Below are 54884 nucleotides of genomic sequence, written 5' to 3'. Positions count from 1 at the left end.
CTGGCCGTTCACTGGCATTCGCCCGTCAGCCGGCCCGCCCGGAGGGGAGCGGCCCGCCTGCTCATGTCTCGCTCATGTCTCGCTCATGTCTCGACGGTCTGGAAATCCTCCGGGACGACGCAGTCCTCGATGTGCCCCGCCTCCACCCCCGCCCCGAGATGCGTCAGGATGAACGGCACCCGCGGGTACCGCTCGCGCAGCGCCTCGACGTGCTCGACGTCCATGTGCCCGGCCGCGGGGTGGTGCGGCCCGTTGCATTCGAGGATGAGCGTGTCGCTGGCCGCGGCGAGGGCGTCCAGGCCGGCGCCCGGCCGGGTGTCGCCCGAGTACCCGACCGTCGTGCCGCCGTCCCGCTCGAACACGTACCCGTAGCAGTCGAGATGCGCGACGTGATCGACCTCCACCGCCCGGAACCGCAGCGGGCCCGCCACCTGCCATTCGCCGTCCACCTCGACGTAACGCAGGTCGAGCTTGCGATGGGCCTCCTCGTGAATGCCCAGGACCCCGGCCACGTCCATCATCTTCTCCAGGAAATCCCCCACCCGCGGCGGGCCCACCACGTGCACCGGCTCGGGGCCGTGCCGGTGCAGCAGTTCGAGCAGCAGGAAAGGCCAGCCGAAGGTGTGGTCGGCGTGGAAGTGCGAGATGGCGACGACGTCGATGCCGGCCGCGTCGATCCCGCACCGCCGCAGGTGCGGCACCACGGTGGGCGACGGCTCCACCAGGACGTGGTCATCCAGGACGAACCCGTTCCAGTATCGTTCGGCGGCACTGAAATTGCCGGTCCCCAAGAAAGTTACCTTGGTCAATAGCGACCCCCGTGGCTCGTTCGAAGAATCTCACACCCTAGGAACGGCAGACAGGTCCGGTTCGGCTTTTCTCATTTTTTTCCGGCGTGCGACGAGTTCGGTATCGAAGCCGTCCTCCCGCTCCTGGAAAGGCGTACGGCCCAGGTGAGTGACCGGTTCCGGCGTGCCGGCCGGTTCCCGGGGGCGAGGGTGATGAAGGCGAAGCCTCGCGTTCTCGACGACCTCGCGCGCGGGCCGCCCATTTCTCCACGAGCCCGAGGCTCACCGCGCTTGAACCGCTGATCGGTGTGCCGGAAAACCTCTTTCGCGCCGCCGTTCCGCGCGGCCGCCAGTAATGCGAGCCGCGTTCCGCTCGGCTTCTTCTGCTCCCGCGCGCCGGACGGCCTCCGCGCGGGCGGGTGCCGCCCCCTCCCGGCGGCACGGACGCCTGGAGCCTCCTCGGCTGAAACGAAGCGCCCCTGCCCGTACCGGCGGTTTCCGGAGTTCGTTCTCGCTGAATCCGCCGACGCGCTCCGAGATCTTGTCGAAGCTGCGTAACTTCCCATGCGGATGCCTCAACAGATCTTTGACGGCTGTCCCCGTCATGGACCGAAGGCGCATCTCCTCTTCGTGCCGGCGCTTCTCCCTGCGTGCCGCCGCGACCTCCGTGAGCGCGGACCTCCGCCCACAAGCCACGTCCGGGTGCCGTGATCGAGATCATCGAACCCGGCAGGCGGATCCCGCGTAACGGGCCGCTCCTCAGGGAGTGCGACCCCGTCCTGTGACGGCCCGAGGTTGACAAGGGACGGCCGAATCCAACACTCTTTCGCTACTCCATTAGTGAAAGGGTGTTTTGGTTGATCGAGTTCATCCTGGACCGGGGCTCGGGGGTATCGACGTACCTGCGGCTCGTTCACCAGGTCGAGCAGGCGCTCCGGCTCGGCACGCTACGCCCCGGCGACCAGGTGCCGACCGCCCGCGAGGGACTGGTCGAGGCATGGGTACGCGAGGCCCGCGCGGCCGGGCTCGACCAGGAGGACCTGCGGGCGCTGTTCGCCGCGGTGCCGGCCGACACCGCGAAGGAGGGCGTGGCGTGAACGGCGGTCGATCGGAGGCGACCGGGCCGAGGGGGGTCGCGCTGGAGGCGACCGGGCTGGCGGTCCGCCACCGCCGTACGTGGGCGCTGCGCGACTGCTCGCTGTCGGTCCCGGCCGGACGGGTGGCGGCGCTCGTCGGGCCCAACGGCGCGGGCAAGACCACGCTCATGCACGCGCTCGTCGGCCTGCTGCGGCCCGCGCGGGGCAGCGTCCGCGTGGCCGGCACGGCGGCCTTCGTGGCCCAGGACAAGCCGCTGTACGACGGCTTCACCGTCGCCGAGATGCTCACCTTCGGCCGCCGCACCAACACCCGCTGGGACGGCGCCGCCGCGACCGGCCGCCTCGCCGAGCTGGGCATCCCGCTGGAGCGGAAGGTGGGCGGGCTGTCGGGCGGGCAGCGGGCCCAGGTCGCGATCACGCTGGCCCTGGCAGGCCGGCCCGACCTGCTCGTGCTGGACGAGCCGCTGGCCAACCTCGACCCGCTCGCCCGTCACGACGTGATGCGCTCGATCATGGCGGAGATGGCCGGGCGGGAGCTGACCGTGCTGCTGTCCTCGCACGTCGTCTCCGACCTGGTGGAGACCTGCGACTGGCTGGTCGTGCTGAACGGGGGCCGGTTGCAGGTCAGCGGCGACATCGAGGAGCTGCTGGACGGGCACCTCGTGCTCACCGGCCCGGACGAGGCACAGGCGGCGGGCATCCGGGCGGTCAGTGTACGGCGTACCGGCAGGCAGGTCAGCATGCTGGCCCGCGGCCCGCGCCCGCCCGATCCGCGCTGGCAGGCGCGCCGTCCCGGCCTGGAGGAGCTGGTCATGGGCTACCTGCGCAGCCCCGAGTCGGCCGCGCTGCCGAACCTGACGGGAGTGGGCGCGTGATCTGGGTGACCTGGCGCCAGCACCGGGCGCAGATCCTGGTGACGGCGGGCTTCCTGGCGCTGCTGGGGGCACTGCTGCTGGTCTCGGCGGTCGAGGCCGGCCGGTACGTCGCCCAGCACGCCCCGCCCGGCTGCCCCGGGCCCGCGGCGGCCTGCGGGGACCTGGCGGTGGCGCTCGGCCGGCGCTACGACGCGGTCTACTCGGTGTTCGGCTGGATGCCGCTGGTGGCCCCGGCGCTGATCGGGGCGTTCTGGGGCGCGCCGCTGCTCGGCCGCGAGTACGAACGCGGCACCCATCGCCTGGCCTGGACCCAGTCCGTGCCGGTGCGGCGGTGGCTGGCGGTCAAGCTGTCGGTGCTGGGCGCCGCGGTGGTGGCCGGGGGGCTGGCGCTGTCGCTCATGGTGAGCCTGTGGCGGCCGGTGTTCCGGGAGGGGGTGGACTCCACGTTCGGCAACATCGGGGTGTTCAACATGGTCGGCGTGGAGCCGGCGGTGTGGTGGCTGTACGCGTTCATGCTGGGCACCCTGGCCGGCGCGCTGTTCCGGCGGACGTTGCCCGCGATGGCGCTGGTGGTGGCCGGGGTGGCGGTGACGATGCTCGCGTTGTTCCAGCTCAGCGACCACTACGCCGAGCCGGCGCGCGCCGAGTTGTCCGGCACCGTCCTGCTGGACGACCCCGACGCCCGCCTGGTGAGCGCCGCGTGGCTGGAGCCGTCCGGCCAGGAGGTCGCCGAACCGGCCGGCAGCGGCTGCCCGCGCCAGGTGGACGCGGGCCGGAGCGGCAGGAACACCGAGGCGTGGCAGACCTGCCTGTTCGGCAAGGGCTACCGGTACGTGGTGTACCACCACCCCGCGTCCCGGTTCTGGCGCTTCCAGTGGACCGAGGCCGGGATCCTGGTGCTCGCGTCGGCGGCCCTCGGCGCCCTGACCGTCCGCCGCACCCTCCGCCGGCCCGGCTGACCGGCCGGCCCCGCGTCCCTCATTGGACGGTCCAGCTCTCCTTGCGCGGCGGGTAGGCGAAGGTCTGGGTGCCGGCCCAGCCCTCCCCGACGACCCGGTAGTCGTGCGAGGCTTCGCTCGCGGTGTGGTCGCGGCCGATGTCCACCACGTCGGCGGTCGACCAGACACCGTTGACCTCGTGCTCCACGGTGTAGCGGAACTCGTTGAAACCGGAGGGGGACACGTTGGTGTTGACGATGGTGAGCGAGCCGCGTCCCGCCGTCAGGCTCGCCGGGAGCGTGACCACCTGGTCTCTCCACTTGTAGACGCCGTCCTCCAGCAGCGGCCGCCACTCCGCCGCCGGGGTGCCGTTGACGCTGATGGTGGCGCGTTGCAGGCCGACGCCCACGTCCAGCCGGCGGATCAGCCGTACGCCCGTATTGGCCGGATCGACGGACACGGTGAACCGGCTCCACCCACCACGAGGGAACGCGCGGCCGTCGTCACTGACGATGTGCGCCGAGTCCACCAGATGGCTCGGCACCTCCGCCGGCGCCCCGCGCCGCGGCGTCACCGTCTGAGCGACGAGAACGCTCAGGACCACCGCGACCGCCGCCACGGCCACGACCACGGCCACGACCACGGCCACGGCGAGCAGGACGACCCGGCGGCGGCGCCGGCCGGCGGCACGGCCCATCCCGTTCCGGCCCGCTGCGGCCATGACCTCAGTGGCGACGGCGGGGAGCGTGCCGCAGGAGGACCCGACACCGCGATCCTCCTCGGGCCCGGTGGACAGCTGATGGACGCGCACCCGCTCCCATGCCCGCTCCCACGCCGGGAGCTGGTGCTCGGGAACGCGGCATCCCCTCAGGAACGCCACCATGACCGCCTTCTTGGGAAAGCGCCGGCCGGCCAGCATGTCGGCGCAGGTGGTGCGCGGCAACCGCGTCCCGCCCGCCCTGTCGGCCCGCGTCTGCAGCTCCCGGAGCGACACGTCGGCCCGCACGAACTGCTCGTTCAGCAACTTCACCAGGTCCTGGTGACAGGTCACCGACTCCAGGCCGGGCTCCGCCGCCTCCCCGGCGCCTGAAGGCCGCCCGTTTCCGGGAACCTCGCTCATCGTTTCCGACCTGCCCTCCTGTCCGGGCTGTTCCGCCTCTCCGGGAGTGTGACAGAAAGCGTAAGAGCAGTTGCCCAGAGTGGTCGAATTCGGTGCCGCGGCGTCCCGAACCGGCCTAGTCCGGCCGAGTGTGTCCGCGCCCCTGTTGGACACCCCGCCCCGGCGGTTTCGCTGTCGTTCACCGGCGGTGACCGGGCGAGCACGCCCACCCGCACCGCGAGAAGCCGTCGGCCGCTCCGGCCGACCCCGAACCAGGAGAGACCACCATGCACGTACGTCCACGTCTGCGCCGCGTACTCGCCGGCACGCTCACCGCCGCCGTCACGGCCGCCGGCGCCCTGCTGCTGCTCGGCCTGCCGGCGCACGCCGACCCCGACTGGCCCTTCCCCGACGACTGCGACAAGAAGAACTACAGCACGTACATGAGCTGGGGCTGGCGGCAGGGCCGGATCGACTTCACGTACGACCACACGGACAACAACATCCACAACTACTACCGCAGCACCTGGCGCGACACCGGCGAGAAGGTCGGCAACGGCTGGGCCAGCTGCATCAACGATCACCAGGGCCGCTGACCGCCCGGCGCCCGCCGAGCCATCCCGCCGAAACACCCGAGGAACCACACATGCAGCACACATTCCACCGCGGATCCGGCCGCAAGGCAGCCCTGGTCGCCCTCCTCGTCGCCCTCCTCGCCCCCCTCCTCGGACTCCCACCGTCCGGGCCGGCGGCCGTGGAGGCCGACACCGCGAGATCCGACGGCCCTTGCCGCGTGGTCGACTTCGACATCAACGGCGTGCCCAAGGGTGCCCGCTCGATCTGCCCGCCCGGGACGTGGAGACACTGGCACCAGGTGCACATCCGATGCCTGTTCATCGTCGAACCCGAGGAGCACGGGCCCGTGGTCGGCGGCACCAGCGTCTCGGAGGCGACCTGCGGACGAGGCCACCACCGCATCCGCTCCTGGAACACCCAGGGCCCCGACGAGTAACCCTGCCGACCCCGCGCAACAGCAGCCGGCCACGGTGACGACGAAGCAACCCCGTCGGGCCGTCCGGCACCCCGCGGGCTGCCGCTTCCCGTCAAGCGTGACGTGGAAGCGGCAGCCCGCGGCATCTGAACGAGAACCGCTCCCCCGTCACCTTCCGCCGGCGTGACCGCCTATCGCCGTCGAGGGAACTTGCTCAAGGCGTCGTCGATGATCCCGTGCAGCGCTGCGGCACAGGCGGACACCCTGCCGTTCGGCGGGTAGTGGACGCTGGCGACAGGTGGCTGATCGCAGTAGTCCTTGCCGTGCTGGCTGCAACACCGCTCGGTGGCCGCGACGCTCCTCGGATCGTGGAACGCCGGGTCGAACGGCATCACGATCCGGATCTCCATGGGCTCCATGCGCGAAGCGTAGAAGCAGCCGTTCTCCCCGTCGAGATCTCCGTCCTGACCCGCCCCGCGGCCCAGGCGCGAGCCTTGAGAACGCGGTCCGGCGCTCCGCGCGCCCACTGGGTGGACCGGGGTTCGGCGGCTGTGCTTCCTCCGGCCACCGCCCGCGCCCCGGGCGGTCAGTAGCCGATGGTGAAGCGCCGCTGGACGAAGCGCGGCAGCTCCGCCTCGTCGAGGAGGGCGACGGCGGCGTCCTCGAAGGAGATGCGGCTGCGTCCGTCCGCGTCCAGGACCGCCTGGTCGCCCCCGATCCGGAAGCGGCCGGTGCGCTCGCCGGGAGCGATCTCCTCGGCCGGGCTGAAGTAGGTCCAGAGCCGATTGGACGTGCGCAGGACGTTCAGGGCGTCCCGGTGCCCGCGTACGGCGGCGGCGTATTCCCTGGGCAGCCCCAGCTGGTCCAGGCTCTCGTACAACAGGTCGTCGGAGTCGGCCCGTACGAGGCCGGGCTCCGACTCCAGGCTGCCCGCGCCGCCGATCACGATCAACCGGGTCCTGGGATGGCTTTCCAGGGCCTTCACCAGGGCACGGGCGGCGGTGGCATAGACCGTGGGATCGGCGATCGAGCGTGCCACGGTGTCGTTGAAGTCCTTGGCGGCGTTGCCCGGCTGGTATCCGCTGATCAGCACGTCCAGGCCGGGCAGGACCGCGGTGATACTCGCGGCGTCGAGGACGTCCACGCTCTTCCACACGATGTTCGCCCGATCTTCCCTTATCCGGGTGGCGTCACGGCTGAACGCGGTGACGTGGTGCCCTCGCCGGAGGGCCTCGGTGACGACGCGGCTTCCGATGCCGCCTGTGGCCCCGATGATTCCTAGGCGCATGGATCTCTCCTTGAGTCATGGCGTGAGAGGGGGAGTTGCAACGCGAGCGACTATACGCCGTGAAGTTTCTATACGGCAACCAATAAATGTGACGCTGTAGAGTACCTGTCATGGCAGGCACAGGAGGACGCCGCGAACGGCTGCGGGCCGAGACGACAGCGGAGATCAAACAGGTCGCGCTCGAACTGATGGCCTCGGGCGGGCCTGACGCGATCACGCTGCGCGCCATCGCCCGCGAGATAGGCATGACCGCCAACGCCATCTACGGCTACTTCGCCACCCGCGACGACCTGATCACCACCCTGATCAACGAGGTGTACACCGCACTTGCCGACACTGTGGACACGGCATGGCAAAACGCCCCCGTCGATGACCCGGCCGGCCGGATCCAGGCGTGGGCGCAGGCCTTCCGCGGCTGGGCCTTGGCCAATCCCGAGGGATTCCGTCTCGTCTACGGCGACCCCGTGCCCGGCTACCAAGCTCCCGCGGGTGGCCCTGCCCCGGACGCCGCGCACCGGGTCTGCACGGGCATCGCCGCCCTCGCCGACGCCGCCTGGCCATACGCGGAGCGACGCCTGCCCGCGCACAGCGACTTCCAGTGGTCCGACTTCGACGACGGCCTGCTCGCCAAGGTCCGCCCGGCCTTCCCCGACCTGCCACCGGCCGGCGTGGCACTCGCGCTACGCATCTGGGGCCACCTGCACGGCCTGGTGTCCCTGGAGATCTACGGGCACCTGCGCACCCAAATGATCGACGCCGACAAGCTCTTCCAGGAAGAAATCGTCCAGCTCGTCCGGTCACTGGGCATCGAACCCGAGGGGCGGCGGCCGTCACCGGCGTCGGGCTGACCGTTGAGGCGACGTCGCTGTATCAACTGCTGTACGCCATCTCTGTGGACACAGCATTCCGCTCCTTTGGGCCAGAACGATTTCCTCCCATGAGACCCTCGATTCCCTTCCCACCTCTGAACGCGCTGAGCCGTGGCCCGGCGATTTCGGAGCACCTCCTTGGTGTCTGCCGAGCTGGTTGATCGCCTGCCACAAATCGGTGATCGAAAAGAGACCACGAGACGAAATGATCAGAGGTGCCACCCCGATGCGGGAGGATCGAGAGAGGACAGCTCGGATGAGGCGAAGGGCCACAACGATGACCGTCGGGTTGATCGCCTCCGTGGCGCTCACCGGACTCGGCAGCGCCGCGCATGCTGAGACGAGCCTGACCGGTCCGGCCGATGCGCTCCGAAGTCAACTGGTGGAGCACCGTGGTGTGGCCATGGCAGAGGTCACTACGTGGCGGGAAGCCGGGGACAGAGCGAGTTACCGGAAGAAGATCCGCGCCGAGTTCGGCAAGGGCACGGTGACGGCCACCGACATCAGAGACGTCCCTTCCCCTGACGTCCCAGAGCCCGCCCCTCGGTTCCTCACGTTCAAGGGGCGGACGTACTGCCAGGGCTGGATCTGCCCCGCCCCCGAGGGAAAGACCTGGGTCCTGCTCTCCGAGAAAGAGAAGACTCGTCCCTTCCTGCAGTCCGGCGGAATCGACCTCGCCGATCCAGACACCCTGAAGGCGGTATTGGCCACGACCGAGGCCAAGCGTCCCGGAGCCACCTACGACGGCACCCGTACCACCATCTATTCGGGGACGCTCACCTTCGGCGAGCTCTACAAGGTGTCTCCCGCGTTCCGCGACCAACACGGCGGGAAACAGCCGACCGGGAAATATGCCAAGACCGAACTCTCGTGGCGGCTCTGGCTCGGAAGAGACCAACTGGTACGCAGGATCCGGACATCCTGGCCCGGACAGCTTGGCAAGCGCTCGATTTCCAACCTCGTCGACGCCCGCCTGACCGGCTGGGGCGCCAAGACCGACATCGCAGTGCCCTCCGACAATGAGACGGCCGGACGGGACGATTGGAGAGATTCCCCGGCCTGAACTTCGCCGCCAAGCGATGAGTGTTCCACATGGTCAAACGGTAGGTGGTAAGCGATGGAGCATGCCGCTGTACGTCGGCGGCGCTGTACACCACTGCTGTACAGCGCCGCCACCACCGCATATGAGCCCAGCCGGCTCATCCGATGGCAAGAGGACCCGTACCGCAGAGCCGTCGGACCCGAGAAAGGGAGCCCGCGGCAGCCTGACTTCCGCTTTTCAGACGGAGCAATCACCTGCTCGGCTAACCGGGGCCATGGTCAGACGCGCGTGGACGGTGGCCCGGATGTGTCCGGGATGTGAGGACGTTGCTGTCACTGCTGCTGTCACCTCGGCCTTGCCACCGATCGCCCCAGCCGTACAACGGGCACCGAAGTCCGCGATCGTCATGGCCTCATCGATCCCGGAAGCGGGCTATCCGCGGGAGTCTGCGAGCCAGTTCCCGTTCATCGCCGAAGTTCCACTGCTCTCCACGGGGAATGCTGCCCAGCGCCGGGATCAGGGGAAAATCGCCTGAGACGCCCCGAGCAGCCACGGCTTCGCCGAGGGCGGCCGAATCCTTCCCGGTCACCCGTTCATAAGCCTCGTACGTCACGTAAGCCAACGACTCGAACTGGGGATGCTCCTCCCACGTCTCCTCCGGATACCGCGGCCCACGCTTGATGAAGTTGACGTACAGAGCCACCGGGTCCAGCAGACGAAGCACTTGCGGCTGCTCGATCAGCCGATCTGGGCACTCGGCGACGGCCTCGAACGTCTCGCGTCCCAGACTGATGAGCCAGCTCACGAAGTACTCGAAGCCATCCAATGAGCCCGAACCGAACACGCACCAGTACGCCGCGTAGAGATCGATGGTGCAGCCGCGGTTGGCAGTCGTCGTCCACCAGACGTCATAGTCGATGATCTCTTCGGCCGGTCGGCGAGAAAGCTCGTCCACCAACCACGCGACACGCGTGCTCCTCGTGTCGGTCTCGCGTCCGGAACGCTCGATCAGGTCCCAGAACTCATCGACATCCATGCCGCGTGATGCTCGCACCCCTGGGCCGCCGTGTAAAGATCACGGAACAGGGACGGAACAGACGAAGGCCGGCAGTCGGTCAGCGCCTCGGCGGACCCGGCCCATCCCGCGGGAAGCGCCGGGTTTCCGCACGTCAACGTCTACTTGAGGAGCTGGCGGGCCATGACCATGCGCTGGATCTGGTTGGTGCCCTCGTAGATCTGGGTGATCTTGGCGTCGCGCATCATGCGTTCCACCGGGAAGTCCTTCGTGTAGCCGTAGCCGCCCAGCAGTTGCACCGCGTCCGTCGTGATCTCCATCGCGGCGTCGGAGGCGGCGCACTTGGCGGCGCTGCTCAGGAACGTCAGGTCCTTCTGGGGCTCGCCGTTCATCGCGCGCTCCGACTTGGCCGCCGCGTGGTACGTGAGCTGCCGCGCCGCCTCCAGCTTCATCGCCATGTCCGCGAGCATGAACTGCACGCCCTGGAAGTCGGCCACCGCCCGGCCGAACTGCTTGCGTTCCTTCACGTAGCCGACCGCGTAGTCCAGGGCACCCTGCGCGATGCCCAGGGCCTGGGCGGCGATGGTGATGCGGGTGTGGTCCAGGGTGGCCAGGGCGGTCTTGAAGCCGGTGCCGGGGGCGCCGATCATGCGGTCGGCCGGGATGCGGACGTTGTCCAGGATCACTTGGCGGGTCGGGGAGCCCTTGATGCCGAGCTTCTTCTCCTTCGGGCCGAAGGAGACGCCTTCGTCGGACTTCTCCACGACGAAGGCGGAGATGCCGCGGGCGCCCGCGTCCGGGTCGGTCACGGCCATCACCGTGTAGTACTCGGAGACGCCGGCGTTGGTGATCCACATCTTGGTGCCGTTGAGGACGTAGGAGTCGCCGTCGGCGACCGCCCGCGTCTTCATGGACGCCGCGTCCGAGCCGGCCTCGGGCTCCGACAGCGCGTACGAGAACATGGCCTCCCCTCGCGCCACCGGCGTCAGGTAGCGCGCCTTGAGCTCCTCCGAGGCCGACAGGAGCAGCGGGACGGTGCCGAGCTTGTTGACGGCGGGGATCAGCGAGGACGACGCGCAGGCCCGCGCCACCTCCTCGATGACGATCACCGTCGCCAGGGCGTCGGCCCCGGCGCCCCCGTACTGCTCGGGCACGTGGACGGCGTGCAGGTCGGCCGCCACCAGCGCCTTGTAGACGTCCCAGGAGAACTCCTCGGTCTCGTCGGCCTCCGCGGCATGCGGGGCGATCTTCTCGTCGGCCAGGGCGCGGACCGTCTCGCGAAGCATGTCGTGCTCTTCGGCCGGCGCGTAGAGAGGGAAGCTCATGCACTAAATACTAGGATGTCCGAGCATCTTGTTACCAGCGGGTACGGTTTGCGTCCAGGAGCAGGTGGCACGTAGGAGATAGCGAGGGCCGATAGCATTCCTGCGCGATCGAAAGGAGCCCTCTCGTGCCATATCGCCTCTCGGTGATCGGGACCGGATACCTGGGGATCACGCATGCGGCCTGCATGGCGGACCTCGGCTACGACGTCCTCGGCCTCGACATCGACGCCGACAAGGTCCGGCGGCTGAACGAGGGCGAGCTCCCCATCCACGAGCCCGGGCTCGAACCCGTGCTCCGCCGCGGCCTCGAATCCGGCCGCCTGCGCTTCACCACCTCCTACGAGGACGTCGCCGCCTTCGCCGACGTGCACTTCATCTGCGTCGGCACGCCGCAGAAGCGCGGCGAGTACGCCGCCGACGTCTCCTTCATCGACGCCGCCGTCGAGTCCCTCGCCCCGCTCCTCGATCGCGAATGCCTGGTCGTCGGCAAGTCCACCGTCCCCGTCGGCACCGCCGAGCGCCTGGCCGACAAGCTCGTCCGGCTGGCCCCGGCCGGGGTGCAGGCCGAGCTGGCCTGGAACCCGGAGTTCCTGCGCGAGGGGTACGCGGTCAAGGACACGCTGCACCCCGACCGGATCGTGTTCGGCGTGCGCAGCGAGCGGGCCGAGAAGGTGCTGCGCGAGGTGTACGAGCCGCTGGGCGAGGTGCCGATCGTGGCGACCGACTTCGCCACCGCCGAGCTGGTCAAGACCGCCGCCAACGCCTTCCTGGCCACCAAGATCTCCTTCATCAACGCCATGGCGGAGGTGTGCGAGGCGGCCCACGCCGACGTGCAGAAGCTGTCGCAGGCGCTGTCGTACGACGACCGCATCGGCGGCCGCTACCTCAACGCCGGGCTCGGCTTCGGCGGCGGCTGCCTGCCCAAGGACATCCGGGCGTTCATGGCCCGCGCCGGGGAGCTGGGGGCCGACCAGGCGCTGACGTTCCTGCGCGAGGTGGACGCCATCAACATGCGCCGCCGGGCCCGCATGGTGGACCTGGCCAGGGAGCTGGCGGGCGGCTCCTTCCACGGGTGCGTGGTGGGCGTGCTGGGGGCGGCGTTCAAACCGGACTCCGACGACATCCGCGACTCCCCCGCGCTGGACGTGGCCGTGACGATCGGCCACCAGGGCGGGCGGGTCACCGTGTACGACCCCATCGCGCTCGGCAACGCGCGCAAGGCGCATCCCGAGCTGAACTACGGCGAGTCGGCCGTCGAGGCGGTCCGCGGGGCGCACGTGGTGCTGCTGCTGACCGAGTGGCAGGAGTTCGTGGAGCTCGACCCGGAGCAGCTGGGCGCGGTCGTCGCGGCGCGGCGCATCGTGGACGGGCGCAACGCGCTGGACTCCGAGACCTGGCGGTCGGCCGGCTGGCACTACCGCGCCCTCGGCCGCCCGTAACCAGCCCCGGTAGCCGCGCCGGTCCCGGTAGCCGCACCGGCCCTGTGGCCGCCCGCGCGTAACCGGTCGCGGCGCCGGGCGAGGGTGCGGCTACAGCTCCTTCGCCTCCGCCCGCAGCCGCTCGCCCTTCTCGTACGCCTGCTCCTTCAACCGCACCTGGAACTCCTCCATGCGCTCGCGCAGGCCGAGGTCGGAGGCGGCGAGGATGCGCACGGCCAGCAGCCCGGCGTTGCGCGCCCCGCCCACCGCGACGGTCGCCACCGGCACCCCGGCCGGCATCTGGACGATGGACAGCAGGGAGTCCATGCCGTCGAGGTATTTCAGCGGCACCGGCACCCCGATGACCGGCAGCGGTGTGACGGAGGCCAGCATGCCGGGCAGGTGCGCGGCCCCGCCGGCGCCCGCGATGATCACCTTCAGGCCGCGGGAGGCGGCCTGCCGGCCGTACTCGATCATCTCGGCGGGCATGCGGTGGGCGGAGACCACGTCCGCCTCGAACGGCACCCCGAACTCGGCGACGGCCTCGGCCGCGGCCTTCATCACCGGCCAGTCGGAATCCGACCCCATGACGATACCAATCATGTGTACTCCCCTGTCATGAGGTGGACGGCGGCGTGGCGGGCGCGGGCGCGGACCTCGTCGAGGTTGGAGCCCAGGGCCGTGACGTGGCCGATCTTACGGCCGGGACGCACCTGCTTGCCGTAGAAGTGCAGCTTGATGCCGGGATCGTGGGCCAGCACGTGCTCGTAGCGCTTGAACAGGTCGGGGTCGTCGCCGCCGAGCAGGTTGGCCATGACGACGGCCTGGGCGGTCATCGTGGGCGAGCCGAGCGGCAGGTCGAGCACGGCCCGCAGGTGCTGCTCGAACTGCGAGGTGCGGGCGCCCTCGATCGTCCAGTGGCCGCTGTTGTGGGGGCGCATGGCCAGCTCGTTGACCACGAACCCGGAGGCGGTCTGGAACAGCTCCACCGCCATCACCCCGGTGACGCCCAGCTCGTGGGCGATGGCCAGCCCGATGCGCTGGGCCTGCGCGGCGTCCTCAGGGTCGAGGCCGGGCGCGGGGGCGAGCACCTCGACGCAGATGCCGTCCTTCTGGACGGTCTCCACGACCGGGTAGCTGACGCCCTGGCCGTGCGGCGAGCGGGCCACCACGACCGCCAGCTCCCGCTGGAACGGCACGAACGCCTCGGCCATCAGCGGCGCCCCTGAGGCGAACGCCTCCTCCGCCCCGGCCGGGTCGGCGCACACCCACACGCCGCGGCCGTCGTAGCCGCCGCGCACCGCCTTGAGCACCACCGGCCAGCCGTGCCGCTCGGCGAAGGCCGACACCTCGGCGGGGGACGACACCCGCGCCCAGGCCGGGCAGGGCACGCCGATGGCGCTCAGCCGCTCGCGCATGACCGCCTTGTCCTGGGCGTGCACGAGCGCCGCCGCCCCCGGGTGCACGGCGTGGCCGTCGGCGATGAGGGCCGCGATGTGCTCGGTCGGGACGTGCTCGTGGTCGAAGGTGATCACGTCGCAGCCCTGGGCGAACTCCCGCAGCACGTCGAGGTCGCGGTAGTCGCCGATGCGGGTGTCGACGATCACCCTGGCCGCGCTCTCGTCGGGCGCGTTGGCCAGCACCCGCAGCTCGACGCCGAGCGCGATGGCGGGAGGCTGGCACATCCGGGCCAGCTGACCTGCGCCGACGATGCCGACGACCGGACCGATGGGGCGGTAAGCACTCACGCCAGGTGAGCTTACCGGGGCACGCCGACGACCACCCCACCACCTGCCCGCCGGGAGGCCGCGGATCCCGCCGGGCACGGCAGTGACCTTCGGAGCGGGGTAAAGCTCACCTTCCGGACCTGCCTCCTATATCCCGGCATTTCATATGTCTGTCTTTACGGGGTAAGTTCAACCGTCTGACACCGGCCCTACGCGACGGCCGGTACCCTGGGGTGATCGAGCTCGCCCAGGACTCGAAGAAGGGACCGGAACACCGACGTGAAAGCCGTCAAGCGCCTCTACGGGCGGTTCTCGTCCCTGGTCCACGAGCTGGCCAAGTTCGGCAGCATCGGGGCGGTGGCCTTCCTCATCGACACCGGGCTGCTCAACCTCTGCCACGTGGCGCTGGGCCTGGGTCCGCTGACGTCGAAGGTCGTCGCGACGGTCATCTCCACCACGTTCGCCTACCTGGGCAACCGCTACTGGACCTTCCGCCACCGCGAGCAGACCGGGCTCGGGCGCGAATACTTCCTGTTCTTCCTGCTCAACGGCATCGCGCTGCTGTTCGGCATGCTGACGATCGGCTTCACCTCCTACACCCTCGGCCTGGAGGACCCGCTCAGCGTCAACATCGCCAACATCGTCGGCGTGGGGCTCGGCACCCTCTTCCGCTACTGGTCGTACAAGAAGTGGGTCTTCCTGGAGGCCACCGAGCCCATCCCGGTCGAGCTGCCCGAGCCGGGCGTCACGCAGGACCGCTGACCACCCGGTTGCGGCTGTCCTGCTCCGCCGGCCGCAGGAAGAGCGCGAAGGTCGCCGGCCGCCGCCGCACCAGCTCCAGCCGGCCGCCGTCGGCCGCCGCCAGCGCCCGCGCCAGCGTGAGGCCGAGGCCGGTGCCGCCGCCGCCGCTGACGTTCCGCTCGAAGATCTTGGGGGCGATCTCGTCGGCGATGCCGGGGCCCTCGTCCGCGATCTCGACCACCACGTAGTTGTCGCCGAAGGTGCTGGTGACGGTGACCGCGCCGCCGCCGTGCCGCAGCGAGTTCTCCAGCAGGGACGCCACCACCTGGCCGAACCCGCCGGTGGTGGCCATGGCCTTGAGCCCGCGCGAGCCCTCCAGCCGCAGGGCGCGACCGGCGTCCTTGAACACCGGCTCCCATTCGGTGACCTGCTGGACGAGCACCTCGTCGATGGCGATCGGCTCGGCCTGGGCGTGCCGCTGGCGGCGGGCCGCGGCCAGCAGCTCGTCGATGACCGCGGTCAGCCGCTCGGCCTGCACGATCGCGGCCTCGCCCTCCTCGCGGACGACCTCGGGCTCGCCGGCCGAGGCCACGATCTCCTCCAGGCGCATGGTGAGGCCGGTCAGGGGGGTGCGTAGCTGGTGGGAGGCGTCGGTGGCGAACTCGCGCTCCCGGGTCAGCAGGTCGGAGATGCGGGCGGCGCTGCGGTCGAGCACCTGGGCCACGCGGTCGAGCTCGGGGATGCCGTAGCGGTGCCGGCTCGGCCGCGCGTCCCCCGAGCCCAGCCGTTCGGCGATCTTCGCCAGGTCCTGCAGGGGCAGCGTCAGGCGGCGGGACTGCACCACGGCCAGGCTCACGGCCACCGCCAGGGCGGCGACCGCCAGGGCGACGATGAGCAGCAGGCGCGCCCGCACGTCGCGCTCGACCTGGTCGCGGTCCCGGCTGATCCGGACGTAGACGCCGGTGTTGGTCTGCGCGTCCTCCGTCATGAGGTGACCGGACGCCGGAGCGGTGCCGACGACGGTCACCCGGAGGGGGGTTCCGCGTTCCCAGATCTGGATGTATCTACCCGGGTACTTCTGTTCCAGTTGCTGAGGGTCGAGCGGCGTCTCCTGGACGCGGGCGTACTCGACCTCTCCCACGAGACGTTTGGCTTCCGCCCCGAGCTCCTGAGCCGCCTCGTCGACGATCAGGCGGCTCACCACGACGCCCAGGGGGACCCCCAGCAACAGGACCGCGATCACCGCGACGACCAGGGTGGAGGTGAGCAGTCGACGGCGCATCCGCCTACTCGCGTTCGAACCGGAAGCCGACTCCCCGGACGGTCGTGATGTAGCGCGGCTTGGCGGCGTCGTCGCCGAGCTTGCGCCGCAACCAGGAGATGTGCATGTCGAGCGTCTTGGTGGAGCCCCACCAGTTGGTGTCCCACACCTCGCGCATGATCTGCTCGCGGGTGACCACCTTGCCGGCGTCGCGGACCAGCACGCGCAGCAGGTCGAACTCCTTGGTCGTCAGGTGCAGCTCCTTCTCCCCCATCCAGGCGCGCCGGGAGTCGGCGTCGATGCGCACGCCCTGCACGACGGGGGTTTCCGAGGTGCCGCGGCGCAGCAGCGCCCGCACCCGGGCCAGCAGTTCGGCCAGCCGGAACGGCTTGGTGACGTAGTCGTCGGCGCCGGCGTCGAGGCCGACGACGGTGTCCACCTCGTCCACGCGGGCGGTGAGGATCAGGACCGGGGTGCCGTGGCCCTCCGCGCGGATGCGGCGGGCCACCTCCAGGCCGTCCATCTCGGGCAGCCCTAGGTCGAGAACTATGAGATCGATGCCGCCCGACAGGGCCCGCTCCAGTGCTTGCGGGCCGTCGGGGCTCACCTCGACCTGATAGCCCTCGCGGCGCAACGCACGCGCGAGCGGCTCGGAGATCGAGGTGTCATCCTCGGCGAGAAGTACGCAGGTCATGGAGCGATCGTAGGACCTTAGGCGATCGTTTCCCGGGCACAGCGCGCGGTTTGACTCGTCGTTGACCTATCCATTGACCTGGGCAAACACGACTAAAATACGGTTGGTCGTGATTAAATTGCCGCGTTTTCCGGCAGAAGGTGATCGGCTCATCATGCCCGCCGCCGAGTTTTCCAACCCTGTCATTCAAGAATCGCCGTAAACGGCGGAGTCCGGAATATCGGAAGCGACGGCCTCGAAGCCCTTCCGCCACGACGGGTACGCGGGCGTCCAGCCGAGATCCCGCCGCGCGTGCCGGTTGTCGGCGCCCCGCGCGGCGGGGTCGCGCGGCGTGTCGCCCCCGGGCGTCCCGGGCACCCCGGGCACCCCGGACGGCACGGGCGGCGGGGGCGCGCCGACGGCGCGGCAGAAGGCGGGCAGCCAGTCGCGGGCCGGGGCCGGCTCGTCGTCGCAGACGTTCACGGGCCCCGACGGCCAGCGCAGCGCCTCGACGGCGGCGGCCGCGGCGTCGTCCACGTGGACGAAGCTCGTCACGTCGGCGTTCGCCACCAGGGCGCCCTCCCTGGCCTGGCGGGCACGCAGGCCGCGCGGCTCGAACCAGGTGCCGGGCCCGTAGAGCATGCCGTAGCGCAGCACGACCCATTCGGGCAGCTCGCGGGCCGCCGACTCCAGCGCGGCCACGGCGGCGACGGTGCTGCGGCGCGGCTCGGGCGCGTCGAGGTCCAGCGGGACGGCCTCGCCGGCGGGGTCCTCGCCCGGCACGTACGTCCAGCAGATGCTCTGCGCGACGATCTGGCGCACCCCGGCGGCCAGGGCCGCGTCGACCAGGTTGCGGGTGCCCTCGGTGCGGATCCGGGCGTTGGCCGCCAGGTCGTACCCGGTCAGGTCGGTCAGCTGGTGCATCACCACGTCGGCGCCCGAGCCGCGGACGGCGGCGGCCAGGGCGGCGGCGTCGTAGGCGTCGGCGCGCACGGGCGTGGCGCCGAGGTCGCGCAGCAGGCCGAAGCGCCGCTCGTCCCGGGTGGTGGCGACCACCGCGTGGCCGGCGGCGACCAGCAGCGGGATGATCCGGCGGCCGAGCACCCCCGCGCCGCCGGCCAGGAAGACACGCAGGCCGGATGCGTTCTCGCTCGTCATGCCGTCCACGTTAGGGGCCGGGCGGTCTCCGGTAGCGGGCCACTTCGCGGAAGTTCTCCCGGACCACTCCGGCGCCGGACGCTAGTAGTCCTTGTCCTTGTCGCGGCCGGTGGCGTAGCGGGCGAGGTAGAGCTGGATGCCGAGGCTGTTGATGAGGTCCAGCTCGGTCTCCAGGTAGTCGATGTGCTCTTCCTCGTCGCGCAGGATGTCCTCGAAGATGTTGGCCGAGGTGATGTCGCCCTTCTCGCGCATGAGCTGGATCGCCGGGCGCAGGCGCTGGACGACCGACATCTCCACCTCCAGGTCGGCGCGGAGCTGCTCCTCGACGGTCTGTCCGATGTGCAGGGTGCCGAGACGCTGGTAGTTGGGCAGCCCTTCGAGGAAGAGGATGCGGTCGGTGAGCCGCTCGGCGTGGCGCATCTCCTCGATGGACTCGTCGCGGGTGTGCTTGGCCAGCTTGGTGTATCCCCAGTTCTCCTGCATCTTGGCGTGCAGGAAGTACTGGTTGATCGCGGTGAGCTCGGCGGTGAGCTGCTCGTTGAGCAGCTCGATGATCTGCTTGTCGCCCTGCATGGCGGGCCCCCTGCTATCCGGCTATGCGGTCGTCAGTTCTTCAGACCGTTTCAGGATCGCACAGATCTTCCGCACACATCGGGCACAGTCCCCACCAGCCCCAGTAGTGTCGCGAATCTGCTTCGCGCTCTTCGCCCCGGCGGCGATGCAGTCGTGCACCTCGTTCTCGGTCACAGCACGACAAATACACACATACATCCGGGAGTGGCCTCTCACGCAGGGACGGATGCCTTAGGTAAGGCACACCTAAGATAGCTCACTATGGTTAGGCTTGCCTATGTTAGGTGGGCCACAGTGAGCTACCTCCCGGTGATCGTCAGTGGCCGCGCGCGATCCACTCCTCCAGGTGCGGGGCCTCCGCGCCGATCGAGGTGGACTCGCCGTGCCCGGTGTGCACCACCGTCTCCGGCGGCAACGTCAGCAGCCGCTTCCTGATCGAGTCGATGATCGTGTCGAACGACGAGTACGAGCGCCCGGTCGCCCCCGGCCCGCCCCTGAACAGGGTGTCACCGCTGAACAGCGCCCCCAGGTCCGGCGCGTGCACGCACACCGCGCCCGGCGAGTGCCCCGGGGTGTGCAGGATCTCCAGCGCGCAGCCGCCCACCTCGACCCGCTCGCCGTCGGACAGCGGCTCGTAGCCGACCTCGTCGCCGTACTCCTGCTCCCACAACACCTGGTCGGCCGGGTGCAGCCGGATCGGGGCGCCGGTGCGGGCGGCCAGCTCGCGGGCGGCGTTGATGTGGTCGTTGTGGGCGTGGGTGCACACGATGGCCCTGACCGTGCGGCCGCCCACCCGCTCGGCGATGGCGGCGGCGTCGTGGGCGGCGTCGATGACGACGACCTCCCGGTGGTTGCCCACCAGCCAGACGTTGTTGTCGACGTCCCAGGTGCCGCCGTCGAGGGAGAACGTGCCCGAGGTGATGACGCGGTCGATCACCGGAACGTCACCACCGAGCGCAGCACCTCGCCGCGGTGCATCTTCGCGAACGCCTCCTCGACCTGGTCGAGGGCGATGGTCTCGGACACGAACTTGTCCAGCGGCAGCCGGTTCTGCAGGAACAGGTCGATCAGCATCGGGAAGTCGCGGGAGGGCAGGCAGTCGCCGTACCAGGAGGACTTCAGCGCGCCGCCGCGGCCGAAGACGTCCAGCAGCGGCAGGTCGATGCGCATCTCCGGGGTCGGCACGCCCACCAGCACCACCGTGCCGGCCAGGTCGCGGGCGTAGAACGCCTGCTCGTAGGTCTCCGGCCGGCCGACCGCCTCGATCACCACGTCCGCGCCGAACCCGCCGGTCAGCTCGCGGATCGCCTCGACCGGGTCCGCGGAGCGGGAGTTGACCGTGTGCGTGGCGCCGAAGCCGCGCGCCCATTCCAGCTTGCGGTCGTCCACGTCCACCGCGATGACCTTCGCGGCGCCGGCCAGCGAGGCGCCCAGGATCGCCGCGTCACCGACGCCGCCGCAGCCGATCACCGCCACGCTGTCGCCGCGGGTGACCCCGCCGGTGTTGATCGCCGCGCCGATGCCGGCCATCACGCCGCACCCCAGCAGGCCCGCGACCTGCGCCGGGGCCTCGGCCGAGACCTTCGTGCACTGCCCGGCGGCCACCAGCGTCTTCTCCAGGAACGCGCCGATGCCCAGCGCGGGCGACAGCTCGGTGCCGTCCTTGAGCGTCATCTTCTGCCGCGCGTTGTGGGTGTTGAAGCAGTACCAGGGACGGCCGCGCAGGCAGGCGCGGCACTGGCCGCAGATCGCCCGCCAGTTGAGGATCACGAAGTCGCCCGGCGCGACCTCGGTCACGCCCTCGCCCACCGCCTCCACCGTGCCCGCCGCCTCGTGGCCGAGCAGGAACGGGTAGTCGTCGCTGATCCCGCCCTCCCGGTAGTGCAGGTCGGTGTGGCAGACGCCGCAGGCCCGCACGTTCACGACCGCCTCGCCCGGCCCCGGGTCCGGCACGACGACGGTTTCGAGTGAGACTTCCTGACCCTTGCCCCGGGCGACGACGCCCTGCACTTCGTACGGCATGGCAGCCATCTTGTGTCAGGAGGATGATCTCCGCAAGACATAGGGCTGCACCACGCCGAGCCCTCTCGCCGGGCGTCTCCTCATCTTGTGCAGCTCGTGCCCGGCGGGGTCGCCGGCCAGCTCCTCGGCCAGGGCGGCGTCCACGAGCACGGTGCGGGGCCGGGCGATCGCGGTGAGCCGGGCGGCCAGGTTGACCGTGGTGCCGAACACGTCGCCCATCATGGGCACCACCGGCCCGTACGCCAGCCCGATGCGCAGCTCGTCGGCCTCGATCAGGTCGAGCGCGATGGCCGCCGCCTGGCCCGCGGTCGGCGCGGTGAACAGCACCTCGTCGCCCAGGGTCTTGACCAGCCGCGCGCCGTGCGCGGCCACCACGTCCGAGGCCCGCGACTCGAACCCCTCCACCAGCCCGGCCAGCGCCCGCTCGTCCAGCTCGCGCGCCCGCCGGGTGAAGGACACCAGGTCGGCGAAGCCCACCGCCATCGGCACCCGGGTCGGCAGCGGCTCGTCGTTGAGGTCGGCCAGGGCCAGCAGCCGGGTGCCGGCCGCGGCGAGCTGGGCCCGCCAGACGTGGATGAGCACGCGCTCGAAGTCGGGGAGCATGCCGCGCGCGGCGTCGAGCATCGTGGCCAGGTGCTCGTCGCCGGGCTCGGGCGGCAACATCGCGCTCGTCATGATCTCGGCCTGCCACTGCGCCAGCCTGGCCGTGGTCTGGCCGAGCGCGCGGGCCATGCGGACCGCCGTCTCCTCGTCCAGCAGGCCGGTGTCGAGCATGTGGCGGACCCGGGAGAGCGCCTTGACGTCGGCCTCGGTGAAGGCCACGGCGTCGTCGGCGCGCTGGGCGAAGCCGAGGGCCCGCCAGATGCGGGCCGCCAGCTCCTGCGGCACGCCGCTCAGCCGCGCCACCTCGGCCCTGGTGTAGCGCGGCGGCAGGCCGACGAGCAGGCGTTCGATCTCCTCGGCGGTGGGCCGGCCCCGGGTGCTCAACGGCCGTCGATCTCGCCGTCCGAGGCGTCCTCGACGAGCCGGAACAGGTCGGTGCGGACGTCCTGGATGTGCGGGATGTCGCGCAGCACGATCTCGCCCCGCTCGCCCGCGGACTCGACGGTCAGCGTGCCGCAGCCGAACAGGCGCTCGACCAGGGTCTGGTCGGAGCTGACCGTGTTGACCTTGGCGATCGGGATCTCGTCGGTGGACTTGTTGAGCACCCCGCGGCTGATGGTGAAGCGGTGGGTGGTGAGCACGTAACCGGTGTTCTTCCAGCGCAGGTAGGGCGCGAACGACCAGATCGTCAGCAGGACCAGCGCGATCACGACGACCGCGGCCCGGGCGTAGAGGGTGTACTGCCACTCCGGCGGGATCAGCCACAGCGCCGCGCCCGAGACGGCGGCGACGAGCACGAGGGCGACGAACGGCCCGGCCAGCCGCTTCCAGTGCGGATGGAAGGACCGGATGCGCCGCTCACCCTGCGTCAGATGGTGGTCGGGAAGGGTCATGGCGCACATGGTCCCACCAACGCCGCCCAGGGGCCACGCCGATGCCTCATTCCGCGGGCCGCACGTGCACGACGTCGCCGGCGCTGAGCGTGTAGCGCCGCCCGCCGCCCTCGCCCGCACCGGTGCCCGCGTCCCCGGCCTCGCTCTCGACCTGGAGGTGGCCGGCGGCGTCGATGCCGGTCGCCTTCCCGATCAGCACCGACTCGCCGGGCAGCTCCACCCGCACCCGGCGGCCCACGGTGGCGCTGGCCGCCAGGTACGCCGGCCGCAGCCCGCACGCCTCGGCGTCGCCGCCGGCCGCCGTCCACTCCTGGTAGTGGCTCTCGACCTCGCGCAGCACGGCCCGCAGCAGCGGGTCGCGGTCGAGGCAGGCCCCCTCCTCGACGGCCAGCGACGTGGCGGTGGCGACCGGCAGCTCATCGGCGCGCAGCGAGACGTTCAGCCCCATGCCGACCACCACCGCGTCGTCGGCCCGCTCGGCCAGCACGCCGGCCAGCTTGCGCTCGCCGATCAGCAGGTCGTTGGGCCACTTCAGGCGCACGTCCACCTCGGCCAGCCGGCGCACGGCGGAGGCGGCGGCCACGCCGTACAGCAGGGGCAGCCAGCCCAGCGCGGCCACCGGGACGCGCGGCCGCAACAGCACCGAGAACGTCAGCCCCGAGCGGGGCGGCGCGGTCCAGGACCGGCCCAGCCGCCCGCGCCCCGCCTCCTGCGCCTCGGCCACCAGCACCGTGCCCTCGGCGGCGCCCTCCTTCGCGGCGCCGGCGAGGTCGGCGTTGGTGGAGCCGGTACGCTCCACGACGGTGACGCCCGTCCACAGGCTGCCTGGGCGGACCAGGGCGCGGTTGAGCGCCGTCGCGGACAGCGGCGGGCGGTCGAGGTCGGAATAACGCGAGTCGGGCATCCCCCTATCTTGGCAGCGAGGGAGGATGGAGAGATGAGCAAGCGTCTGGATCCGCGTAACTGGGCCTCCTGGCGGCCGTTCGGGTTGGGGCTGCGCAAGCCGAACAACTACCTGGAGCTGTGGAAGGCGTTCAAGTCGGTCAAGGGCCGCAGGCGGTACGCCTGGCGGATCCTCAACCAGGGCACCTGCGACGGGTGCGCGCTCGGCACGCAGGGCATGCGCGACTGGACCATGGACGAGATCCACCTGTGCAACATCCGGTTGCGGCTGCTGCCGCTCAACACCATGCCCGCCCTGGACGTCTCGCTGCTGCGCGAGGTGTCCGGCCTGGCCGGCCGGCGCAGCGCGGAGCTGCGGGAGCTGGGGCGGCTGCCGTACCCGATGCTGCGGCGGGCGGGCGAGCCCGGCTTCACCCGCGTCTCGTGGGACGAGGCGCTGCGGGTGGCGGCGGAGGGGCTGCGCGGGGCGCGGTCCGGGACGTACCTGACCAGCCGCGGCGTGCCGAACGAGAACTACTACGCGGCCCAGAAGGCGGTGCGCGCGCTCGGCACCAACAACGTGGACAACGCGGCCCGCATCTGCCACTCGCCGTCCACGGTCGCGCTCAAGCAGACCATCGGCGCGGCGGCCACGACCTGCTCGTACACCGACTGGATCGGCTCGGACCTGATCGTCTTCATCGGCTCGAACCCGTCGAACAACCAGCCGGTCGCGATGAAGTACCTCTACCACGCCAAGAAGGCCGGCACCCGGGTGGCGATGGTCAACGCCTACCGCGAGCCCGGCATGGACCGCTACTGGGTGCCGTCCAACGCCGAGTCCGCGCTGTTCGGCACGAAGATCACCGACGAGTTCTTCGGCGTGAACGTGGGCGGCGACATCGGCTTCCTCAACGGCGTGCTCAAGCACCTGATCGAGCACGACTGGGTGGACAAGGAGTTCGTCGACCGGCGCACCAGCGGCTTCGAGGACGTGCGCCGGGCCGTGGCCGGGCAGTCGTGGGAGGAGCTGGAGGCGCTGTCGGGGGCGTCGAGGGAGGAGATGTTCCGGCTGGCGAAGCTGCTCGGCGAGGCCCGCTCGGCGGTGCTGGTCTGGTCGATGGGCATCACCCAGCACGCCTACGGCGAGGACAACGTCCGCGCGATCGTCAACCTGGCGCTGGCCCGCGGGTTCGTGGGGCGGGACAAGTGCGGGCTGATGCCCATCCGGGGGCACAGCGGCGTGCAGGGCGGGGCCGAGATGGGCGCGTACGCGACCGGCCTGCCCGGCGGCCTACCCATCACCCCGGAGAACGCCGCCCGCTTCACCGAGCTGTGGGGCTTCGAGGTGCCCGGCACCCCCGGCCTGACCGCCACCGACATGATCGACGCCGCCCACCGGGGCGAGCTGGAGGCGCTGATCTCCTCCGGCGGCAACTTCCTGGAGGTGCTGCCCGACCCGGCCTACTGCCGGGAGGCGCTGTCGCGGCTGCGGCTGCGCGTCCACATCGACATCGTGCTGTCGTCGCAGATGCTGGTGCCGGGCGCGGGCGACGTGCTGCTGCTGCCCGCCCAGACCCGCTACGAGATGGTCGGCGGGGTGACCGAGACCTCCACCGAGCGGCGGATCATCTTCTCGCCCGAGGTGGAGGGGCCGCGGATCGGCGAGGCGTGGCCGGAGTGGAAGATCTTCGGCGAGCTGGCCGCCCGGGTCCGGCCCGAGGTCGCGGCGAAGGTGCGCTTCACCGGCACGCCGCAGATCCGGGCCGAGATCGAGCGGGCCGTGCCGTTCTACGCGGGCATCGCGGGCCTGTCGCGCTTCGGCGACAACGTGCAGTACGGCGGGCGGCACCTGTTCGCCGACGGCCGTTTCCAGACGCCCGACGGGCGCGGCCGGTTCTCGGCGGTCGAGCCGCCCGCGCTGGAGCGGCCGGACGGGTCGTTCATGGTGGCGACCCGGCGCGGCAAGCAGTTCAACAGCATGGTCCACGAGCGGCGCGACGGCTTCAACGGGGCGGTGCGCGAGGCGGTGCTGATGAGCGCGTACGACGCCGACCGGCTGGGCCTGGCCGACGGCGCGCCGGTCGAGCTGCGCTCGGGCGAGCGGACGTACCGGGGCCGGGTGCTGCGGGCGCCGCTGATGCCGGGCAACCTGCAGATCCACTGGCCGGAGGGCAACGTGCTGCTGGACGAGAGCCGGCGCTCGCCGCAGGCCCGCATCCCCGACTACAACGCCCTCGTCACCGTGCGGGCGCTGTGAAGACCCGGCCCGGCCCCACCACGCGGGCCCGCGTCCGCGAGCTGAACGGCTCCTCCGCCCGCGAGCGCCGCGACGACCTGGCCACCGAGGAGCCGCTGGAGATCCGGCTCACCGCGCCCGGCGGCGAGCGGCGCACCGTCGCGATCACCATGCGCACGCCGGGCCACGACTTCGAGCTGGCCGCCGGGTTCCTGCACGGCGAAGGGCTGGCCCGGCCCGGCGACATCGCGGCGATCGCGTACTGCACGGACGAGGACCTGCCGCCGCAGGCCCGCTACAACACCGTCACCGTGCGGCTGCGCGGCCCCGTCCCCGACCTGCCCGCGCTGGAGCGGCACTTCCTGACCTCCAGCGCGTGCGGCGTCTGCGGCTCGGCCAGCCTGGACGCCCTGCGCGACCGCTGCCGGCCGCTGCCCGACGGCTCGCTGAGGCTCTCCCCCGGCGTCCTGTACGGGCTGCCGGACGCGCTGCGGCGGGGTCAGGGCGTGTTCGGCAAGACCGGCGGCCTGCACGCGGCCGGCCTGTTCACCGGGGACGGCACGCTGGTGGGGGTGCGCGAGGACGTCGGCCGCCACAACGCCGTGGACAAACTGACCGGCTGGGCCGCGCTGACCGGCCGGCTGCCGCTGAGCGGCCACGTGCTCATGGTGAGCGGCCGGGCCAGCTACGAGATCATGCAGAAGGCGCTGGCCGCGGGCATCGCGGTGGTGTGCGCGGTGTCGGCGCCGTCGTCGCTGGCCGTGGACCTGGCCCGGGAGTTCGGCATGACGCTGGTCGGGTTCCTGAGGGGCGAGCGGTGCAACATCTACGCGGGCGAGGAGCGTATCGCAGTGGAATGAATCATTCCGTTCTGCTATTCTTGGAACAGAACGAACCGTTCCGAGAGGATGTCGCCATGACCGCCATCACCCCCTTCCGCGTCGAGATCCCCCAGGCCGACCTCGACGACCTGCGCGACCGCCTCGCCCGCACCCGCTTCGCCGACGAGATCCCCGGTGCCGAGCAGGGCGTCGGCGTCGAGCGCGTACGACGGCTCGTCGAGCACTGGCGCGACCGGTTCGACTGGCGGGCCCTTGAGTCCCGGCTGAACGCCCACCCGCAGTTCACCACCGAGATCGACGGGCAGAACATCCACTTCCTGCACGTCCGCTCCGACAACCCCGACGCCCTGCCGCTCATCGTCACCCACGGCTGGCCCGGCTCGATCATGGAGTACCTCGACGCGATCGAGCCCCTCTCGCGCCACTTCCACCTGGTCGTCCCGTCGCTGCCGGGCTACGGCTTCTCCGGCCCCACCCGCGAGCTGGGCTGGAACAACCAGCGCATCGCCCGCGCGTGGGCCGAGCTGATGTCCCGCCTCGGCTACGACCGCTACGGCGCGGCCGGCAACGACGGCGGCTCGATGATCTCCCCCGAGCTCGGCCGCCTCGCCCCGGAGCACGTGGTGGGCGTGCACGTCACGCAGGTCTTCTCCTTCCCCTCGGGCGACCCGGCGGAGCTGTCGGGGCTGAGCGAGGAGGAGCAGGCGGCGCTGGCCGTGCTCGACTGGTTCTGGAAGGAGAAGGGCGCCTTCAACATCCTGCACTCCCAGCAGCCGCAGACCCTCGCCCACGCCCTCGCCGACTCCCCCTCCGGCCTGCTCGGCTGGCTGGCCCAGCTCTTCGACGAGGACATCGACGACGACTTCGTGGTGGCCAACGCCGCCATCCACTGGCTCACCGGCACCGCCGGCTCGGCCCTGCGGCTGTACTGGGAGAACGCCCGCATGGAGCAGCCCAAGGAGCCGACGACGGTGCCGCTCGCGCTGGCGATGGCCGAGGGCGACTTCGCCTCCATCCGCCGCTTCGCCGACCGCGACCACACCGCCATCGTCTCCTGGAAGACCCTCCCCGCCCCGGCCCACGGCCACTACACCGCCCACACCGCCACGGAAGCCCTCACCTCCGACATCATCACCTTCTTCACGAACCTGAAGTGATCCCCGTCGAAGGCGCCGCGCTCACCCGCGACAAGGGTGAGCGCGGCGGGTCAGCCCGTGTTCTGGAGGCCCGCGGCCACGCCGTTCACCGAGAGGAGCAGGAGGGTGGACAGGCGGTCGCGTTCCTGGTCGGAGGGGTTCTCGGTGCGCAGGGCGCGCAGGGCGCGGAGCTGGAGGTGGGACAGGGCGTCCACGTACGGGTCCCGGAGCTGGACGGCGCGCGAGAGGACCTTGCGGTTCTCCAGCAGGCGGGTGTGGCCCGTCACGCGCAGCACCAGGTCGCGGGTGCGGTCGTACTCCTCCATGACCTGCTGGGCGAAGTCCTCGCGACCGCCGAGCGCCAGGTAGCGCTTGGCGATCGAGCGGTCGGTCTTGGCCAGCGACATCTCGGCGTTGTCGAGCATCGCGTTGAACAGCGGCCACTCCGCGTACGCCGCCCGCAGCTCGTCCAGCGAGCCCACCGACGCCAGGCCGGAGCCGAGGCCGTACCAGCCGGGCAGGTTGACCCGGGTCTGCGCCCAGGCGAACACCCACGGGATCGCGCGCAGGTCGTCCAGGGAGCGCGGCGCGCCGAGGCCGCGGCGGGCCGGGCGGGAGCCGAGCCGCAGCGTGCCGATCTCCTCCAGCGGGCTGACCAGGGCGAACCACTCGGGGAAGCCCGGAGCCTCGGTCAGCGCCCGGTACGCCTGCTCCGACGCCACCGCCACCTGCTCGGCCAGCCCGCGGAAGCGCTCGGCGGCGGCCGCCGTGCGCTCGCCGACGACGGGCGAGGAGGCCAGCAGGACCGCGTTGGTGACCTGCTCCAGGTGGCGGCGGGCGATCGCGATGTGGCCGTAGCGGGCGAAGATGACCTCGCCCTGCTCGGTGACCTTGAAGCGGCCCGCGACCGAGCCCGGCGCCTGCGCCAGCACCGCCCGGTTGGCCGGACCGCCGCCGCGGCCGAGCGCGCCGCCCCTGCCGTGGAACATGCGCAGCTTGACGTCGTGCTCGGCGGCCCAGGCGGTCAGCGCCTCCTGGGCCTCGTACAGGCGCAGGGTGGCCGCGGCCGGGCCCAGCTCCTTGGCCGAGTCGGAGTAGCCGAGCATGATCTCCATGCGCCGGCCGTTGTCCGCCAGGCGACGCTGGACCTCCGGGATCTCCAGCATGCCGCTGAGCACGCGCGGCGAGTTGGCGAGGTCCTGGCCGGACTCGAACAGCGGCACCACGTCCAGCACCGGGGCACGCTCGCCGAGCGCGTGCCGGGCCAGCTCGTGGACGGCGGCGATGTCGTCGGCCGAGCGGGTGAAGGACACCACGTAGCGGGAGCAGGCGGTGGTGCCGAAGCGCTCCTGGATCCAGCCGATCACCCGGATCGTGGCCAGGACCTCCTCGGTGCGCTCCGACAGCTCGCCGCCGGCCCGCAGCTCCTCCAGGGCGCTCGCGTGGACCTGGGAGTGCTGGCGCACCTCCAGCTCGGCCAGGTGGAAGCCGAACGTCTCCACCTGCCAGATGAGGTGCTGCAACTCTCCGTACGCCTGCCGGGGCGCGGACGCGGCCAGCGACTCCTGCGCCAGCCGCAGGTCGGCCAGCAGCTCGGCGGGCGAGCGGTAGGCCAGGTCGAGGTGGCGCCGCTGGGTGGCGGCGATGCGCGCGGCCACGTACAGCAGCCACTGCCGGTGCGGCTCGCGCGGCGAGCGGGTGGCCAGCTCGGAGACGATCTCCGGGTGGGCCGCCACGACCGCCGCCAGCGCCGAGCGCAGCTGCGGCGAGCACGGCGCGAGCTGGGCGGAGGCGGTCAGCGTGCGGGCGATGCGCGAGCAGGCGGCCTCCAGCGCGGCCAGCACGTGGTCGGACTGGATCTGGATGGTGTCGCGGGTGACCTTGGCCGTCACGTACGGGTTGCCGTCGCGGTCGCCGCCGATCCAGCTCCCGTACCGGATGAAGGGCCTGGCCTGCGGCGGGCGGGTGCCGGTGCCGGGGTCGAGCGCGGCGTCGAGCGCGCGGTAGACCTGCGGCACCATGCGGAAGAGGGTCTCGTCGAAGGCGGCCATCGCGGTGCGCACCTCGTCGAGCGGGTCGAGCTTGGTCGAGCGGAGCTGGGCGGTGCGCCACAGCAGGTCGATCTCCTCCAGCATGCGCCGCTTGGTCTCGGCGCGCTCGGAGGCGCCGCGGCCCGGCGCGTTGTACTCGGTGAGCTGGTGGCTGACGCGCTGGATGGCGGTGACGACGGCCCGCCGGCGCGCCTCGGTCGGGTGCGCGGTGAGCACCGGGTGCAGCTCCAGCCCTTCCAGCAGCTCGGTCACGCGCTCGTGGCCCAGCTCCTGGACGGCCTGCGCCAGCGACTCGCGCTGGACCCTGCCCTCGGCGTCCCGCTCGCGCAGCGTGCGGATCCTGTAGTGCTCCTCGGCCAGGTTGGCCAGATGGAAGTAGCAGGTGAAGGCGCGGGCGACCTCGACCGCCCGCTCGATCTCCCAACCTGCGACCATGTCGGTGATCACGTCGGCCGAGATCTCGCCTCTGCGCGCCGCGATCACGGCCTTGCGCAACCGTTCGACGTCGGCCAGCAGGTCTTCCCCGCCCTGTTCGGCGAGCACCTGGCCGAGCAGCTTGCCGAGCAGCCGCACATCGTGGCGCAGCTCGTCCGGCATCTCCGTCACGGCCGCACTGCGACGTTCAAGCCCCTGGTCAATCATGCTTTGAAGAGTAGCGAGTCACTTTTCGAGCCCGTAGACCGGTCTCAGCAATTGGACTAGACCAGTGTGAGGGAGCGCCGTCGCCTGGAGGAGCGGCGGGAGCGCAGCGACCAGAGCGGGGGAAGGGGACGGCATGAGGCGACCGAACACGCCTCCACGGAGTGGAGGCCATGAGCACGATCAGGAGGCTTTGGAGACGGTGGACAGGAGGTCGGGGAGGCGGGCGAAGCCGATGCGGGCGGCCAGGCGGCGGCCGAGCAGCTCGACGAGCAGGCCGTAGAAGGGGGCCGCGACGCTCACCCACGTCAGCCCGAGCACCAGCGGCACCAGGAACGGCAGGCACAACACCGCGATCGCGACCATGGCCCCCATCGAGGACGCGAACGCCTGCCCGCCCTGCCCCGGCACGGCGCTGCTGAAGGCGTTCATCCGCTCGGGCACCGCGTACGGCAGCACGACGCTGGTCACCGAGCCGACCCCGAGCCCGATCCCGAGCGCGCCCCACCCGGTCAGCAGGGCCGGCGCGATCGCCCCCGGCTGCCCGCTGAACAGGCTGACGGCGACCGCGATCACCCCCAGCACCGGCACCCCGACCAGCGCCCCGGCCAGGTGGCGGCCGGCCAGGTCGGTGGCCAGGTCGCGCTCGGAGCCGAACGTCACGGCGTTCATCCACAATGAGCGGCCCTCGATGCCGAACGCGTTGCCCGACTGGAGGGCGATCATCAGCGCGCCGATGACGGTGACGAGGATCGGCAGCGTGGGGCCGGGCCCGCCCCCCGAGGTACGGCCGAGCGAGAACGCCAGCACGACCGTCACCACGATCGCGCTGAACCACCCCACCCGGAACCTCGGCTCGCGCCGGATGTACTTCAGCTCCTTGGCCACCACGGCGGCCAGCGGCCCGTCCGGCAGGACGCGGTCCGTCCAGCCGCTGCCCTTGCGTACGGAGGCCGCCTGCGTGGACACGTCGGGCGTCACCAGCGCCCGGCCCAGCGCCTTGATCCACAACCAGCCGAGCACCGCCACGAGCAGCGCCAATAACGCCAGCTCGGCCAGGCCGACCAGGCCGCCGTCGGCGACGGCGTGCGCGGCCATGCCGGGCGGGGTCCAGCGCAGGACGCCCGCCAGCCGGCGCAGCATCGCCTCAGGATCGCCGAGGCCCCGGTTGACGATGAGGTTGGGCAGCTGCGCGAGCAGCACGACGAGCAGGGCGGCCACGGCGAGCACGTCCCGGCCGCGCCGGGTGCGCAGCGCGCTGGACAGCGACGTGGTGATCAGGCGCGAGGTCACCACGCAGAGCGCGAACTGCAGCAGCACGGCCGGCACCCCGAGCAGCGCGCCGCCGAGGCCGCGCGGCAGCGCGATCAGCGCGCCGGACGTGACGACCAGCATCGCGAGCGGCCACACTCCGGTCACGGAGGCGGTGAACATGCCGACCGCGAGGCGGCGCGCGGGCAGCGGGAACAGCGCCAGCTTGGCCGGGTCGAGCGTGTCGTCCAGGCCGAAGGCCAGCAGCGGCACGATCATCCAGCCGATCAGGAACAGGGCGAAGGCGACGATCACCAGGGCCGTGGCGACGTCGGGGGGCGCCAGGCGCAGCAGGCTCATCAGGACGAAGCCGAACCCGGCCACGACGAGGGCGAGCAGCGTGGTGAGGATGAAGGCCAGCATGCGCTGGACGTCGCCGCGCAGGTTCCCGGCGAGGAGGCGGAGCTTGAGCCGGGCGAAGAGCGCGACCGTGCTCACCGCGCGTCCTTCCCGGACTCGGACGCGGGCGAAGGCGCGGGCGCGGGAGGAGGCCCGGGCGCGGGCGCGGGAGGAGGCGCGGCGGGGCCGGGAGGGGGAGCGGAGCCGGGGCCGGAGCCGGAGCCGGGGGTGGGTTGCTGGAGGTCGCGGGCCCTGGCGCCGAGCCAGGCCAGCCCGGCGCCCTCGCGGGCGTGCCCGACCCCGCCGACCAGCTCCAGGAACGCCTGGTTGAGGCTGCGCCCGCCGCGGACCCGCTCCAGCGGCCCCTGGGCCACGATGTGCCCCTGGTTCATCACCGACACCCAGTCGCACAGCCGCTCGACCAGGTCCATCACGTGGCTGGAGAAGATGACGGTGGAGCCGGAGGCGGTGAAGCCCTTGAGCACCTCGGTGAGGGTGTTGGCGCTGACCGGGTCCACGCCCTCGAACGGCTCGTCCAGGAACAACACCGACGGGTTGTGCAACAGCGCCGCGGCCAGGCCGATCTTCTTGCGCATGCCGGTGGAGTAGTCGACGACGAGCTTGTCGGCGGCCGCGGTGAGGTCCATCACCGCCAGCAGCTCGGCGGCCCGCCGCTCGACCTCGGCCTTGGGGATGCCGCGCAGCCGCCCGGCGTACAGCAGCAGCTCGTGCCCGGACAGCCGCTCGAACAGCCGCAGCCCCTCCGGCAGCACGCCGATGCGGGCCTTGACCTGGACCGGGTCGCGCCAGACGTGGAACCCGTCCACCTCGGCCGTGCCGCCGTCGGGGCGCAGCAGCCCGGTGATCATGCTGAGCGTGGTGGTCTTGCCCGCGCCGTTGGGGCCGACGAGGCCCGCGAAGCTCCCGGCCGGGACGACGAGGTCGGCCCCGGCCACGGCGACCTGCTGTCCGTACCTCTTGAACAGGCCGTGCGTGCGAACGGCATCCGTCATGGAACCACTCTAGGAGGAGGGACTAGCCTTGCGCGCATGAGTGCAGCCGCGGAGTCACTACCGGAGAAGCCGGACAGCCAGCCGGACATCCACACGACCGCCGGGAAGATCGCCGACCTGGAGCGCCGCCTCGACGAGGCCGTGCACGCCGGGTCCGCGGCGGCGGTCGAGAAGCAGCACGCCAAGGGCAAGATGACCGCCAGGGAGCGGGTGCTCGCACTGCTGGACGAGGGCTCGTTCGTGGAGTTCGACGAGTTCGCCCGGCACCGCTCGACGATGTTCGGGCTGGAGAGGCGGCGGCCGTACGGCGACGGTGTGATCACCGGTCACGGCACGATCGACGGGCGGCAGGTCTGCGTGTTCTCGCAGGACGTCACCGTGTTCGGCGGCTCGCTCGGCGAGGTGTACGGCGAGAAGATCGTCAAGGTCCTGGACCTGGCACTCAAGACCGGCTGCCCGATCATCGGCATCAACGAGGGCGGCGGCGCCCGCATCCAGGAGGGCGTGGTCGCGCTCGGCCTGTACGCCGAGATCTTCAAGCGCAACGTGCACGCCTCCGGGGTGATCCCCCAGATCTCGCTCATCATGGGCGCGGCGGCCGGCGGGCACGTCTACTCTCCCGCGCTGACCGACTTCGTGGTGATGGTGGACCAGACGTCGCAGATGTTCATCACCGGCCCGGACGTCATCAAGACGGTGACGGGCGAGGAGGTGACGTTCGAGGAGCTGGGCGGTGCCCACACGCACAACACGAAGTCGGGCGTGGCCCACTACCAGGCGGCCGACGAGAACGACGCGCTCGACTACGTGAAGGCGCTGCTGTCGTACCTGCCGTCCAACAACCTCGACGAGGCCCCGTCCTACGAGGCGGCCGCCGACCTCGATCCGGAGCCCGCGCTGGACGCGGTGATCCCCGACTCGCCCAACCAGCCGTACGACATGCACGAGGTGATCGGGCACGTTCTGGACGACGGGGAGTTCCTGGAGGTCCACGCGCAGTTCGCGCCGAACATCGTGGTCGGGTACGGCCGGGTGGACGGCCAGTCGGTGGGCGTGGTCGCGAACCAGCCCATGCATTTCGCGGGATGTCTGGATATCAACGCATCGGAGAAGGCCGCACGCTTTATTCGAACATGTGATGCGTTCAATATTCCAATCCTGACATTTGTCGATGTGCCAGGTTTCCTGCCCGGCACCGATCAGGAATGGAACGGAATCATCCGCCGCGGCGCCAAGCTCCTCTACGCCTATGCCGAAGCCACCGTCCCGCTGATCACGGTGATCACCCGCAAGGCGTACGGCGGCGCGTACGACGTCATGGGCTCCAAGCACCTCGGCGCGGACATCAACCTCGCCTGGCCCACCGCGCAGATCGCGGTCATGGGCGCGCAGGGCGCGGTCAACATCCTCTACCGCCGCGAGCTGGCCGCCAGCGGCGACCCCGACGCCGAGCGCGCCCGCCTCGTCACCGAGTACGAGGACACGCTGGCCAACCCCTACATCGCCGCCGAGCGCGGCTACGTGGACGCGGTGATCCGGCCGTCCGAAACCCGCCCCCAGATCGTCCGGGCGCTGCGCGCGCTGCGCAACAAGCGTGCCACGCTCCCGCCGAAGAAGCATGGGAACATCCCGCTGTGACCGAGTCCGCGCACCCGCCCGTGCCTCCGCCCGCGGCCCCTCACCTGCGCGTCGTCCGCGGCGACGCCACGCCCGAGGAGATCGCCGCCCTGCTGGTCGCGCTCGCCACCCGGCGGGCGCGGCCGGAGCCCGCTCCGGCACCCCCGCCGCAAAGGTGGCGAAACCCAGCTAGAGGTATGCGTAAGCCTGTCCTCCCAGGGAAGTCGGCATGGCGGATGAGCGCCCTACCCTAGATAGATCCTGGGAATCGGGTGTCAAGTTCCCCGGGAGTTGGGACTATCTAGAGAAAGTAGGCGTATATAGTCAGCCGATCAACTAACACCGCGGCCTGGAGGACGACATGGCCATCCCAGACCTCATGCCGCATCCTGTGGCAGCCAAGTACGCCGTCCTGGTGGATGTCGGTTATCTGTACGCGGCGGCCGGTGAAGTGCTGCTGGGTGCGAAGGAACGCAAGGAATATCGGGTGGCCGCAGATGAGCTCATCCAGAGCCTCCAGAAACATGCAGAGCAACGTATTTCTGGCGAACTGCTGCGGATCTATTGGTATGACGCCGCCCGCGACCGCGTGCCCACCGTCGATCAGCGGGTCATCGCCCAGCTCCCCTGGGTGAAGGTACGACTTGGCAACCTCAACGCCCGTGGCCAGCAGAAAGGCGTGGACGCCCAGATCAGGAGCGATCTGGAGGCGCTGGCGCGGCACCACGCGGTCACCGACACCATCCTGCTGGCGGGCGACGAGGACATGGTCCCCGCGGTCGAGGCGGCGCAGGCGTACGGGGTGCGCATCCACTTGTGGGGCGTCGAACCCCCGTACGGCACCAACCAGGCCGAACGCCTGGTCTGGGAGTCCGACACCGTTGAAGTGATCTCCGCTGATTTCCTGAGGCCCTTTTTCAGCCGTGCTCCGCAGCCCGTGGCGGTCGTCGCGCCGCCCGCCACCCCCTCTCCCGCCCAGGTCTTCGCCGGCCGCACGCCGGTCAAGCCGCACGTCAAGCCCGGACAGGTGGCCAAGCTCGGCCCGAGCAGGCCGCGCGTCGAGGACGTCGGCGAGCACGTGGCACAGAAGTGGATCCTCACCCGCGGCCGCGACAACATCCGCGACCTGCTGCCCGGGCCGATCCTGCCGACCGTCATCGACACCGAGCTGCTGATCGAGGCGGAGAAGGAGCTCGGGCACTCGCTGCGCCCCTTCCCCGAGGCGCGGGTGTGGCTGCGCGACGGGTTCTGGGCGCGCGTGTACCGGGAGTTCGACCTGGGGGTCGGCGTCTCGTCCAAGTGACCGCGCCCATGTCCCGGGGCCGGGACGCTGACGTCCGAAATCCGCCAGTCACCGCCCCAGGGCAGGGCGTACCGTCGAAGGCATGTCACCACTAGAGCTCGACTTCGACTCCTGCTACCGGGCCGTCTCCGCCAGGGACGCCCGGTTCGACGGGCGGTTCTACACGGCGGTGACCACGACCGGCATCTACTGCCGTCCCATCTGCCCGGCGCGGACGCCCTCGTCCAGGAACGTGCGCTTCTACCGGCACGCGGCGTCGGCGGAGGCGGCCGGATTCCGGCCGTGCAAGCGGTGCCGTCCCGAGCTGTCGCCCGGCGATCCCGGCTGGGACCAGCGGGGCGAGCTCATCGGCCGCGCGCTGCGGCTGATCGACGACGGCGCCGCCGACGAGCAGGGCGTCGCCGGGCTGGCCCGGCGGCTGCACATCACCGAGCGGCACCTGCACCGGCTGTTCGTGGCCGAGCTGGGGGCCGGGCCGCTGGCGGTGGCCAGGACCAAGCGGCTGCTGCTGGCCAAGCAGCTCCTCACCGAGACCGGGCTGCCGGTCACGGACGTGGCGTTCGCGGCCGGGTTCGGCAGCGTGCGGCAGTTCAACGCGACGATGCGGGAGACGTACGGCTTCACGCCCAGCGAGCTGCGGGCCACGGCCGCCGGCCGCCGGCCCGACTCCCTGACCGGGCCCGCCGGCGCGTTGCGGCTGCGGCTGCACCGGCGGGAGCCGTACGACGCGGACGGGGTCCTGGCGTTCCTGGCCGCCCGGGCGATCCCCGGGCTGGAGAGCGCGGACGGGACGTCGTACACGCGGGCCGTCCCCGGCGGGACGATCACGCTCACGCCCCTGCCCGGCCACGTCGCGCTGGACGTGACCGTGGCCGACACGCGGCAGCTCGCCCGCGTCGTGGCCCGCTGCCGCCGCCTGCTCGACCTGGACGCCGACCCCGAGGCGATCTCCGAGGCCCTCGGCAGGACCTCGCTGCGGCCGCTGGTGGCGGCGCGGCCGGGGCTGCGGGTGCCGGGGGCGTTCGACGGGTTCGAGCTGGCCGTGCGGGCGGTGGTGGGGCAGCAGGTCTCGGTGGCCGGGGCCCGTACGCTGCTCGGCCGCATCGTCGCCAGGGCCGCCGCCCCCGACGGCCTGTTCCCCACCCCCGACCGGCTGCTGGAGACCGACCTCACCGGGCTCGGCCTGACCGGCCGCCGCGTCGCCACGCTCAAGGACCTGGCCGCCCGCCTGGTGGAGGGCCGCCTCGACCTGGACGGCGGCCAGGACCCCGCCGAGGCCGTGGCGGAGCTGCTGGACGTCCCCGGCATCGGCCCCTGGACCGCCGGCTACGTCGCGCTGCGCGCGCTGCGCGACCCCGACGCCTGGCCCGCGGGCGACCTCGTGCTCAGGAAGCGGATGGCCGCCCTGGGCATTCCCGACGACGAGACCGAGCGGTGGCGGCCCTGGCGGGCCTACGCCGCACTGCACCTCTGGAGCTCATCATGATCGCTGCACAGCTCGTCCCGACCCCCATCGGCCCCCTGGCCCTGCTGGCCCGCGACGGGGTGCTGGTGGCGGCCGGCTTCACTCCCGAGCCCAAGGAGATGTTCGTCCGGCTCTCGCCCGCGTTGCAGGCGGAGGGGCTGGACGTGGTGGACGACCTGGGGGCCGCCGCGGAGGCGGCCCGCGCGTACATGGCGGGTGACCTCGACGCCCTGGACGCCGTCCCCGTGGAGCAGCCCGGCTCCCCCACCCGCAGGCGCCTGCACGCGGCGCTGCGCGAGGTGCGGGCGGGCACCACCGTCTCCTACGCGGAGCTGGCCGAACGCGCCGGCCTCCCGCGCACGGCGGCCCGCGCCGCCGGCTCGGCCTGCGCCCAGAACCTCATCGCCCCGTTCGTCCCGTGCCACCGGGTGCTGCCCAGCACGGGCGGATACGGCGGCTACTACTACGGCGTACCGGTCAAGGAGTGGCTCCTCGCTCACGAAACAGGGCATAAGTAAAACCCAGAGTAACGAGTCAGCGACATTCGGTAATGTGTTCGCCATGTCCCCGACCCAGGAGCACGAGTTCTTGATCGAGCTGGTCCGGCATCGCCCTTCCCTGGTGGCCACGTTGCTCACCGAGATGAGCCATCGGGATGGACCCTCCGCCCGATCGTCCTCGGCCCCGACCAGGTGCCGATGATCACTGACCTTGAACGGGCCGTCGCCGAGCCCGAGCTCACCGCCCTCTCCGCCATCGTCCACGGCTCCACGGAGGACGGGCGCAAGGTCCCGCGTTCGCCGTCACCACGTTCAGGGAGATCATGATGGCCATGGGCACCTACAAGGAGCCTCGCAGCAGCCTGTTCCGCGAGTTGATCGAGCAAGGGGTCGAGCGGGGGGTCGAGCAGGGAATCGAGCAGGGGATCCAGCGGGGGATCGCACAGGGAGAGGCCGAAGCCATCCTGCTGGTCCTGAGGACGAGGGGCCTTCCCGTGTCCGAGCAGGCCGAGGAGCGCATCCGCGCCTGTGAGGACCGGGAGCTGCTGCTCTCGTGGGTCGCGAAGGCGGTCACCGTCGAGAGCGCGGACCAGCTCTTCGAGTAGGGCCGTGGCGGCATAGAGTGGGCGTGTGCGTTGTTTGCACACGCCCACTATCGCCGGGAGGTGCCTCATGGGGCTGGCCGATGACGCCGTCGAGGCGCGGGCACAGGGATGGCGGACCCTCGCCGTGCTGCACGCCCGTATCGAGGAGCGGCTGGAGCGGGCGTTGCAGAAGGAGCACGGGCTGAGCGTGAGCGAGTACACCGTGCTCGACGTGCTCGGCCGGCAGGACGGCTGGCACATGCGCATGCAGCAGCTCGCCCGCGCGGTGGTCCTCAGCCAGAGCGCCACGACCCGCCTGGTCACCCGCCTGGAGAACCGCGACCTGCTGCTCCGCTACCTGTGCCAGGACGACCGGCGCGGCATCTACTCCGAGGTCACCCCGGCCGGTCGCGAGCTGCTGGCCGCGGCCCGGCCGACGCACGACGCGGTGCTGAAGGAGGTGCTGGCCGAGGCCGCGGAGCAGCCGGAGCTGGCCCCGCTCGCCGCGGTGCTCGGCTGAGGCCGTCCGGCCGTCACTGCCCCTGCTCGCCGGGCTGGACGTTGCTCTGGATCTCGCCCACCGGCACGTCCCTGCTCGTTCCCACCTGGAGCGGGGCGAACTGGAACGGCACCACGTTGTCCTGCACCTGGACCGGCCACACGGTGTCGACGGTGAGCGTGTACTTCTCGCCCGGCCGGTCGATCGACGAGCGCAGGTAACGCACGCCGCAGGAGAACGTGCCTCCCTTGGTGTACGGCCTGCCCGCGGCGCCGCAGCCGCTCTCCGTCACCTCCGCCCGGTCCGGCGTCGTCCCCGGGTCAATCCTGACGTTCTGGAGCGTGGCGACCAGGGTCACGCTCATCACGCCGGGGATCTCCGCCGTGACCGTGCGCCGCGGCTGCCCGATGCCCTCCAGCCAGACCCAGGTGGCCAGGTTGACGTAGCTCTTGGCGTCGGGGTTGAGCTTGACGGTGGGCTCGGGCGCGGTCAGCGCGGCGCGGGCGATCTGGGCGAGCTGCTGGATCGTGATCCCGCCCGGCGGGGTGGTGGCGGGCGGCACGAACAGGAACAGCTCCAGGTCGCCCCAGCAGGCGGCGCCGTTGGGGTCGGCCTGGTTGTAGGCCGGGGTCCACCATCGCCCCGGTTGGCCGAGCTTGTCCTTGAACTGCTTCTCGAACGCGGTGCGGCTCTTCTCGTCGATCGCGGTCCGCCTGGCGTTCTCGGGATTGTCGTGCTGCTGCCGGTACATCGTCTCGGCGTCCGGGCCCGGCTCGTACCAGCACGGGCGCGGGATGCGGTAGCCGTCGCCGCTGCCCCGGCCCGCGCCGTCGCCGCTGATCCTGATGGAGCTGCCGGCGAGGTTCACGAACGCGGTCCGCCGGTTCTGCCCGGCCTCGGCCCGGACGTTGTCGCCGGCCCCTCCGTCACCTGGGCCGAGGAACAGCGGCGCCAGCAGCGACACCGCGATCAGAGCTTTCATGGGCTGCATCTCTCTGTGGAGGTGAGATAGGTCCTGATGCGCCACACCCCGTCGGGCCCCCGGTGGGCGACCAGGCTCTGGCCGTAGGGGGTGCGCAGCCACCGGGGTTGCGGGGAGACGGCCTTGCCGCTCTTCGCCGAGACGACCTGGACGCGCGACTCGTCCACGCACGCGTCGAGCTGGGCGCCCTTGCCCATGCGCGCGCTGACCCGCAGGTGGTAGAGCCGTCCGGTGCCGCGGATCGACTCCTGGTCGTCGATGAAGGCGCGGATCCACTTCGTGGCCTGCGCCTCGGCGTCGATCTCCAGGTTGTGGCGGTAGCCGGGCTCGCCCCGGACGATGGCCCTGCGGGTGCCGACGTACTGGTCGACCATGACCCGCAGCAGCGGGTCGGGGTGGGACGGCCACTCGACGCGGACCTTCAGGCCGTCGGCGATGGCGATGGTCTGCGGCCCGGACGGCGGCGCGCCGTCCGAGGGCCGCTCGCCCGGCGTGCCGCCGTCCGGCGTGCTCCCGTCGGGCGCGTCCTCCGCCGGGTCCGTGCCCGGGGCCGGGGAGGAGGCGGGTACGGGGCGGGGCGCGGTGGCCGCCGCGCCGGGCGCGTACGGCTGCTCCGCCTGCCCGCACCCCGCCAGGAGCGCGAGCCCGAGCAGGGCGGCGATGCGTCTCATGCCGATGACTCCCTCACGACGTGGATGCGCCACGTGGGCAACAGTTCCTCGATCAGCGCCTCGGTCTCCGGGGCCAGGCCGCCGCCGTACGGATGCGCGGCGGCCCGCCTGGTCAGGCCCTCGACGACGGCCCGCAGCCGGACGTTGTCCTGGGTGGCGTGCGTGGCCCGCAGCAGGTCGCGCCACAGGCCCTCGTCGTCGGCGGCCAGCAGCAGCGCCTGGCGCACGGCGGCCACCGCGGCGTCCGGCTGGCCCTGGGCGAGCCGGATCTCGCAGAGCTGGTGAGCGGCGTCGGCCACCTCGGCGGTCACGTCGTACTCCAGGTCCTCGGCCGCCAGCCAGGCGTACCTGCCGGGCGGGCGGCCGGCCAGCAGCGGGCCCCTGACCAGGCCGAGCGCCTTCTCCAGCAGGACGGGACGGGCCGACGGGTCGCCGTGCGAGCGGCGTACCAGCTCGCGGAAGACCATCCAGTCCGTACGCACGCCGGGCCCCAGCCGCAGCCGGCCGGCCTCGTCGGCGAGCAGGTGGTCGGGGCCCAGCCATTCGGCGACGCGGGCGATCGTGGCGTCCCTGACCAGGTCCTGGACGCCGCGCGGCCACAACACCCCGCCGAGCACCACGGGATGGACGCCGCCGGGATGCGTGGCCAGGTAGACCAGCAGCTCGGCGGCCAGCGCCATCCGGCCCTCCTCCAGCGGGCGCAGGCCCAGGACCTCGGCGGGGCCGAGCATGCGGATCTCGACGGCCGGCCGGCGCGGACCCGCCAGCGGCTCGGGCTCGGAGATGGGCTCGCCGTCCATGCGGTCCGCGGTGCGGAACAACTCGACCAGCGCCCGGTAGTGGCGGCGCGGCAGGAGCTGGGCGTCCACCTCGAAGCCCAGCTCGGCGATGCGGGCCTTGCCGGTGTCGGTGATCTCCAGGGTCCAGGTGGCGTGCGGGACCTCGCCCGCCACCACGTAGCCGGCGGTGTCCCGGCGGGCCAGCAGCGCCAGCCGGCGGGCCTCCTCGTGCGTGGGCGCGACCGCCGACAGCAGGTAGTGGGCCTCGCGCGGGCTGCCGGTCACGCGGCCGGTCAGCACCTCCGCGCGCGGGGCCGCCGCGGCCTCCAGCTCGGGCAGCACCTCGGCCAGGCCGCCGACGGCCCTGATCCGGTCGGGCGCGATGGCGGTCAGCTCCGCGCCGAACCCGACGAGCGTGACCCGCATGCGGTCGGACCAGCGGTTGGTGGCCAGCTCGACGGCGATGGCGGCCAGCGCGGCCGTGGTCTGCGGCCCGCGTACGTTGATCAGGCCCTGCGCGGCCTCCAGGTCGACCAGCACCCGGCCGCCCGCGTTGGTGCCGAGGGAGACCAGCCCCGGATAGGGCGCGCCGCCCGGCTGGTCCTCCAGCAGCCGGCCCTCGTGGGCGGGCAGCCGCCAGACCTGGCCGCCGTCCTGGGCGGTCCAGGGGGCGGGCGGGTCCGGGTCCGGTGGGTGCACCCACAGGTCGAGCGTGCGGGCGGACAGGTGGGCCGCGTACACGGTGGGCGGCGTGCGGTGCTGGGCCGCCAGCTCGGCGCCGAGCAGCCGCAGGCCGATGTCGAGGATGCGGGCTCCGGGCGCGTCGCCGCCCAGCCGCAGCGCGACCTCGGCCTCGGCGGCGTCGCCGTGCGGGCGGGCGATGCGGCGGCCGGACACCCGCCGCCAGAGCTGCTCGCGGCGGCGGCGGGCGAGCACGAGCAGCAGCCCGGCGGCGGCCAGCGAGGCGGTGGCGAGGTAGTCGGCCAGCTCGCCCGGCCGGGCCTCGCGCATCACCGGCTGCTCGTCGCGCCGCGCGCCGCCCTCGCGGCGCTGCTCCTGCTCCGACCGGCGCTGCTCCTGCCCCGACCGGCGCTGCTCCTGCTCGGGCAGGCGGTGCTTGGCCTCGCCCCGGTGCTCGCCCTGGTGTTCGGCCCGGTCCTGCACGGGCCCGGGGACGTGGGCCCGCCCCGGATGCTCGCGCAGGGTCTGCTGACGCGGCTGGTCGGCCGGGACGATGTGCGTGTGCCGGGCGTCGTCCGGCATGTCCAGCACCCAGCCGGGCCTGATCAGGTCGGCCATCCGCAGCCGGGAGCCGTCCGGCTGCTCCTTGGCCTGGTTGAGCCGGTAGATCTCGTGGTAGCGGCGGCCGTCGCCGAGGCACTTCTCCGCGATCTCCCACAGGCTCTCGTGGTGGCGCCCGTGCGGCGGCTGCACCACGTACACCTTCTTGGTCTTGTGGGTGTCGAGCGTCGTCCGCTCGACGATCGGCGCCGAGTACGCCACCGCCGTCACCGGCGGCGCGGCGGGCTGCGGCGCGAGCTTGGCGAACGGCGCCACCGCGGCCCCGGCCGTGAACAGCAGCAGCGCGGCGCCGACCAGCTTGTTGGCCAGGGCCTGGGTGCCGCCGGACAGCGGCACGCGGGCGGGCATGCCGACCCGGCGGACGCCGGCGTACACCTCGACGAGCACGCACACGAACAGCTGGAACCAGGCCAGCCACACCAGCAGGATCAGCACCGCCTCGATCGTGGAGGGCCCCACCTGGCTGGTGAGCGTCTCCAGCGTGAAACGGCCGGGCGCGATCGGCGGCCCGACGAACCTGAGCAGCGCGTACGGCACCCCGCCCACGAGCGCGACCAGCACGACCAGCGCGCCGAGACCGGCGACCACGTCACCGGCGCCGCGCCTGGCCGGGATGCGCGCGGGGGCGTGACGCCCCTGGGGACGCGCGGGCTCTCGCGTCGGCATCGCCTCTCCTTTCCCGCCCTCAGCGTCCGCCTCGCGCGTTCCGCATGCCATCGAGTGGAGCGATTCGGTCTGGCTCGCCCGGGGTTACCTGGCTTGGGGCGCGGCCGTGGCCTCGCCGTTCATCTCCGCTCCCGGGAAGCCGATCGCGCCGAGGAAGAACGCCTGCCAGCGCACCGACACGCTCACCGTCACCCGCGCCTGGTCCACCGTGCAGCGGCCGCTGCGCACGTCGCCGCCCTGGGCCTCGACGATCTCGCCGGCCCGCGCGCACACCTGGTCCTCGCCGAGCAGGCGGGTCTCGCCGGTGGCGCGCAGCCGGTCGACGTCGATCTGGTCGGCGCCGGCCCGCGCGGCCTGCTCGGCCACGTCGGCCGCCCGAAGCCGGGCGTTGATCGCTCCCCCGCCGTCCACCAGCAGCCCGGCCAGCAGGAACGCGACCACGGAGAACAGCACGGTGAACACCGACATGGACCCCCGCTCGCTCACTCGACCCTCCTGAACTGCTCCAGGGGCACCACGGCGGTGCCGGTCAGCCGCTTGGTCCCGCCGAAGCCGAGGAAGCCGAGGTCCAGCTCGCAGGTGACGACGGCCTCAACCCGCCCGCCCTGCTGCCACTGCGAGCCGCCGAGCGAGACGGTGGGGGACCCGCAGGGGCCGGTGAACGCGCCCTCGGCGACGGTTCTGGCGGCCCCCTCGGCGTCGTCGAACGTGCGCTGCACGGACGCGGCCCTGGCGGCGTCCCTGGCCGCGCCGTTGACCCGTCCCTGCGACTCCACCAGCACCCCCGCGCCGGCCAGGAACATGAGGAACAGCAGGAAGACCGGGGCCAGCATGACCGTCTCCACGGCCATCGACCCGCGCTCGCGACCCGCCCTCATCGGCAGTCCTCGCCGCCGTTGTCGGGGCGGAAGCACTCGACGGGCCCGCCGGCGGTCGCGCTGATCGTGAACGCCAGCGGCGGCAGCAGCGGGATGACCTGCACGGCGCTGCCGGTCACGGTGACGAACCGCTCATCGGGCTCCTTCTCGGAGGTCGTGGCGGTCGCGCCGCCGAGCAGCTTCGGCCCGATCGCGCGGACGATCTCGGTGGCCTTGGCCGTGGCCGCGCCCTGCCAGGCGCCCGAGTCGGCCGGCGCGGCCCTGGCCACGCGCGCCCCTTCCTGGGCGGCCGCCTCGGCGACCTGCCGCGCGTGGAACCAGAGCGCCACCTGCACGATGAGCAGCGCCACGGCGAGGATGACGGGCATGATCAGCACCAGCTCGACCGCGCTGGAGCCGCGCTCGCGGGCACGGCCGCCGGAACCGCGCTCGTGGGCACGGCCGCCGGAGCCGCGCCCGCGGGGACGGCCGCGCGGCTCAGCCGTCGCCGCCGCCACCACCGCCACCACCGCCGAAGTTCTGCTGGAGCTGGTTCTGCTGCTGCTCCACCAGGGTCCTGATCAACGTGGCCAGCCCGAGCGCGACGCCCGCGATGATGGCGGTGATGATCACCCACTCGACGGCGGACGCCCCCCGGGTGGGCGCCGTCCTGGCGCGGTGGACGCGTACGGCGAGGCACGCGCGCAGATAGACGATCCAGGGATGGTTCATGAGACTCCCAACATCTTCATCGCGGCTGGGTAACTGAGAAAGATCACAAAACCGGCGCAGAGCAGGAGCTGGGCGACGAGCATCGACTGCGAGCGCTCACCCGCCCGCCCCTCGATCTCCGCCAGCTCCCGGCGGCGCAGGGTGGCGGCCCTGGCCGTGAGCGAGGAGCGGACCTTCGCGCCGTCGTCGGCCACCAGGCCGAGCGCCGCGGACAGGTCGCGCAGCTCGTCGACGTTGATCTCCTCGCCGAGCTGGCCGAGCGCCTGCCAGGGGGTGATGCCGACGATGCGCGCGCCGCGCAGGGCGTCGCGGATGCGGCCCATCGCCCAGTTGGGCTGCTCGCCGCTGACCGTGACCGCCATCATCAGGGCCTCGGGGACGCCCCGGCCGCCGGCCAGGTTCATGGAGACGAGGTCGAGGAACGCGCCGACCACGTGCCGGAAGTCGCGCCGCCTGGCCGCCGCCTCCTTGCGGATCTGCAGGTCGGGCAGGAAGAAGAAGACGAGGGCGGCCAGCACCGCCACCCAGAACGGGATGGCCGGCGAGCTGCCCCACCCCATGAGCACCAGCCAGCCGAGCAGCAGCGGGAACGCCAGCAGGCCGGCGGCGGCCAGCAGCGCCTTGGTCGCGAGGAACGCCTCGAAGGAGCGGCCGAGCAGCGCCAGGTCCGACTTGACGGACTTGACCTCCCAGCCGCGGGCGCCGTACAGGGTGGCCAGCCGTACGCCGAGGTTGCGGCGGAACGCGCCGACCTCCTCCTCGGGCAGCGCCAGCCGGATGCGCGGCGCGCCCGCGTCCTCGCGGACGGCGTCCAGCGCGAGCAGCCGGGTCACCAGCCCGGGACGGGCCGGGAAGATCGCCCGGATCAGGACGAACAGGCCGAGGCCCAGCGCGGCTCCCGCCAGCACGCTCTCAACCATCGCCGCCCTTTCCCATCAGCAGCCGCGTCGGCTTGTCGAACCTGGCCAGCCGCCGCATCCACGCGAACCCGGCGCCGAACAGCGCGGCGACCACCACCAGGACGGCCTGGCCGAGCGGGTCGTCGTACTCCTCGACGTAGTCGCCGTTGAACAGCACGAGGAGCGCGGCGAAGCCGAGCGCGGTGCCCACCACGATCTGCACGCTGCGCCGGGTCGAGCGGCGCTCGGCCTCGACGCGGCGGCGCATGTCGAGCTCCTCGCGGGCCGAGACGGCCAGCGCGCCGAGCACGTCGCGCAGGCCCGGGCCGCGCAGCCTGGAGTTGAGGATGAGCGCGGCCACCACCAGGTCGGCCGAGGGGTCGTCGAGCTCGTCGGCGAACAGCGCGAGCGCCTCGGGCAGCGCCATCCTGGTGTGCAGCCGGTCGATCATGGCCCGCAGGTGCGGGCGGAGCGTCGGCGCGGCGGCCCTGATGGACGACGGGATCGCCTGCTCCAGCCCGGCGGCGCCGGCGATGGTGTCGCGCAGCGACTCGGTCCAGGCGGCGAGCCCTTCGAGGCGGCGCATGGCGGCCCGCTCCTCGGCCGCGCCGCCCGACAGCCCGCGCCAGGCGAACACCAGCAGCACCGTGCCCACCGCCGCCACCGGCCATCGGGTGACGACCAGCACCAGCGTGGCGGCCACGGCGGCGACCGCGCCGCGCGTGGTCAGCATCCTGACCAGGTGGCGCTCGGGCTGCGGCGGGCGGGGGCGCAGCCCGTACAGCGACAGGACCAGCAGGAACAGGCCGCCGCCCGCGAGGGCTCCGGCCAGCAGGGCGAGCGGGTTCGTCGCGGCGCCCATCGGTCACCACCCTCCCGGGGAGTAACCGTGCGCCATGAGCTCGTCCAGGCAGGAGACCGGCGCGTGCGGCACGGCGCCCCCCTCGGGGCCGGGCACGAACACCTCGCTCGACAGGACGCGGCCGTCGCAGCCGTTGACCTCGCGGACGCTGGAGACGTAGCGGCGCAGGGTGCCGCCGCGGTGGTAGTCGTTGCGCTTCTCGACGAAGACCACGAAGTCGATGGCGCCGGCGATGAGCATGTGCGTGGCGTCGATGGGCAGGCGCTCGCGGGCCTGGAGCGCGTACGTGGCGATGCGGTTGAAGACCTCCATGCTGGAGTTGGCGTGGATGGTCGACAGCGAGCCGTCGTTGCCCTGGGTCATCGCGTTGAGCATGGTGACGATCTCGTCGCCGAGGACCTCGCCGACGATGACGCGGCTGGGGTTCATCCGCAGCGAGCGGCGGACCAGCTCGGCCATGGAGATCTCGCCCTGGCCCTCGGAGTTGGGCAGGCGCTGCTCGAAGGCGACGACGTTGGGGTGCAGCTCGGCGAACTGGTCCAGGCCCAGCTCCAGGGCGCGCTCGACGGTGATGAGGCGCTCGGCGGGCGGGATCTCGTTGGCCAGGGCGCGCAGGAGGGTGGTCTTGCCGGCGTTGGTGGAGCCGGCGATCATGATGTTCTTGCGGGCGGCGACCGCCGCGCTCAGGAACCTGCCCAGGTCGGGGCTTATCGTGCCGTTGCCCACGAGGTCGCTGAGGAAGACCTTGCCCAGGCGGGCGCGGCGGATGGAGATCGCGGGGCGCACCGTGACGTCCATGACGGCGCTGAGCCGCGAGCCGTCGGGCAGGCGCAGGTCGAGCTGGGGGTTGGCGGTGTCGAACGGGCGGCTCGACAGGCCCGAGTAGGCGGCCAGGATCTGGATCAGCTCGATCAGCTCGTCGTCGGAGTCGGCGACCGGCTCGTGCCTGACCTCCTGGCCGTCGGCGTAGCTGACGAAGACGTGGTCGCAGCCGTTGATGTCGATGTTCTCGACCTGGGGGTCGTCCAGCAGCGGTTGCAGGCGGCCCACGCCGAACAGCGCGGCGTGGATGCCGGCCGCCAGCGCCTCCTCCTCCTCGACCGTGGGCGGCGTGCGTCCTGAGCCGATCTCGTTGCGCGCGTGCTCCTCCAGGACCTGCGAGATCAGCGCCCTGGCGAACTGGCGCTCGTCCTCGCCGGTCATGGCGGGCAGGCCGTTGGCCTGGTCGAGGCGGCGCTGGTGGGCCAGGCGGTCGCCGACCTCCTGGCGGAAGCGCTTGACCAGCGCGTGGTCGATCATCGGTGGCTCACCAGCCTCGCTGCCAGGTCGCGGGCCGTGCGGATGAGGAGGGAGCGGTCGAGCCGGCCGCCCCACTGGCCGCGCAACAGCTCGGCTCCCTTGGGGTCGTGGGCCAGGCCGTAGACGAACTGCACGCTCGGGCCGACGATCCTGCGCACGTCGTCGATGGAGGCGCGGTAGGCGCGCGGGTCGGCGATGACGACGACGCCGTGGGCCTTGGTGAGCTGGAGGCGCTCGCGCAGGTGCGCCACGTGGTCGAGGGTGGCCCTGGTGAGCAGGACGACCTGCTCGGCCTCGGCCAGCAGGTCGCCGAGATGGGGGTGGGCGCCGAGGCGGCCGCAGTCGGCGATGACGTCGGCGTCCGGGATCGCGGCGAGCGCGCGGCCCAACGGGCCCCACAGCCAGGTGAGGCCGGTGGCCTGCTCGGCGTGGGTGAGCCCGGCCAGCACGTCCAGCCCGCCGACGATCTTCTGCGTGTGCTGGTGGATCTGGGCGGGCTCCAGGCCGCGCCGGGCGGTGGCGCCCAGCGTGAGCAGGCCCCTGCCGGGGTTGAGCACGCCGCCCCCGGCGGCGGGCAGGCGGTAGGCGAGGTCGCCGCCGGCCGGGTCGCACTCGGCCAGCAGCACCGGCCGCGGCCACACCGCGGCCAGCGCCGTGGCGGCCGTGGTCACTCCCGGCGCGCCCTTGTCGGCGGCCAGCACGATCAGCCCCACGTCAGCGCGCTCCCGGCAGCTCGGCCACGGCGATCTCGCCGGTGGAGGCGAAACCCACTATTTCCGGCGCGGCCGATGAATCCACCACCACCGTGATCTGGCCGGAATTCCCGGTGCTTCCGGACTTGCCGCCGGCGGCGAAGACAAGAGCGTCGGGAGCGAGTACGCGAGTTTGGCCCTGACTCGTACGGCTCGGCACGTAAATAATCTGAATGCGATCGCCCGCGGCGATTCCGGCGGGCATTTGCCCGGGTTTAAGCGCCAGCCCGACGGTCGCCTTTCCCTCGCCCAGCTCGGTGCTCGTCCGCGCGCCCATCCGGTTCGTCAGCAGGGTGCCGGGCAGGATCGTGACGGCGGCGAAGCTGTCGGCGACCTGCTCGCGCTGCGACCAGCTGACGTGGTCGACGCCCTCGCCCGCGATCTTGACCTCTTCCAGCGCCTCCAGCGGAATGCGCTGGCCTGCGCCGATCTGCTGGGTCACCCGGATGGCCGAGACGCGGCCGCCGCTGTTGAGCACGAGCATGGTGGTGGCCAGCGCGCCGCCGAGGATGAGCAGGACGGCCAGCGCGGCCAGGGCCGGCTTGCGCTCCCTGGGGGGCACGGGAAGCTTGCGCGAGGCCGGGCCGGACAACCCCGCCGCCGTGCCGGCGGCAGGCTTTTCACTGGTCCTCATGGGTGGGGGCTCCCGATGTCAAGGGCGGAACGCACGCCATTATGTGGGCCGTGACGCGACGTTGGAGGCGGAATGCGAGGACCGATGCTCGTTTCGCAGGTGGCGGCATGTCAATAGGTGATAACCAATGCCTGTTGTTTCTATCGAGTTGACGAATCAGCAATTATCAGGCTGAGTCCGTCACTTCCTTCACATCAGTCACCCGGTTCTCACGGTTATCCACAGAACCGCGTTCTCATGCCATTGCCGTCGACCGGAGGGTCTAATCTCGCCGCGGGCGTTACCTTGGCGCCCGGATCGTGCCGCCCGACGTCCAGCGAGGAGACCCAACGATGCGGATCATGCTCACCGTGCTCGGCGGGCAGGGCGAGCGCGACGTCGTGATCGAGGGCCACGACGACGCCACCGTGGCCCGGGTGAGCGGGGCGCTCGGCGGCCACGCCCCCCTGGCGCAGGTCCTCCGCCTGCCCCGGGCCCGCGCCCCCTACGGCATCCCCTCCGGCGGCGGCGGGCAGCTCCGCGTGCCGCCGCAGCGCCGCCCCGAGCCCGCCGCGGGCGCGCTCACCGGGCGGGAGCCCGTCATGTGGCGCGACGGGAGGCCGCTCGACCCGCGCGCGCGGGCCGCGTCCGTGCTGCGCGACGGCGACCGGGTCACGCTCGACCCCGCCCTGGCCAGGGCCACGCTCGTCGAGGAGCCCGGCGGGGTGGCCGAGGTGCGGGTGGTGGGCGGGCCCTGCGCGGGCGCCGTCCACCGGCTGGGGCTCGGCGCGCACGTCATCGGCGCCGACCCCATGTGCGCGATCGCCGTGGCCGATCCCGCGCTCGCTCCCGAGGCGGTGACCGTACGCGTGACGCCCGACGCGATCACCGCCGAGCGCACCTGGCGAGAGCCGGACGAGGCCCCCAAGCTCAAGCTGAAGGGGCGCTGGGCCGAGGAGGTGGCCGAGCTGACGGCGCGGGTCGCCGAGCGGGAGGCCGCCGAGCGGGCCGCCGGCTACGCCGAGATCCCCCAGCTGGACGGCCGGCCGCTCACCGCGCCCGTCCCCTGGCCCGACCAGGCGGTGCTCACCTGCGGCTCGTCGGTGTTCGTGCTGACCGCGGTCGAGCCCAGAGACGCCCACCTGGCGCCGCTCGGCGACGGCGGCGTCGCCTACAACCGGCCGCCGCGGCTGCGCAGGCCGGAGCCCGAGCGCGTGTTCGTCCGGCCCAAGGAGCCGGCCAGGAGCGAGGGGCTGCGCCTGCAACTGCTGGCCGCGCTCCTGCCCGCCGTGCTGGGGGTCACCCTCGCCTTCGCGCTCAAGCAGCCCTACTACCTGCTCGTCGCCCTGATGACGCCGGTCATCATGATCGGCCAGTGGTGGAGCGACCGCCGCCACGGCAAGAAGCAGTACAAGAAGGCGCTGAAGGAGCACCGCGAGCGCCTCCAGGAATACGAGGCGGCCGTCGAGCGCGCCCGGGTGGCCGACGAGGCGGCCCGCCGCGCCGGCGCGCCCGACCCCGCGCAGGTGCTGCTCACGGCCACCGGGCCGCGCAGGCGGCTGTGGGAGCGCCGCATCCACGACCCCGACGCGCTCCGGCTCCGGGTCGGGCTCGCCGACCTGCCCGCCGACCTGGAGCTGTCGGAGGAGCAAGGCGGGCCGCTCGACCCGCCGGCCTGCCGGTCGGTGCCCGTGGCGCTGCCCATGCGCCGGCTGGGGGTCGCCGGCGTCACCGGCCCGCGCGCCTTCGCCGCCGGTCTGGCGAGCTGGCTCGTCGCCCAGGCCGCCACCCTCCACAGCCCGCGCGACCTGGCCGTCGTGATCGTCTCGGCGCACGCCGACGCCGAGCGCCGCTGGGGCTGGATGCGCTGGCTCCCCCACTGCGCGCCGCGCGCCGGCGAGGAGTGCCTGGCGCTGATCGGCGTCGATCCCGACTCGGCCGCCCGCCGCGTCTCCGAGCTGGCCGCCCTCATCGACGAGCGGCAGAACACCAAGATCCCCGAGCTGGGCAAGATCCCCACCGGCTGGGACGACCTCGGCGGCACCGGCGCGGACAAACCGGCCTTCTCCTCCTACGACGTGCGTCCCTACGACGTCCTGGTGATCCTCGACGGCGCCCAGGTGCTGCGCGGCCTGCCCGGCATGCCGCAGGTGCTGCGCCAGGGCCCGCGCTCGGGCGTCTACACCCTGGCCATCGACGACGACCAGCGCCTGCTGCCGGAGGAGTGCCAGACCGTCGCCGCCTGCGGCCCCGACGGCCTGGTCCACCTGCGTGGCGGCGGCCTCGACGCCATCGGTCCCGTGCTGGGCGACGCCGTCTCGCCCGCGTGGTGCGACCGCCTGGCCCGGGCCCTGGCCCCCATCCGCGACGTGAGCCGCGACGCCCCCGGCGGCGACCTGCCCGACGCGGCCCGCCTGCTCGACCTCATGGGCCTGCCCAGCCCGTCCGGCACCGAGCTGGCCGCGCGCTGGAGCGCCCGCGGCTCCACCGAGGCGCTCATCGGCGTCGGCCCCGACGGGCCGTTCTCGGTGGACCTGCGGCTCGACGGCCCGCACGGGCTGATCGCGGGCACCACCGGCGCGGGCAAGTCGGAGCTGCTGCAGACGCTGATCTGCGCGCTGGCTGTCGCCAACCGGCCCGACCAGCTCACGTTCGTGCTCATCGACTACAAGGGCGGGGCGGCGTTCAAGGAGTGCGTACGGCTGCCGCACACGGTCGGCATGGTCAGCGACCTCGACGGCCACCTGACGCAGCGTGCCCTCGACTCGCTGGCCGCGGAGATCCGCCGCCGCGAGCGCCTGCTGTTCGAGGCGGGGGCCAAAGACCTCGACGACTACGCGGGGCCCGTCGCCCTGCCCCGGCTGGTCCTGATCATCGACGAGTTCGCCGCGCTGGTGGCCGAGCTGCCCGACTTCGTCACCGGCCTGGTCGACATCGCCCGCCGGGGCCGCTCGCTGGGCATCCACCTGATCCTGGCCACGCAGCGTCCCGCCGGGGTGGTGACGGCCGACATCCAGGCCAACACCTCGCTGCGCATCGCGCTGCGGGTGACCGAGCCGGCCGAGTCGTCCGACGTCATCGACCTGCCCGACGCCGCCCAGATCTCCAAGAGCACCCCGGGCCGGTGCTACGTGCGCTCGGGGGCGGGGGCGGCGGTCGCGGTGCAGACGGCCCGCGTCGGCGGCCGGAGCCCGGTGGTCCCCTCTGCGGGCGACGGCCTGTCCGCCTCCGCCGGGGTGCGGGTGATCGACGTGCCGTGGCACGCGCTGGGCCGCCCGCTTCCCCGGCCGCCCGAGCCGGAGGAGGAGTCGGCGGTCACCGACCTCACGCTGGTGGCCGACGCCCTCATCGAGGCCGCCCGGCTGACCGGCGTCCCGGCCCAGCCCAGCCCCTGGCTCGACCCCCTTCCCACCCATTTCGTCCTCCCGCTGCCCGTCCCTTCGACCGCCCCGCCCGCCCCCGAGGACCAGGGCCTCGCGTCCGGCGCCGGTGACGCGGGCGGACTCGGCGGCACGGGCGGACTCGGCCACGCGGGCGGGCTCGGCCAGGGCGCCACCCTGGACGGGACCTCGCCCGATACACCTGGCCCGACATCCGAGGCGGCGTCCGGCTCGGCATCTGGGGCGCCGTCCGGCTCGGCGCCCTCCGGGCTGCCCTTCCGCGGGGATCCGATGCGGAGCCGGGCCCGAGTGAAGGGATCCGGGCAGCCGGTGCTGGACGACTCCGGCCGTCCGGGGAAGGCCAACGTGTACCCGTCCTCCGTGACGGGAGCACCCCCGGTGTCCCGTCCCGAGCCGACCCCGCCGTCCGGCTTCGGCGCTCCCCCGGGCGGCGGCGCGCTGCCTGCCCCCGGGAGCGGGGCGTTCGCCGAGGTGGAGCCGCTGCCGTTCGGGATCACCGATCGCCCCTGGGCCCAGGACCGCCGGCCGCTGACGCTGGACCTCGCGCACGGCGGGCATCTGCTCATCGCGGGTGCCGCGCGCAGCGGCAGGTCCACGGCGCTGCGGACGATCGCCGGCTCCATCACCGCGCACGTCTCCCCCGACGACGTCCACGTCCACGCGATCGACTGCGGCTCCGGGGCGTTGCTGCCGCTGGTGTCCATGCCGCACTGCGGCGCGGTGGTCACGCGTGACCAGCTCGACCGGGTCGAGCGCCTGCTCGCCCGGCTCCGGGCCGAGATCGGCCGCCGCCAGCAGCTCCTGGCCGAGTCCGGCCACGCCTCGCTGGCCGAGTACCGGCAGGCCGGGCACCGGCTCCCCTGGCTGGTGTTCATGCTGGACCGGTGGGAGGGCTTCGTGGCCGCGTTCGAGAGCTACGACTACGGGCGGCTGATCGAGGCGCTGCTCCAGCTGTTGCGCGAGGGGCCCGCCGTGGGGTTCCGGGCGGTGATCACTAGTGACCGGTCGGGGCTGCTGGGCCAGGTGTCCACGGTGTTCGAGGACCGGTTGCTGCTGCGCCTGTCCGATCCCGCCGACTACGGGCTGGCCGGGTTCCCGCTCAAGGGGTTGCCCGCGTCCGTCCCGCCGGGGCGCGCCCTGTCCATCGGTGACCACGGCATCGTCGAGCACCACATCGCCCTGCTCTCGGCCGACCCGGCCGGCCCCGCCCAGGTCGCGGCCCTTCAGGCGCTCGCCCGCGCCGTCACCGCCTCGCACGACGCCGCCGGCGGCGGGGGAGATCGTCCCGCGGGTGCGCACGGGTCCTCGTCCCGTCAGGGGCGGGCCGGGCACGCCCTGCCGTCCTCGGCGGGCAGAGGCGCGTGGCGCTGGACGGGACAGCCGCCGTTGCGGGTGGACGCGCTGCCGATGCGCATCACCGCGGCCGAGACCTTCGACCTCGATCCGTCGTTCGTCCCGCCGTCGCCGCTGTGGGCGCTGGTCGGAGCCGGGGGTGACGCTCTGGCGCCGCTGGGGCTCGACCTCCTCGCGCACGGCCCGGCCGCGGTGATCGCGGGGCCGGCCCGCTCCGGGCGCTCGTCCACGCTGCTGACGGCGGCCCGCTCGCTGATCCAGCGAGGAACGCCGGTCCTCGCCGTCACCCCGCGCCGCAGCCCGCTGCGCGAGCTGGACGGAGTGCTGGCGGTGCTGGACGGCAACGCGGACAACCTGGCGGGGCTGGTCGCCGACCTGCGCGACTACGTCGTCCTGGTGGACGACGCCGAGCTGGTCAACGCCGACTCCCCGCTGGGGACGGCCCTGGAGGAGGTGCTCCGCTCGGGCCGGGACGGCGACCACGGGCTGCTCCTGGCGGGCACGACCGGGGATCTGGCCGTCGCCTACCGCGGATTCGTGGCCGAGGCCCGCAAGTCGCGTACGGGGGTGCTGCTGGCGGTGCAGGGGCAGACGGACGGAGACCTGTTCAACATCCGGCTGCCGCGCGGCACGGTGGGCGGCCCTCCCGGCCGCGGCTTCCTCGTGACCACCGGCACCATCACCCCCGTACAGGCGGCCCTCCCCTGACCCCGCCCCAGGACGAGAGGAGGGGAAGAGGGGACGGCGAGGACCGGGACGTTCCCGACCGAGACCGGAACGGGTCCGGTCGAGACCGGGACGCTCCGGATCGGGACCGAAACGGGCCCTCCGTTCAGGGCCGGGGTCCCACAGGGTCAGAGCCGGGCTCCTACAGGGTCGGGTCGCCGCCCAGGGTCGGCA

53 protein-coding genes are annotated in these 54884 nt (G+C 72.3%); 20 read left to right on the top strand and 33 right to left on the bottom strand.

Annotation, left to right across the window (positions count from 1 at the left end; genetic code table 11):
- Positions 1 to 83 precede the first annotated feature (83 nt).
- The gene (locus AB0H75_RS01590) at positions 84 to 791 is read right to left on the bottom strand and encodes an MBL fold metallo-hydrolase (protein WP_367788187.1); all 708 of its coding nucleotides are present in this window, start codon (positions 789 to 791) and stop codon (positions 84 to 86) included.
- Positions 792 to 1645: 854 nt separating this feature from the next.
- Here AB0H75_RS01590 and AB0H75_RS01585 point away from each other — a divergent pair.
- Genes AB0H75_RS01585 through AB0H75_RS01575 form a run of 3 tightly spaced genes read left to right on the top strand, consistent with a single transcriptional unit; the run spans position 1646 to position 3719 of the window.
- On the top strand, positions 1646 to 1885 hold the full coding sequence (locus AB0H75_RS01585) for a hypothetical protein (RefSeq protein WP_367788185.1): 240 nt from the start codon (positions 1646 to 1648) through the stop codon (positions 1883 to 1885).
- The gene (locus tag AB0H75_RS01580) at positions 1882 to 2760 is read left to right on the top strand and encodes an ABC transporter ATP-binding protein (protein WP_367788183.1); all 879 of its coding nucleotides are present in this window, start codon (positions 1882 to 1884) and stop codon (positions 2758 to 2760) included. Before AB0H75_RS01585 ends, AB0H75_RS01580 begins: the two co-directional genes overlap by 4 nt.
- Positions 2757 to 3719: a hypothetical protein gene (locus tag AB0H75_RS01575; RefSeq protein WP_367788181.1), complete on the top strand. Its 963-nt coding sequence runs from the start codon at positions 2757 to 2759 to the stop codon at positions 3717 to 3719. The genes AB0H75_RS01580 and AB0H75_RS01575 overlap by 4 nt, the downstream gene beginning before the upstream one ends.
- Before the next feature lie 19 nt (positions 3720 to 3738).
- Here AB0H75_RS01575 and AB0H75_RS01570 read toward each other — a convergent pair whose 3' ends face one another.
- On the bottom strand, positions 3739 to 4818 hold the full coding sequence (locus AB0H75_RS01570; protein WP_367788179.1) for a hypothetical protein: 1080 nt from the start codon (positions 4816 to 4818) through the stop codon (positions 3739 to 3741).
- Between the two features lie 266 nt (positions 4819 to 5084).
- Here AB0H75_RS01570 and AB0H75_RS01565 point away from each other — a divergent pair, with 266 nt between their 5' ends.
- Both AB0H75_RS01565 and AB0H75_RS01560 read left to right on the top strand, forming a co-directional pair.
- On the top strand, positions 5085 to 5393 hold the full coding sequence (locus AB0H75_RS01565) for a hypothetical protein (protein ID WP_367788177.1): 309 nt from the start codon (positions 5085 to 5087) through the stop codon (positions 5391 to 5393).
- A gap of 50 nt (positions 5394 to 5443) precedes the next feature.
- A complete protein-coding gene (locus tag AB0H75_RS01560; protein WP_367788175.1) occupies positions 5444 to 5809 on the top strand; it encodes a hypothetical protein in 366 nt (121 codons plus the stop codon).
- A 170-nt stretch (positions 5810 to 5979) separates the two neighbouring features.
- On the opposite strand, the gene AB0H75_RS01555 is transcribed toward AB0H75_RS01560, so the two are convergent.
- Positions 5980 to 6207, bottom strand: a complete 228-nt coding sequence (locus AB0H75_RS01555; RefSeq protein ID WP_367788173.1) for a hypothetical protein — start codon at positions 6205 to 6207, stop codon at positions 5980 to 5982.
- A gap of 167 nt (positions 6208 to 6374) precedes the next feature.
- Positions 6375 to 7076, bottom strand: a complete 702-nt coding sequence (locus AB0H75_RS01550; protein WP_367788171.1) for an NAD(P)-dependent oxidoreductase — start codon at positions 7074 to 7076, stop codon at positions 6375 to 6377.
- Between the two features lie 110 nt (positions 7077 to 7186).
- Between AB0H75_RS01550 and AB0H75_RS01545 the strand changes: the two genes are divergently transcribed.
- Positions 7187 to 7924, top strand: a complete 738-nt coding sequence (locus AB0H75_RS01545; RefSeq protein ID WP_367788169.1) for a TetR/AcrR family transcriptional regulator — start codon at positions 7187 to 7189, stop codon at positions 7922 to 7924.
- A 298-nt stretch (positions 7925 to 8222) separates the two neighbouring features.
- A complete protein-coding gene (locus AB0H75_RS01540) occupies positions 8223 to 9008 on the top strand; it encodes a hypothetical protein (protein ID WP_367788167.1) in 786 nt (261 codons plus the stop codon).
- A gap of 391 nt (positions 9009 to 9399) precedes the next feature.
- On the opposite strand, the gene AB0H75_RS01535 is transcribed toward AB0H75_RS01540, so the two are convergent.
- Together AB0H75_RS01535 and AB0H75_RS01530 are read right to left on the bottom strand one after the other, a co-directional pair.
- Positions 9400 to 10023 (bottom strand): DUF4240 domain-containing protein, encoded by a 624-nt coding sequence (locus AB0H75_RS01535; protein WP_367788165.1) that lies wholly within the window; start codon positions 10021 to 10023, stop codon positions 9400 to 9402.
- Between the two features lie 140 nt (positions 10024 to 10163).
- Positions 10164 to 11327 carry an acyl-CoA dehydrogenase family protein gene (locus AB0H75_RS01530; protein ID WP_367788163.1) on the bottom strand — a complete coding sequence of 388 codons (1164 nt, stop codon included), beginning with the start codon at positions 11325 to 11327 and terminating at the stop codon, positions 10164 to 10166.
- 125 nt (positions 11328 to 11452) lie between these two features.
- Between AB0H75_RS01530 and AB0H75_RS01525 the strand changes: the two genes are divergently transcribed.
- Positions 11453 to 12766 carry a UDP-glucose/GDP-mannose dehydrogenase family protein gene (locus tag AB0H75_RS01525; protein ID WP_367788161.1) on the top strand — a complete coding sequence of 438 codons (1314 nt, stop codon included), beginning with the start codon at positions 11453 to 11455 and terminating at the stop codon, positions 12764 to 12766.
- Between the two features lie 90 nt (positions 12767 to 12856).
- On the opposite strand, the gene purE is transcribed toward AB0H75_RS01525, so the two are convergent.
- Positions 12857 to 13348 carry a 5-(carboxyamino)imidazole ribonucleotide mutase gene (purE, locus tag AB0H75_RS01520; protein ID WP_367788159.1) on the bottom strand — a complete coding sequence of 164 codons (492 nt, stop codon included), beginning with the start codon at positions 13346 to 13348 and terminating at the stop codon, positions 12857 to 12859.
- Positions 13345 to 14493, bottom strand: coding sequence for a 5-(carboxyamino)imidazole ribonucleotide synthase (locus tag AB0H75_RS01515; protein ID WP_367788157.1), 1149 nt, complete (start codon positions 14491 to 14493; stop codon positions 13345 to 13347). The genes purE and AB0H75_RS01515 overlap by 4 nt, the downstream gene beginning before the upstream one ends.
- A 258-nt stretch (positions 14494 to 14751) precedes the next feature.
- Here AB0H75_RS01515 and AB0H75_RS01510 point away from each other — a divergent pair, with 258 nt between their 5' ends.
- The gene (locus AB0H75_RS01510) at positions 14752 to 15234 is read left to right on the top strand and encodes a GtrA family protein (RefSeq protein WP_367788155.1); all 483 of its coding nucleotides are present in this window, start codon (positions 14752 to 14754) and stop codon (positions 15232 to 15234) included.
- Here the strand turns inward: AB0H75_RS01510 and AB0H75_RS01505 are convergent.
- The 10 genes from AB0H75_RS01505 to AB0H75_RS01460 form a co-directional block, all read right to left on the bottom strand.
- Positions 15218 to 16495 carry an ATP-binding protein gene (locus AB0H75_RS01505; protein ID WP_367788153.1) on the bottom strand — a complete coding sequence of 426 codons (1278 nt, stop codon included), beginning with the start codon at positions 16493 to 16495 and terminating at the stop codon, positions 15218 to 15220. The genes AB0H75_RS01510 and AB0H75_RS01505 overlap by 17 nt on opposite strands.
- Positions 16496 to 16499: 4 nt before the next feature.
- Positions 16500 to 17168, bottom strand: a complete 669-nt coding sequence (locus AB0H75_RS01500) for a response regulator transcription factor (protein ID WP_043620820.1) — start codon at positions 17166 to 17168, stop codon at positions 16500 to 16502.
- Between the two features lie 186 nt (positions 17169 to 17354).
- Positions 17355 to 18305: an NAD-dependent epimerase/dehydratase family protein gene (locus AB0H75_RS01495; protein ID WP_367788150.1), complete on the bottom strand. Its 951-nt coding sequence runs from the start codon at positions 18303 to 18305 to the stop codon at positions 17355 to 17357.
- Positions 18306 to 18386: 81 nt separating this feature from the next.
- Positions 18387 to 18878: a bacterioferritin gene (gene bfr / locus AB0H75_RS01490; protein WP_367788148.1), complete on the bottom strand. Its 492-nt coding sequence runs from the start codon at positions 18876 to 18878 to the stop codon at positions 18387 to 18389.
- A gap of 21 nt (positions 18879 to 18899) precedes the next feature.
- Complete coding sequence (locus AB0H75_RS01485) at positions 18900 to 19076, bottom strand: bacterioferritin-associated ferredoxin (RefSeq protein WP_080042937.1); 177 nt, start codon at positions 19074 to 19076, stop codon at positions 18900 to 18902.
- Positions 19077 to 19194: 118 nt separating this feature from the next.
- A complete protein-coding gene (locus AB0H75_RS01480) occupies positions 19195 to 19815 on the bottom strand; it encodes an MBL fold metallo-hydrolase (RefSeq protein WP_367788146.1) in 621 nt (206 codons plus the stop codon).
- Positions 19812 to 20900, bottom strand: coding sequence for an S-(hydroxymethyl)mycothiol dehydrogenase (locus AB0H75_RS01475; protein ID WP_367788144.1), 1089 nt, complete (start codon positions 20898 to 20900; stop codon positions 19812 to 19814). Before AB0H75_RS01475 ends, AB0H75_RS01480 begins: the two co-directional genes overlap by 4 nt.
- Before the next feature lie 15 nt (positions 20901 to 20915).
- On the bottom strand, positions 20916 to 21887 hold the full coding sequence (locus AB0H75_RS01470) for an adenylate cyclase regulatory domain-containing protein (RefSeq protein WP_367788142.1): 972 nt from the start codon (positions 21885 to 21887) through the stop codon (positions 20916 to 20918).
- Positions 21884 to 22396, bottom strand: coding sequence for a PH domain-containing protein (locus tag AB0H75_RS01465; protein WP_367788140.1), 513 nt, complete (start codon positions 22394 to 22396; stop codon positions 21884 to 21886). Before AB0H75_RS01465 ends, AB0H75_RS01470 begins: the two co-directional genes overlap by 4 nt.
- Before the next feature lie 46 nt (positions 22397 to 22442).
- Entirely contained in the window at positions 22443 to 23300 is an 858-nt protein-coding gene (locus AB0H75_RS01460; protein WP_367788138.1) for a biotin--[acetyl-CoA-carboxylase] ligase, read from the bottom strand.
- Between the two features lie 33 nt (positions 23301 to 23333).
- On the opposite strand from AB0H75_RS01460, the gene AB0H75_RS01455 reads away from it, so the two are divergent.
- From AB0H75_RS01455 to AB0H75_RS01445, 3 genes are read left to right on the top strand one after another with little or no spacing between them, the layout of a single operon-like run.
- Complete coding sequence (locus AB0H75_RS01455) at positions 23334 to 25538, top strand: FdhF/YdeP family oxidoreductase (protein ID WP_367788136.1); 2205 nt, start codon at positions 23334 to 23336, stop codon at positions 25536 to 25538.
- The gene (gene fdhD / locus AB0H75_RS01450) at positions 25535 to 26377 is read left to right on the top strand and encodes a formate dehydrogenase accessory sulfurtransferase FdhD (protein ID WP_367788134.1); all 843 of its coding nucleotides are present in this window, start codon (positions 25535 to 25537) and stop codon (positions 26375 to 26377) included. Before AB0H75_RS01455 ends, fdhD begins: the two co-directional genes overlap by 4 nt.
- A gap of 56 nt (positions 26378 to 26433) precedes the next feature.
- Positions 26434 to 27516, top strand: a complete 1083-nt coding sequence (locus AB0H75_RS01445; protein WP_367788130.1) for an epoxide hydrolase family protein — start codon at positions 26434 to 26436, stop codon at positions 27514 to 27516.
- A gap of 50 nt (positions 27517 to 27566) precedes the next feature.
- On the opposite strand, the gene AB0H75_RS01440 is transcribed toward AB0H75_RS01445, so the two are convergent.
- The 3 genes from AB0H75_RS01440 to AB0H75_RS01430 all read right to left on the bottom strand — a co-directional run bounded on the left by AB0H75_RS01440 (position 27567) and on the right by AB0H75_RS01430 (position 32848).
- The gene (locus AB0H75_RS01440) at positions 27567 to 30143 is read right to left on the bottom strand and encodes a phosphoenolpyruvate carboxylase (protein ID WP_367790455.1); all 2577 of its coding nucleotides are present in this window, start codon (positions 30141 to 30143) and stop codon (positions 27567 to 27569) included.
- A gap of 225 nt (positions 30144 to 30368) precedes the next feature.
- Positions 30369 to 31934 carry a hypothetical protein gene (locus AB0H75_RS01435; protein WP_367788128.1) on the bottom strand — a complete coding sequence of 522 codons (1566 nt, stop codon included), beginning with the start codon at positions 31932 to 31934 and terminating at the stop codon, positions 30369 to 30371.
- Positions 31931 to 32848 (bottom strand): ABC transporter ATP-binding protein, encoded by a 918-nt coding sequence (locus tag AB0H75_RS01430; RefSeq protein WP_367788126.1) that lies wholly within the window; start codon positions 32846 to 32848, stop codon positions 31931 to 31933. Before AB0H75_RS01430 ends, AB0H75_RS01435 begins: the two co-directional genes overlap by 4 nt.
- Before the next feature lie 36 nt (positions 32849 to 32884).
- Between AB0H75_RS01430 and AB0H75_RS01425 the strand changes: the two genes are divergently transcribed.
- From AB0H75_RS01425 to AB0H75_RS01395, 7 genes are all read left to right on the top strand, one after another.
- On the top strand, positions 32885 to 34486 hold the full coding sequence (locus tag AB0H75_RS01425) for an acyl-CoA carboxylase subunit beta (RefSeq protein ID WP_367788124.1): 1602 nt from the start codon (positions 32885 to 32887) through the stop codon (positions 34484 to 34486).
- On the top strand, positions 34483 to 34719 hold the full coding sequence (locus AB0H75_RS01420) for an acyl-CoA carboxylase subunit epsilon (RefSeq protein ID WP_367788122.1): 237 nt from the start codon (positions 34483 to 34485) through the stop codon (positions 34717 to 34719). Before AB0H75_RS01425 ends, AB0H75_RS01420 begins: the two co-directional genes overlap by 4 nt.
- Positions 34720 to 34826: 107 nt before the next feature.
- Entirely contained in the window at positions 34827 to 35768 is a 942-nt protein-coding gene (locus AB0H75_RS01415; protein ID WP_367788120.1) for an NYN domain-containing protein, read from the top strand.
- Between the two features lie 82 nt (positions 35769 to 35850).
- Positions 35851 to 37254: an AlkA N-terminal domain-containing protein gene (locus tag AB0H75_RS01410; protein WP_367788118.1), complete on the top strand. Its 1404-nt coding sequence runs from the start codon at positions 35851 to 35853 to the stop codon at positions 37252 to 37254.
- Positions 37251 to 37751, top strand: a complete 501-nt coding sequence (locus AB0H75_RS01405; protein ID WP_367788116.1) for a methylated-DNA--[protein]-cysteine S-methyltransferase — start codon at positions 37251 to 37253, stop codon at positions 37749 to 37751. Before AB0H75_RS01410 ends, AB0H75_RS01405 begins: the two co-directional genes overlap by 4 nt.
- A 314-nt stretch (positions 37752 to 38065) precedes the next feature.
- Entirely contained in the window at positions 38066 to 38338 is a 273-nt protein-coding gene (locus AB0H75_RS01400) for a hypothetical protein (protein ID WP_367788114.1), read from the top strand.
- Positions 38339 to 38405: 67 nt separating this feature from the next.
- The gene (locus AB0H75_RS01395; RefSeq protein WP_367788112.1) at positions 38406 to 38837 is read left to right on the top strand and encodes a MarR family winged helix-turn-helix transcriptional regulator; all 432 of its coding nucleotides are present in this window, start codon (positions 38406 to 38408) and stop codon (positions 38835 to 38837) included.
- A gap of 13 nt (positions 38838 to 38850) precedes the next feature.
- On the opposite strand, the gene AB0H75_RS01390 is transcribed toward AB0H75_RS01395, so the two are convergent.
- The 12 genes from AB0H75_RS01390 to AB0H75_RS01335 all read right to left on the bottom strand — a co-directional run bounded on the left by AB0H75_RS01390 (position 38851) and on the right by AB0H75_RS01335 (position 49251).
- Positions 38851 to 39798, bottom strand: coding sequence for a hypothetical protein (locus AB0H75_RS01390; protein ID WP_367788110.1), 948 nt, complete (start codon positions 39796 to 39798; stop codon positions 38851 to 38853).
- The gene (locus AB0H75_RS01385; protein ID WP_367788108.1) at positions 39795 to 40469 is read right to left on the bottom strand and encodes a hypothetical protein; all 675 of its coding nucleotides are present in this window, start codon (positions 40467 to 40469) and stop codon (positions 39795 to 39797) included. Before AB0H75_RS01385 ends, AB0H75_RS01390 begins: the two co-directional genes overlap by 4 nt.
- A complete protein-coding gene (locus AB0H75_RS01380; protein ID WP_367788106.1) occupies positions 40466 to 43216 on the bottom strand; it encodes a BTAD domain-containing putative transcriptional regulator in 2751 nt (916 codons plus the stop codon). Before AB0H75_RS01380 ends, AB0H75_RS01385 begins: the two co-directional genes overlap by 4 nt.
- A gap of 84 nt (positions 43217 to 43300) precedes the next feature.
- Positions 43301 to 43702 carry a flp pilus-assembly TadE/G-like family protein gene (locus tag AB0H75_RS01375; RefSeq protein WP_367788104.1) on the bottom strand — a complete coding sequence of 134 codons (402 nt, stop codon included), beginning with the start codon at positions 43700 to 43702 and terminating at the stop codon, positions 43301 to 43303.
- On the bottom strand, positions 43699 to 44094 hold the full coding sequence (locus tag AB0H75_RS01370; RefSeq protein WP_367788102.1) for a TadE/TadG family type IV pilus assembly protein: 396 nt from the start codon (positions 44092 to 44094) through the stop codon (positions 43699 to 43701). Before AB0H75_RS01370 ends, AB0H75_RS01375 begins: the two co-directional genes overlap by 4 nt.
- The gene (locus tag AB0H75_RS01365) at positions 44091 to 44603 is read right to left on the bottom strand and encodes a TadE/TadG family type IV pilus assembly protein (RefSeq protein ID WP_367788100.1); all 513 of its coding nucleotides are present in this window, start codon (positions 44601 to 44603) and stop codon (positions 44091 to 44093) included. The genes AB0H75_RS01370 and AB0H75_RS01365 overlap by 4 nt, the downstream gene beginning before the upstream one ends.
- Positions 44572 to 44805, bottom strand: coding sequence for a hypothetical protein (locus tag AB0H75_RS01360; RefSeq protein ID WP_367788098.1), 234 nt, complete (start codon positions 44803 to 44805; stop codon positions 44572 to 44574). Before AB0H75_RS01360 ends, AB0H75_RS01365 begins: the two co-directional genes overlap by 32 nt.
- Positions 44802 to 45725, bottom strand: a complete 924-nt coding sequence (locus AB0H75_RS01355) for a type II secretion system F family protein (protein ID WP_367788096.1) — start codon at positions 45723 to 45725, stop codon at positions 44802 to 44804. Before AB0H75_RS01355 ends, AB0H75_RS01360 begins: the two co-directional genes overlap by 4 nt.
- Positions 45718 to 46566: a type II secretion system F family protein gene (locus AB0H75_RS01350; RefSeq protein ID WP_367788094.1), complete on the bottom strand. Its 849-nt coding sequence runs from the start codon at positions 46564 to 46566 to the stop codon at positions 45718 to 45720. Before AB0H75_RS01350 ends, AB0H75_RS01355 begins: the two co-directional genes overlap by 8 nt.
- Before the next feature lie 3 nt (positions 46567 to 46569).
- Positions 46570 to 47865, bottom strand: a complete 1296-nt coding sequence (locus tag AB0H75_RS01345; RefSeq protein ID WP_367788092.1) for a CpaF family protein — start codon at positions 47863 to 47865, stop codon at positions 46570 to 46572.
- On the bottom strand, positions 47862 to 48578 hold the full coding sequence (locus tag AB0H75_RS01340) for a hypothetical protein (RefSeq protein WP_367788090.1): 717 nt from the start codon (positions 48576 to 48578) through the stop codon (positions 47862 to 47864). The genes AB0H75_RS01345 and AB0H75_RS01340 overlap by 4 nt, the downstream gene beginning before the upstream one ends.
- A gap of 1 nt (position 48579) precedes the next feature.
- Positions 48580 to 49251, bottom strand: a complete 672-nt coding sequence (locus tag AB0H75_RS01335) for a hypothetical protein (RefSeq protein WP_367788088.1) — start codon at positions 49249 to 49251, stop codon at positions 48580 to 48582.
- Between the two features lie 332 nt (positions 49252 to 49583).
- Here AB0H75_RS01335 and AB0H75_RS01330 point away from each other — a divergent pair, with 332 nt between their 5' ends.
- A complete protein-coding gene (locus tag AB0H75_RS01330) occupies positions 49584 to 54692 on the top strand; it encodes an FtsK/SpoIIIE domain-containing protein (protein WP_367788086.1) in 5109 nt (1702 codons plus the stop codon).
- The last annotated feature ends 192 nt before the right edge of the window (positions 54693 to 54884 follow it).

Origin of the sequence: Nonomuraea sp. NPDC050783 (assembly GCF_040802095.1) — a bacterium.
Classification (GTDB): domain Bacteria; phylum Actinomycetota; class Actinomycetes; order Streptosporangiales; family Streptosporangiaceae; genus Nonomuraea.
The sequence above is the reverse complement of the archived record's forward strand: the minus strand, read 5'-3'. Positions and strand labels throughout refer to the sequence as shown.

What these genes read in the sequence shown, in the direction of transcription:
- AB0H75_RS01505 (WP_367788153.1), bottom strand. Translation starts at nt 16,495, where the DNA reads ATGCGCCGTCGACTGCTCACCTCCACCCTGGTCGTCGCGGTGATCGCG.
- AB0H75_RS01455 (WP_367788136.1), top strand. Translation starts at nt 23,334, where the DNA reads ATGAGCAAGCGTCTGGATCCGCGTAACTGGGCCTCCTGGCGGCCGTTC.
- AB0H75_RS01465 (WP_367788140.1), bottom strand. Translation starts at nt 22,396, where the DNA reads ATGACCCTTCCCGACCACCATCTGACGCAGGGTGAGCGGCGCATCCGG.
- AB0H75_RS01485 (WP_080042937.1), bottom strand. Translation starts at nt 19,076, where the DNA reads ATGTATGTGTGTATTTGTCGTGCTGTGACCGAGAACGAGGTGCACGAC.
- AB0H75_RS01400 (WP_367788114.1), top strand. Translation starts at nt 38,066, where the DNA reads ATGGGCACCTACAAGGAGCCTCGCAGCAGCCTGTTCCGCGAGTTGATC.
- AB0H75_RS01355 (WP_367788096.1), bottom strand. Translation starts at nt 45,725, where the DNA reads ATGGTTGAGAGCGTGCTGGCGGGAGCCGCGCTGGGCCTCGGCCTGTTC.
- AB0H75_RS01410 (WP_367788118.1), top strand. Translation starts at nt 35,851, where the DNA reads ATGTCACCACTAGAGCTCGACTTCGACTCCTGCTACCGGGCCGTCTCC.
- AB0H75_RS01440 (WP_367790455.1), bottom strand. Translation starts at nt 30,143, where the DNA reads ATGCCGGACGAGCTGCGCCACGATGTGCGGCTGCTCGGCAAGCTGCTC.
- AB0H75_RS01500 (WP_043620820.1), bottom strand. Translation starts at nt 17,168, where the DNA reads ATGACCTGCGTACTTCTCGCCGAGGATGACACCTCGATCTCCGAGCCG.
- AB0H75_RS01495 (WP_367788150.1), bottom strand. Translation starts at nt 18,305, where the DNA reads ATGACGAGCGAGAACGCATCCGGCCTGCGTGTCTTCCTGGCCGGCGGC.
- AB0H75_RS01390 (WP_367788110.1), bottom strand. Translation starts at nt 39,798, where the DNA reads ATGAAAGCTCTGATCGCGGTGTCGCTGCTGGCGCCGCTGTTCCTCGGC.
- AB0H75_RS01405 (WP_367788116.1), top strand. Translation starts at nt 37,251, where the DNA reads ATGATCGCTGCACAGCTCGTCCCGACCCCCATCGGCCCCCTGGCCCTG.
- AB0H75_RS01530 (WP_367788163.1), bottom strand. Translation starts at nt 11,327, where the DNA reads ATGAGCTTCCCTCTCTACGCGCCGGCCGAAGAGCACGACATGCTTCGC.
- AB0H75_RS01350 (WP_367788094.1), bottom strand. Translation starts at nt 46,566, where the DNA reads ATGGGCGCCGCGACGAACCCGCTCGCCCTGCTGGCCGGAGCCCTCGCG.
- bfr (WP_367788148.1), bottom strand. Translation starts at nt 18,878, where the DNA reads ATGCAGGGCGACAAGCAGATCATCGAGCTGCTCAACGAGCAGCTCACC.
- AB0H75_RS01330 (WP_367788086.1), top strand. Translation starts at nt 49,584, where the DNA reads ATGCGGATCATGCTCACCGTGCTCGGCGGGCAGGGCGAGCGCGACGTC.
- AB0H75_RS01570 (WP_367788179.1), bottom strand. Translation starts at nt 4,818, where the DNA reads ATGAGCGAGGTTCCCGGAAACGGGCGGCCTTCAGGCGCCGGGGAGGCG.
- AB0H75_RS01475 (WP_367788144.1), bottom strand. Translation starts at nt 20,900, where the DNA reads ATGCCGTACGAAGTGCAGGGCGTCGTCGCCCGGGGCAAGGGTCAGGAA.
- purE (WP_367788159.1), bottom strand. Translation starts at nt 13,348, where the DNA reads ATGATTGGTATCGTCATGGGGTCGGATTCCGACTGGCCGGTGATGAAG.
- AB0H75_RS01415 (WP_367788120.1), top strand. Translation starts at nt 34,827, where the DNA reads ATGGCCATCCCAGACCTCATGCCGCATCCTGTGGCAGCCAAGTACGCC.
- AB0H75_RS01550 (WP_367788171.1), bottom strand. Translation starts at nt 7,076, where the DNA reads ATGCGCCTAGGAATCATCGGGGCCACAGGCGGCATCGGAAGCCGCGTC.
- AB0H75_RS01555 (WP_367788173.1), bottom strand. Translation starts at nt 6,207, where the DNA reads ATGGAGCCCATGGAGATCCGGATCGTGATGCCGTTCGACCCGGCGTTC.
- AB0H75_RS01445 (WP_367788130.1), top strand. Translation starts at nt 26,434, where the DNA reads ATGACCGCCATCACCCCCTTCCGCGTCGAGATCCCCCAGGCCGACCTC.
- AB0H75_RS01370 (WP_367788102.1), bottom strand. Translation starts at nt 44,094, where the DNA reads ATGAGGGCGGGTCGCGAGCGCGGGTCGATGGCCGTGGAGACGGTCATG.
- AB0H75_RS01540 (WP_367788167.1), top strand. Translation starts at nt 8,223, where the DNA reads ATGACCGTCGGGTTGATCGCCTCCGTGGCGCTCACCGGACTCGGCAGC.
- AB0H75_RS01425 (WP_367788124.1), top strand. Translation starts at nt 32,885, where the DNA reads ATGAGTGCAGCCGCGGAGTCACTACCGGAGAAGCCGGACAGCCAGCCG.
- AB0H75_RS01460 (WP_367788138.1), bottom strand. Translation starts at nt 23,300, where the DNA reads ATGCCCGACTCGCGTTATTCCGACCTCGACCGCCCGCCGCTGTCCGCG.
- AB0H75_RS01395 (WP_367788112.1), top strand. Translation starts at nt 38,406, where the DNA reads ATGGGGCTGGCCGATGACGCCGTCGAGGCGCGGGCACAGGGATGGCGG.
- AB0H75_RS01360 (WP_367788098.1), bottom strand. Translation starts at nt 44,805, where the DNA reads ATGAACCATCCCTGGATCGTCTATCTGCGCGCGTGCCTCGCCGTACGC.
- AB0H75_RS01380 (WP_367788106.1), bottom strand. Translation starts at nt 43,216, where the DNA reads ATGCCGACGCGAGAGCCCGCGCGTCCCCAGGGGCGTCACGCCCCCGCG.
- AB0H75_RS01545 (WP_367788169.1), top strand. Translation starts at nt 7,187, where the DNA reads ATGGCAGGCACAGGAGGACGCCGCGAACGGCTGCGGGCCGAGACGACA.
- AB0H75_RS01565 (WP_367788177.1), top strand. Translation starts at nt 5,085, where the DNA reads ATGCACGTACGTCCACGTCTGCGCCGCGTACTCGCCGGCACGCTCACC.
- AB0H75_RS01345 (WP_367788092.1), bottom strand. Translation starts at nt 47,865, where the DNA reads ATGATCGACCACGCGCTGGTCAAGCGCTTCCGCCAGGAGGTCGGCGAC.
- AB0H75_RS01385 (WP_367788108.1), bottom strand. Translation starts at nt 40,469, where the DNA reads ATGAGACGCATCGCCGCCCTGCTCGGGCTCGCGCTCCTGGCGGGGTGC.
- AB0H75_RS01335 (WP_367788088.1), bottom strand. Translation starts at nt 49,251, where the DNA reads ATGAGGACCAGTGAAAAGCCTGCCGCCGGCACGGCGGCGGGGTTGTCC.
- AB0H75_RS01535 (WP_367788165.1), bottom strand. Translation starts at nt 10,023, where the DNA reads ATGGATGTCGATGAGTTCTGGGACCTGATCGAGCGTTCCGGACGCGAG.
- AB0H75_RS01560 (WP_367788175.1), top strand. Translation starts at nt 5,444, where the DNA reads ATGCAGCACACATTCCACCGCGGATCCGGCCGCAAGGCAGCCCTGGTC.
- AB0H75_RS01430 (WP_367788126.1), bottom strand. Translation starts at nt 32,848, where the DNA reads ATGACGGATGCCGTTCGCACGCACGGCCTGTTCAAGAGGTACGGACAG.